The following is a 48,884-nucleotide window of genomic DNA, read 5'->3' as shown; positions in this document are numbered from 1 at the left end:
CGTGTTGATCACGAAGTCGGGGCGCAGGCCCGCCAGCGAGCGCAGCCAGCGCTGCTTCTTGCGCTGGCCGCCGACCATGTGGATGTCGGAGACCTGGAGCAGCCGCAGCGGGCGCATACCGGCGGGCAGGACGGGGATCGTCACCCGTCGCAGACGGAAGGAACGGGCCTCGAAAGTCTGACACGATGTCTGACACGATGGTCGTATGCGCGCGCGATACGGAGTACCCCTGGGAATCACGGCGGTTGGTGCCGCCGGTCTGCTGTACTCGGCGGGTTTCGAGGCCCGTTCCTTCCGTCTGCGACGGGTGACGATCCCCGTCCTGCCCGCCGGTATGCGCCCGCTGCGGCTGCTCCAGGTCTCCGACATCCACATGGTCGGCGGCCAGCGCAAGAAGCAGCGCTGGCTGCGCTCGCTGGCGGGCCTGCGCCCCGACTTCGTGATCAACACGGGCGACAACCTGTCGGACCCCGAGGGCGTGCCGGAGGTGCTGGACGCGCTGGGCCCGCTGATGGAGTTCCCGGGCGCGTACGTCTTCGGCTCGAACGACTACTACGGCCCCAAGCTGCGCAACCCCGCCCTCTACCTGCTGGAGAAGGCCCAGGGCCGGCACGGCCTGAACGGCAACGCGCCCGCCGTCGGAGTGATCCACAACCCCTGGCAGAACCTGCGCGACGGCTTCGACTCCGCGGGCTGGCTCAACCTGACGAACACGCGCGGGATGCTGAAGGTCGAGGGCATCTCGGTGGAGCTCACCGGCCTGGACGACCCGCACATCAAGAGGGACCGCTACGAGCAGGTGGCCGGCGGCCCGTCGGACGCCGCCGACTTCGCGATGGGCGTGGTCCACGCGCCGTACCTGCGCGTCCTGGACTCGTACGCGGCGGACGGCTACCCGCTGATCCTGGCCGGCCACACCCACGGCGGCCAGCTCCGCGTCCCCTTCTACGGCGCCCTGGTCACCAACTGCGACCTGGACACGGACCGGGCGAGGGGCCTGTCCACGCACACCGCACAGGACCGCATGTCCTACCTGCACGTCTCGGCAGGCTGCGGCGCCAACCGCTACACCCCGTTCCGCTTCGCTTGCCCGCCGGAGGCTACGTTGCTGACGTTGGTGGGGCGGGAGTGACGCCGTGAGGCTCACGCGGGAGAAGTAGGCCGGCCCGGGGCGACGCCACGCCCGGTCAATCCGCAGTGCCTCCCTAACTCGCACGGACCACTCATATCGCCCATTTCACCCACGCTGCTTAGCGTGAGGCCATGACCGCCCCGATACCCAGGGACATCCCGGACCTCCCCGCGATACCGGGCATGCCCGTGCTGATGCCGTCCCACGTCCCCGCCACGGCGGTGGTGGCCCCCGCACCCCGCCGCCTGGCCGCCGTGTTCCGCCTGCTGGTGGCCCTGTCCGCGGCCGCGGCGGTGACCGTCGAACTGACCCTCGGCAGCCCCCTGCGCACCCTGAGCCACTTCGCGATCCAGAGCAACGTCCTGCTGGCGCTCGTCTTCCTCTCCTCGGCCCGCCGCGCCTGGACCGCCCGCCCCCCGCTCCCCTCGTCCCTGACGGGCGGCACACTGCTCTACGCCCTGGTCACGGGCCTCGTCTACCACCTGCTCCTGGCCAACGAGTCGAGCCCCTTCGCCCTGCCCGGCGTCCTCACGGGCGAGGCCGCCGATCCGACGGGCTGGCACGCGATCACCCACCAGATCCTGCACACGGTGACACCGATCGCCGCCCTGCTGGACTGGCTGCTCCTCACGCCCCCGGGCGACCTGCACCTGCGCCAGGCGGCGACGTGGCTCCTCTACCCCCTCACCTACCTGGCCTTCACGCTCACCCGAGGCGAGCTCCTCGTCCCCGGCACGCCGGGGCGCTACCTCTACCCCTTCCTCGACGTGGCCCAGGACGGCTACAAGAGCGTCCTCGGCAACGCCCTCCTCCTCGGCCTCGCCATCTACGCCCTGGCCATCCTCCTCGTGGCCCTCGACCACGCCCGCCCGAACCCGATCCGCCACCGCGTCCACCACCGCGCGAAAACCGGATTTCGTCTCCAGCCACCGGTGGGCTAAAGTAAACGTCGTCGCCGCGACAAGCAGCGACATCGGGGTGTAGCGCAGCTTGGCAGCGCGCTTCGTTCGGGACGAAGAGGTCGTGGGTTCAAATCCCGCCACCCCGACAGAGAAACACCAGGTCAGGGCCGGTGCTGAGAGATCAGCACCGGCCCTGACCTGTTCTCCAGAGGCTCTCTGGAGAAATCCTGGAGAAGATCTTGGAAATCGTCTCCAGACCAGTGCCCTAGCCGCGAGCCCTCAGCAGCGCATCCAGAGCACCCACGGGCGAGCCGGGGCTCATCGCTCGGCGCGCGTCCAACGCCTCCTCCCACATCCCGGTGAGCGCAATCATCAGTGCCTGCCGCATCCTGGGCGTGATGTGGTCGTAGCGGGACTGCACCGAGCCGTCCTCGTGACCCATGCGTTCGTCCATCAGCTTCGGCGGGGTCCCCACTTCTCTCATCAGCGTCTTGTGCGTATGGCGCAGCCCGTGCGGCGTCAGCCCGGGAGCGATCGGCACCCAGCACGCCTCAGACCGCTTGGACGCCCCTCGCCCACGTGCCGGAATCCCGGGCCATGGCTCAGCGACCACCGGCACTGGGTGCTCTTCCTGATTGCCGCGTCCGGGGTACCGTCCCGTGGCGGCAGGTCGAAAGAGCCAGGTGGCGAAGCCCGAGCGTCGCCAGTGTGCGGCCAGCTCGCCCGCTCCCCCATTACGGACGTACCCGAGATCGGTGATGGCCTCCAGCACCTTCAGGCGAGTCGGCTCCGCCACAGCGTCAGGGCGGTTGAGGACGTTGGAGACCGTGCCCGTCGAGACGCCGGCGCGGCGAGCGACGTCGACCTGCTTTGCCCCCGGACGGCTCACAGAGCCATTGGCAGCGCCGTGACCACGGAAGACGTAGGCCAGTCCGTGGCACTCACAAGGCTTCGGTTTCGTCCGGGCGATGTGGCTCGCAACCAGTGCGGCGAGGAAATTCGGAGTGTCAATGTCCCGGTAGGAGTCGTCCTTGGGCGGGCAACGGTGCAGTTCGCCGGTATCCAGCTCGTAGAGCTGCCACTCAACGCGAATGCTCTTCGGCCGAACGAACTCGGTCTCAAGGCCAACGATCTCGCCCCAACGCATTCCTGTGTAGCCCTTGAGGACTCCACCAACGAACTCATCGTCTCGGCCGGACAGCAGCGCCATCCGCTCGGCGAGCAGCAGAATGCCGAGCGCCGTGGTGACCGCCTTCTCCGGGCCACGGTTGCGGGAACGGCCGGCGCGCTTCCCTCGTCCGCGTCGCTTGGTCGCTGGGTTGGAATCACGCAGACCCTCGTCAACAGCGTCGGCAAGGATCAGGTGCAGTGTCGCCCGCCATGTCTTGACGCTGGTAGCCGCGTAGGGAACGGCGCGTTCTCGCTTCTCCCAAGCGGCAATGTCGGTGCTCAGGATGTCGGCAATGGCGAAATCCTCGAACGCAGGGAGCAAGTGCTCTTCGATGTGCCGCCGGTAGTTCTGCATGGTGGACGCCGCCAAGTCCTGCGCGGCGTACCAGCGGTTCACGTAGGCGCCAAAAGTGACCCGCTCAGGAGGCGCCTTCTTCGTTCCGGCCAGCAGCTTCGCTTCTTCGGCATCCGCCGCCTTCTTTGCCGCTGCCTTGCTCCGGAAGCGGATGGCGTCACCATCCGCATCGCGCACAGTGGCGTACTTGCCGGGCGCGAGCTTGTACCGGCCGCGCCAGTAGCTGCCGAGGTTCTCGGCGTAACCCAACTTACTCTCCCTATCAGCGGGGTTGCCGCCCGGCTGGAGGGCCGGGCGGCACACGGAATCAGGCTGCGGTGGACCGCGATTGGCCGTGTCGCGCCCTGCGCGGGGTCCTTGCCTTCAGCGAGGTGACGGACGCCGCTGCGGTGGCCGCCCGGCGGCGCGGCGCTTGTGAGACTGGTACGGCAGCGCTGCTGCTTTCGGTGGGACGGCTCTCGAAGATGCGCGTTATCTCTGCAACGTGGTCAGCCGTGAACCGGTAGCTGCCTCCGGGCTTGGTGAAGGGAATGCGTCCCCTCCGGGCCTGTTCCTTCACCCACCACTCGGAGCAACGGAGAGCTTGGGCAACATCCGCAGCAGAGTAGAGCTGAGGCAAGTCAGTGATCTTCTGACGCACTTTCATGTCTCCTCTTGGGCTGGCTTCGGGGTTCCGACGCTTGGACCTGTCCGAAGTGGGGATTTCTGCGTCACCGCGTCACGTGCGTCAACCGGGGCTGTGACCTGCGGGTTTGCGTGACGCAGGGCGTCGGGGGTGCGTCACGCGTGACGCAGGCTGTCCGTCGCGGGTGACGCGGGTGACGCGGCGTGACGCAGATGGGGGCCGTCTGCGTCACGCCTGTATGCGCAGGTCAAGGGGCGGGTTTCATGATCGTGTGACGCTGTGACGCAGAGCTTCCTTACTTAGGAAAAGACGAGGGGGTCTGTTGGTGGTGTGGCGCGGCTCAGGACGAATGCGGAGCCGCGCAGCGGCACGTCTATGCGGCGGCAAGCCGCCGGAACAACAAGAGGAGCACCCGTTGCCGGGCGGGGGTGCTCCTCTTGCTTGTCCGCGCGCCGTGGCGGTCAGAGCGCCGCTTCTTGCTGGTAGGGGGCGAGCGGGGCGGCGCGGGTCATCTCGATGTAGCGGCCCTCTCGGGTGCGCCCCGAGTCGATGAGGACGCCGCGTGCGGCGAGGGTGGGTTGCAGCCGCTTGAGGCGGTCGGAGAGGACCTTGCCCGTGGTGGGCCATCCCTTGGGCAGGGGACGGCACTCCTCGCCGCTGTAGAGGGTGGTGAGGCAGTGCAGCCATTCCGAGGACGTCATGCGGACTTCCGCGCCCTCGTCGAGTTCGGCGGCGTGCTTGAGGACCGTCTGTGCGAGCAGGTCTCCTTCGATGACGTCGTCGTTGAGGTCGTCGAGGCTGGCCCGGTAGGCGGCCAGTGAGGCGAAGCCGGTGGCCGCGTCGAGCTGCGCGCACAGGTGGGCGAAGTCGGCCATGCGCAGGTCGGTGGGGGTGTCTGCCTGAGCGGCCCGCACCTTGACGGTCAGGTCGAGCAGGGAGCCGAGCACGACGGGGAGGATCTCTGCGTACTCCGCCCACAGCTCTGCCTCGGTGCGCCGCACCTTGGGCCGTACGAGGCGGAGCGGGAGGAGGCGTTCGGCGAGGTCGGGCCGGATGACGCCGACGTCGATACCGGTCAGCAGCATGGGGCGCCGGTAGCGGGAGCGGACGACGTCGCCGTCGGTGAACAGCGCGCGCTTGATGCTCTCGGCGCCGGTGACGATGCAGCACATGAGGTCGGACAGGTCCGGGGGCAGGTGGGAGAGGTTGTCCAGGGCCGTGACCCATCCGGCAGCAACGGCCGTGATCATGTTCTCCTCGTCCTTCGGGGCCCGGCGCAGGTCGCCGCTCATCCCCTCGATGACCCGCACGAGCATGCGGCCGCCGGTGGACTTGCCCGCGCCCTGGGGGCCGGTGAGGAAGGGGGCGGGGACGGGCACGGAGGGTTCCAGGCAGCCGATCAGCCAGGCCAGGGCCAGGGATTCGGTTTCGGCGCCGGCGAAGTTGCACAGGCCGAGCAGGAGGTCGATGCCCTTGCCGTTGGTGTCCTTGGCGGGCCGGGGGAGTTCGCCGGTGAGCTGGGTGCGCCTCCAGCAGACTTCCTGCGGGTCGGGGGTGCGGATGTCCCATCCGGTGGGGTGGATGCGGACAGACTGGCCGTCGGTGCGGCCCAGGTCGAGCCAGGTCGCACCGTCGAACCCAGGCGCCACACGGATGTGGGTGGGCTGTACGTCCTCGGTCAGCGCGAGTGCTTCGATCAAGTCGAGTGCCTCCTTGAGCGCGGTGCCGTTGAACACGCCGACCCCGTCCTTGAACAGGCCGACCATGAGTTCCTGCCGATGGCTGCCGGTGGTGCCCTGGGAGCGGATCGGGCGTGCGACGGGGTGGCCGTTGCGCTGGGCGTAGACGGTGCCGTCGATGGTGCGGAAGTAGCGGAAGTGCGCTTGCGCGTAGTCGGTGATGACCTTGCGGGCGGGAGTCTTCTCGTCGTCGTCGGACACGGTCACATCCCCAGTGCGGTGCGTGCGTTGGTCCACGCGTCGGTGCAGTGCCGGGGTGATTCGCCCTTGGCCTGAGCCGCGGTGAACAGGCGGGCGATGTGGTCCTCGGTGAGGCAGCCGCACCGGCCGTGCGTGGAGAGCACGGCCAGGAACGTGCGGTACACGGCCGTGTGCACGCCGCTGGACGTCTGGGTGATGCGCTGTACGGCCATGGCGATCCCGCGTTCGAGGTAGGCGGGTGTGCGGTGGCGGCATTCCCCGCCCCTGGCCGGCGCGGGCGCCGTGGCGGTCGGAAGCGCGGGCCCGACCGGGGCGGGCTTGCTCGCGGCCAGCGCGCGCACGGCATCCGGCAGGTCGGCCATCGTGCCGGTGCCGAACCCGAGCCAGCGGGCGTAGGCCATCGTCGACTTGATGTCCACGCCGGGCCGGACCGCGTTGGCAGACTGCATCCGGCCGAAGTAGATCCAGTGCTCGCCCCGGGTGGTGGGCACGACCTGCGTGGCGGGCAGGTTCTCGCGGGCCCATGCGATCGCGTCGGCGTTGTCCAGGTCCACGACGGTCAGCCCCGCCCCGCCCGGGTGGTAGGCGACCGCCTCGGCTCGCAGCCAGGCGCGGCGCCAGGGCCCGGAGGTGATGACGTCCGGATCGGTGGTCGCGGCCGCCCACGCGTGGCACGGGCCGGGGCAGACGCAGGGCCCCGGGGTCTTCATGTTGGGGCGGCCGCCGCAAGCGTTGTCGGCGCAGCGGCGGCAGTTGCCGAACGGGACCTTGCCCGCCCGCAGGGGCAGGGGCGGAAGGCCGGAGGCAGCCAGGTCGAGCGCGGTGCGCAGGTGTTCACTCATGCTGCCGCCCCCAAGGTGGACCGGACCGGGATGCCAGTGGGCACGGAGACGACGTGTGCGGCGAGCAGCGGCGGCACGGCGTTGCCGACCTGCTCGAACTGCTTGGTCTTGGTGCCTTGGAACGGGTAGTCGGGCCGGAACGACTGGAGGACGGCGGCCTCGGCGACGGTGATGCGGACGGTGTCCGGCTCGTCCTGGGCGCTGCTGCGCAGCACCCACTGGCTACCGGACTTGGCGGTGAAGGTGGGCGCGGGGGCGGCGTAGGGGTCGGCGGTCTGCCGGCTGCCGTCGGGCTGCTGGTTGCGGTTGGTGTGGAGGACCCAGGCGCCGCGCCGCTGGGCGGCGAGCAGGGCGGCGCGGGCCTGGGAGGGGAACGGTTCGGGGCCGCCGGTCTTGCCGCCGCCGGCGGTGACGGTGGGTGCGGGGCGGTCCGTGGCGCCCCAGCCGAGTGCCTCTGCCATCGTGATCCAGCGGGGCAGGTCGTCGCCGAACAGGCCGGCGGTTTCATGCTCGTTGTGCGTCGGCGCTGGCGCGGTGACCGGCCGGGCGCGGGAGGCGATGAGGATCGCGCGGCGCCGGCTCTGGGGGACGCCGTAGTCGGCGGCGTTCACCACGCCCGCCCATACGCTGTAGCCCCATTCCCGCAGCACGGCAGCGATCTGCCGGAACAGCGGGAGGACGTCGGGGACTTCCTCCAGGCACACCCACTCAGGGCGCAGGTCGTACAGCCAGCGCATCGGCTCTGCGGCAAGCAGGGACCGCTCGTCCTTGCACTGGGCGAGGAGTTCGGTACGGGTGTCGCGGCCATGGGCCAGGTCGTGAACGGCCTGGTGCACGAGCACCTGATCGGTGAATCCGCCGCGCTTCCCGGCACGGGACCAGGCCTGGCACGGCGGTGACGCAATGAGCCCGGTGACGCATTCGAACAGGTCGGTCGGGCAGGCGGCTACGTCGGTCTGGATGGTCGCGTGGCCCGCGGCGTGTGCGGTCTGGCATGCCGCGGTGTCCCACTCAAGGCCGGTGTCGGCCAGGGCGAGCATGCGCAGGCCCTCTGCCCAGCCGCCAGGTCCGCGGAACAGTTCAACGATGCTGTCGGCGAGCACAGGGCTACCTGCTCCGGTCGCGCTCATGACCGACGCATCCGCGACCCTGAGGGGCCGGGATACAACCGGTGCTCGCCGGATGTCGGTGGGTTGGGTCATGCTGGAGGTCTCCAGTTCCTTGATGGGTGACTGGCTGGACAAGGGCGGCCCGGTCTTTGGCGAGAGGGGGCCGCCTTTGGCGTTGCTTGGTCAGTCGTCGCAGTCGCAGTTCTCGGGGTCCTGCTGGCAGTAGGGGCATCGGGGGCAGTCGCACCCGCAGGCGTGCAGAGCGCCGATGCAGTAACAGATGCAGTGCCCTTCCCCGCAGGCGAAGTCCTCGTTGTCCTCGCTGGCGATGTCGTCCATGCGGAGTTCCTCTCGCTGGTCAGCCGTTGAAGTGGTTGCGCTTGAAGATCGCTTTGCGGATGTGGAAGGTGTTGCCGCTCTTGCCGTCGCCGGTGGGCTTGAAGATCTGCACGGCAACGAACCCGCCGAAGCAAACGGCGGCGAGCGTGATGAGCTGAGTGATCAGCGCCGTGAGGGCGGTGATGAACGTGGTGAGCAGCAGCAGTCCGCCGCACACGGCGAGGAAGCCGACACCTCCGAGGGCGACGTTCACGGCCGCGCGGGAGACAGGCGGCTTGACCGCGACTGGTTCGGGCTTGGCAGGCTCGATGGCGTAGCCGGTGACGACTCGTCCGTCCGGCAGGACCACGCTCGTCACTGCCGGAACCGCGCCCGGCTGGACGGGTACGAGCGGCGCGGCGGGCGAGTGCACGGTGACGGGTTGGGGGTGGTGGACTTCGACGGCCATGGGTCGCTCGGGGTGGACCATGAGGGCTCCCTCGGGTGAGCCGCGCGGGCCCGCGCCAGGGTGTGACGCGGGCCCGTGTGGGTGGGTGTCAGGCAGGTGTGAGGGGGTGTTACGCGTCGGGTGTTAGGGCGCGTAACACTGCGTCTGCCTAGGGTTTTGGGTGTTAGGCGGCGTAACACCGTTAGGGGTGTTACGCCGCCGCGAGGGCGGGGACGATGCGCCACCGGCCGGTGGTGTTCGTCGCCTCCAGTCGGCCCTCCAGGGCGGCGTCCTTCAGCCGCAGCGACACCCAGGAGCGGGAGAGGTGGTGCCGGTCGCACCAGTCGGTGAAGTCCTTCGGACCGACGATCATCTGACCGTCGTTCTCGAACTCCTCCAGCGCCTGGGCGAACAGCTCCCGCGCCTCCTCAGGGGAGGGCTTGTGTCCGCTCTCCTGCCCGAACAGCGGGACGTCGTCGCCCTCCTCCGACTCCGGCAGTTCGGCGTCGGGGTCGATGTCCGCGTCCTCCGGGGCGACCAGCGGCCCGCCGTCCATGTCGTCCTCCCCGTTCACGAGCGTGAGCTGAGACCTGCCCGTGTCGCCCGCGCCCCTCCGGCCGGTGTAGGCGCGTCCCGCGATGGACGAGACCGCGCCCGCGGTGACGGGGTCGGCTGCTGCGCCGTTGCTCTGCGCCCACGCGGCGAGGGCTTCCATGACGTTGACGGCCCGCTGGGTGAAGCGGCGGGTGCGGGCCGGGGAGGGGTAGCGGTCCTCGGGGATGCCGGGGCTGACGACGTAGCAGTAGCCGGGCCGCCGGTTGCCCCACGCGCCCGGGTGCGCGCCAGCGGCCAGTACCTCGTCCGGCAGGGAGAACCCCTCGTCGCGTGCGTCGCAGCCGAGCGCGATCACGGACGGGAGGGAAGCGCGGGTGGAGGTGGACATCTGGTCGTACGACGGGCGCTGGAGCGAGACGATCAGGGAGATCCCGGCGGAGCGGGCCTCTTGAGCGATACCGGTGAACGCGTCGTCGCCCAGCGCGCGCAGCGTGTTGGCGGCCTCCTCGAACCAGGCCACCATGAACGGCATCCCCTCACAGCCGCACGCCCGGCCGCCCGCACGGCAGGTGTGCTCGGGGTCGTTCTGCTGCTGCGCTGCTGCGGGGGTCCACTGGCGGTAGCCGTGTGCCCCGAGCCAGCGGGTTCGGGCGGGGATGGCGGCGTTGACGGCCTCCACCATGACTTCGGTGTCCGTGCCGCCCTCGACACCCCAGTCCAGGCCGGGGCGCAGCGGCGCGAAGTCCTGGAACGCCTTGGGGTCGGAGAACATCACGATGACGTCCCGGCGGGAGAGGATCTCCGTCAGGAGGTTCAGCGCGGTGTCGCCCTTGCCGGAACCGGTCCCGCCCGCGATCAGCAGGTGGGTGGAGTTGCGGCCGGCGTCCGGGTCTCCCGGCAGCCAGATCACCAGCGGTGCACCGTCGTCGTAGCGGCCCAGATCGAGCGGTTCGGCGATCGAACCACCCAGGTTCGAGGGACCCTCCCACTCCACCACCTCGGACAGCATGTCCTCGGGCACGATCACCAGCTCACCGCGCCGCGCGGAGCCTGCGTCCGGGGTGTAGCGCACGGCGGACGTCGGCAGGTCCAGCGCGGACGCGATACGCGCCAGAGCCTTGGTGACGTCCTCGTTGGTCTGCTCACCGGCCTCCAGCGCGACCGGCGCGGTGACCCGGTTCGGCTCCACCTTCGCCGCGCCGATCTGTGCCCGCGCCAGCCCGACCTTGGCCAACAGACCCTTGTCGCTGTTCTCGCCGGGCGCGTCCGAGGTGCGGAGCATCATGCGGACGTTCCACGACAGGGCGATGGTGGCGCCGCCCATCAGGTACAGGTCGGGGAGCGGCCCGGCCAGCGGTCCGGCCAGTGATGCGGCGGTGAACCAGGCGGTGCCGGCCGCCACGGTGATGGCGGAGTGCAGGCGACGCTGTGCGCTCGTGGACCGGCCCGCCCACCAGGTCGCGGCCGTCAGGGCGACGGACGACAGGGTGAGCCCCACGGCCGCCCCGGCCGAGCCTGCCCACATGAGGCTGGCGCCCCCGCCTGCCAGGCCGAGCCCGCCCACGGCGAGCCACGGCGGAAGGTGCGGCTTGGCCCGGTTCAGCAGGTACGCCCGCACCGTGCCTCCGCTGGATTGAGCCTCGTGCACTGCGTCGACCCGAAGGGGGTAGGTCCGGCCGTCCTGGTCGGTCCACTTGTGCCCCATGGTCGTACCTCCTTACTGCTGGGCCCAGTCGATGACCGGCTGCTGCGGCTTGCGGGCACGGTGGCGGACGCGGTTGATCTCTTCCTCGAACTCCTGCTGGAAGGTCGAGTAGCAGGCAGCGGCCTTCTTCGCCGCGTCCCGCAGGTCGTTGGCGGCGCCCTGCATCTTGCGGGCCACCTTCGCGGCGCGGATGCGGGAGCCGAACGCGCGCCCGTCGGGGTCCGGCACGGCCGCCAGCACGCCCTTGAGGATCTCGGCAGCCATGGCTACCTCGATCGACAGCGTCACACCGGCCGCGCGCAGGGTGTTGCAGTAGTTCCGTACCTGCGCCGGGGAGGTGAACTCCGGGGACGGCAGCAGGGATTGGGCGTGCGATCCGCCCCCGCCCCCGCGGGCGACGTTCTTGTTGTTGTTCACGGTGACGTTGATCGGCGGGACGATCGAGCCGCCCAGCGCGCCGACGAACCCGCCAGCCGCGGCGCCCGCGTTGGCGAACTTGTCCGGCTTGTCGCTGGTTCCTGTGGTTGCGTCGACCCTCGGCCTGCCCGCCTGCTGAGCCTGCCGGTAGCGCCGGTTGGCGGCCCGGTTGGCCGATCCGTTGTCTGCCATCTGGCGATCTCCTTGAGGTCAGTGGGTGCGGCGGACGATGAACCAGGCGGCCTGAGCGGCGATCAGACCGAGCAGCCAGACCAGCTCAAGAGGACCGGTCAGCGGGCCGAACCCGGCGGCCAGCGCCAGCCAGGCCAGCCCGGTTGAGGCGAGGACGGCCAGGCCGATACGCCAGGCCAGGACGGATCCGGTGCCGGGACGGCGGCGCTGCATGACCGCCAGCCACACCAGCGGACCGGCCGCGAGAGGGGCGAGCAGCAGACCGGACCACCAGGCCATCGCGTGCAGCAGGCCGGCCACCGCCAGCGCCACCCGGGCGAGGCCGGTCGGGGCGAGCGCGCGGCGGTGATCCCACAGGATCAGTGCGAGACCGGTGAGCGCCTGGCGGGTCAGGGAGGGGCGTTCGGGCACCACGACCACGAACGGGTCACCGCCACGGCGGCCACGCTGGCGCGGGATGCGGACGGTGTGGACGCTCGCGCCGGACTTCGCGGCGCGGGTGCGGGTACGGCTGGACACAGCGGTACTCCCGGGTGAGAGAGGGGAAGCGGCGGAGGTGGTGGGGGTGTTCACGCGGTCGGGCGGGGCAGCGCGCGGCACTTCTCGGCGTGCTGCTGCGCCCAGTGCTTGACGGCGCTCGTCTCGTACGCCCACTTGCTGAAGCGGATACCGCAGCCCAGGCAGGTGGCGGTGGACTTCTCGGGGCCCTTGGCGACGTCCACCGTCAGCTCCGGGTCGTGCAGCAGCTCGGCAGCGTGGGTGAGGTAGCGGGCGATGACGTCCTCGGGCCAGGCAGTCGTGGCACGCATGTGGTGTGTCTCCTGGAAGTTGAAGGGTCAGGCGGCGCGCTGTTCGTCGTCGGGGTACGCGCACGGCACGCACACCCCCAGCTCGGCGGGGAGGACGTAACCGGCATCCGCCCGGCACTGCGGGCAGGTACGGCGGGCGGCGTTGGCCTTGCCGAGCGCCGCCCACTTCGCCGGCGTCATGGGGCACGGGCTTCGCGGCGTCGACGCGGTAGAGGTAGGCGACCAGCGGCGGACGGCGACGGCGGGGGCGTTCGATCTGTGCCATCACGTCCTGACCACCGGGCCGCAGCCCCTTCGCGCGGAGCTGGCGGCGGGTGGCCAGCCCGTCCGGCGCCAGACGCCAGACGTACATCGGAATGGCAGTCATCAGCGGCCCGCGATGGCCAGCTCAGCGCCACCACCACCGGCACCGGCACCGGCACCGGGGTCACGGTGTTCGGCGTAGCGGGTGGAGACCCAGCCGACCGACCAGCCGCACAGTTCCGCGGCGGCTCGCACCGGCAACGCGGCCTCGAACGCCGCCCTCACGAGACTGCGGGCCCGGTCCTCGGGGAATTTCTCTGTGGCCGGTCCGAGGGCCAGCAGTGCGGCGCGTTCACGCTCGGCCAGCTCCTCGCGCTCAGCGTGTTCACGGCGTTCACGCTCGGCCAGCTCGGCACGCTCACGCTCGCGGTGCTCAGCCTCCGCGCGTTCACGGCGTTCACGCTCGGCCCGCTGCTGTTCACGCTCGCGCTCAGCGCGTTCACGAGCCGCGCGCTCGGCAGCTTGCTGCTCGCGTTCCTCCCGGCGGGCCCGTTCCTCCCGCTCGGCTAGCTCGCGGGCGAGAGCGGCTTCGTGTTCACGCTGTTCACGGGCCAGCATCGCGGCGTGCTCGCGCTCCTCACGGGCCAGCCGCACAGCGGCCTCATGCTCCTCCCGCACGGCTTGCCGGCGTGCTTCCCGCTCGGCCTGCTGCCGCTCTTCCAGAGCGGTGACAGCCGCCGCGATCGCACGCCGGTAGGCAAGACCGGTCTCTGCCGTGACGATCAGCAGCATCGGGGCGACCGCATGCACGGCCACGCCCACCAGGTCGTTCTTCAGTGCGGAGTCGGCGACGTTCAGGGCGAGGGTCATGCAGCCGGTCATCCAGCGCAGGACCACCGGCCACCTGCCGCCGTGGCCCCCGAGACGGGCCAGCACCGCATCGAGACGGACCACGATGACCACGGCCGCGTCCACCACGAGCGGGAGGATCGGGGCCGTCCAGTCCCACTTGTCGGGGGTGTGGGCGGCGGCGAGCGGCGTGACGGTGAGGATCGAATACAGCATCGCGCCCGCCACGATCAGCCACGTACCGGCTGACAACGCACGCTCGGCTGAACGGATCTGAACAGCGTTCACGCTCCCCACCCCTCCCGTGAACGCACCTGCATGGTGGCGATCAGCACGACCGGCGAGGCGGGGTCACCGTAGGTCTCGCTGTCCTCGGTCCACGCCCACTCAGCGCCCGGAACCGGCTCGAAGCCGAGCACGCTGAGCGCCTCCGTACGCTCCGTGAACGTCGGCACCGGAACGGCCCGGTCAAAGCCGAACTCCGGCCACACGTCGGTGGTGTTCAGCAGCACCATGTACAGGCGCCACCGCCCCTTGAACACGGACATCTGCGCCGTGAACGTCTGCTCCATCAGGCCACCACGCCGGAGTCGATGGAGTTGACCAGGTCCACCCGCGCGGCCAGCGCCCGGCGCCGGGCCCGGCGGATGCGCCGCTCGTCCAGCTCGGTCGGCGTGCGGTCGAGGGTGGCGATGTGCGCGTCGAGCAGGTCGACGTCGGCGAGGATGACGGGCATCTCGCGGTCGATGGCGTCCAGCTCCGCTTCCGTCGGCTCGTTCCAGTCGGCGAACGCGGTAACAGCATCCTGAACAGTGACGATGTCGCTCATTGGGTCGTGTTCCTCTCACAGTGGAACGGCCCGAACAGCGGCTCCCGGGTGGCACCCCGGGAGCCGCGCGCCGTTGAAGTCGGTAGATCCGGCTCCCCTCAGCGCTGCTCGTACGAGACGAGCAGCGGAGGCAACCGGCCGCAGCGCTCAGCGCCGCGGAGGGGTTGGCGACGTGCAGGTGCGCGGCCTTGCATCCGCGCGGCCGTCACTTCGGGGGAGACGGCTCAGAAACCCACGTATTCGCGATGTCAAGGAACACCCAGCTCGGGGCTCGCGGCGTGCGACCGAAGCCGCCTTCCTGCTAAGCAATCCCGAACCGGCACGGCCTGAAGGCAGCCCAAAGAAGGCCCCTTCCGGCCCGCTGTCCTAGGACTGCGAGCCGCCCGAGAAGAAGATGGCACGCAGTCCTAGGACTGTCAACAGTCCTAGGACTGTGCTTCACTAGTTCGCGTCGAGAGGAGTTCTGCGTGGCACCGAAGTGGCGCGACCTGGCGGACAGGCTCGCGGAGCAGATCAGGAGCGGTGAGTACGCCCCGGGCGCCCAGTTGCCCCAGATCAGAGACCTAGTCGAGGCAGGGGAAGGCTCAAAGGAGACCGTCCACAAGGCATTCAAGGCCCTGGAGGCTGAAGGCCTTGTGACGTCGACGCGCGGACACGGCACCGTGGTGCGTCCGCGCGCTCCGCTCAAGCGGCTCGGCATCTCCCGTTACGACAAGGCGAAGTGGCGCGACGGGGACGAAGTTGCGTTCATAGCTGACCGCGTCGCCTCGGGCCGCGCATACAAGCGCAACGAGCAGACGCAGACCGTGAGCCGCGTCCAGGCGGACAGCCTTGTGGCGGAGAGGCTTGGCGTCCCAGTTGGCTCCGAGGTGTACGCACGCGCCCGCCTCGTGAAGGAGGGGACGCAGCCGACTCACACCCTGACCAGCTACTACAGGCCGGAGCACGTTGAGGGGACGCGCATCGTCGACCCGACCCCGGGTCCCGCTGGCCGCGGTGGCGGATACCGGGTCCTCTACGACGCCGGGTACGAGATCGACCACATGAGAGAGGCCCTGTTCGCCCGCATTCCGACTGCGGATGAGGTGCAGCTCCTACAGCTCCCCCTCGGTGAGCCCGTAGTCGAGCTGCACCGGACCACGTTCACGGCCGATGGCACGGTGGTTGAGTTCGCGGTGGGCATCCACTCGGCTTCACGCTTTGCGTGGGAGTACGACTTCAAGGTTCCGGACTCGGCACAGGACAAGAAGGGGCAGAAATGATCTCGGCGCAGGCATGGGCGGATGCACGGCTTCTGTGGGACTACCACCGCATGCACCACACCCCGCAGCCCTGCTCGGTGGCCGTCGGTCTGGGCAGCCACGACCTCGGCGTGGCTGACGTGACCTCGGAGCTGTATCACCAGGGCATGGCGCCAGTCATCGTGTTCACCGGGGCCACCAGCCCTACGYCCCGAGCACGCATGCCACGCGGGGAGGCTGTCCACTACCGCGAGCGGGCACTGCAGCTTGGCGTTCCCGACTCCGCCGTCCTGCTGGAGCCGCGCGCAACGAACACAGGCGAGAACATCGAGTTCACGAAGGCGGTGCTGGCAGAGGCCGATATCGCCGTCACATCCGTCCTGCTCGTGAGCAAGCCGTATGAGGAACGGCGTTCGTACGGCATGATGCGAAAGCTCTGGCCGGAGGTCAAAGTGGTGTGCGCGTCCACGCCGATGGGCTTGGAGGAGTACGCCGACTCAATCGGGGATGCCCGAATGGTGATTGACATGATCGTGGGCGCGCTTCAGCGTGTGCTCGTGTTCCCCGGCTGGGATCTAGCGATCGAACAGGATGTCCCTGATGCCGTCATGGCTGCCTACGAACGGCTGTGCCTGGACGGATTCACCAGTCGGCTCCTGCCGGCCGATGTTGCCGCCCGACCTGGCGTTTGAACATTGCCCGGGTGGCGGTCAGGATGCCGCAAGCGTCGGCTAAGGATCCGGCCGTGGCAGACATCCCCGACGAATTGATCAAGCTGGAACGTTCCGCCGTGGAAGCGCACGTGAAGCAAGACCATTTGCGCACGTCGACGGCAACCCAGACGCTACCCTCACTGACTAACACGTGTGATGACGATCAGCGCTCGCGCTGGCTAGGGGGACGAAGTGCACACGCTCACGGGAAAGCGAGTGGCCAAGTTTGCACGAGACTTTGGCTTCGAGGGGAGCGAGGCGAAGCAGTTCGAGCTGTACGTCGCAGCCAACTACCTCTTCCCTTATGTACGGGACGATGTCGAGCAGATTGAGCGCGCTGTTCTCGGCGGTGGGACCGACGAGGGCATCGACATCGCTGCCGTCGTAGTCAACGGACAGTTCGTCTCGGAACCCTCAGAAATCGACGACCTTATCTCAGATCAGGCGTCCAATTCAGCGCGGGTAATCTTCATCCAGGCCAAGACAAGCGAGTCCTACGACTCTAAGCTCATCGCGAAGTTCCTCCACGGCGTCGAGGCCGTGACAAAGTACGCGATTAAGGCGAATAGCGTCAAGCTTCCTCCGGCTCTGGTTGACCTGGCTGCTTTGATCGATCGGATCGCAGAGAACGGTGACAAGTTTCAAGACACGCGAATCCCGTGCGAACTCTTCTACGTCACCACCAGCAGTAATGACGGGAAGAGCGCACAGCAAGAACTTCAGGTCACAGAAGCGATCGATCGCATTCGAGCCCAGGGCATTTATTCAGAACCTCTGCACCTCAACACTCATGGCCACGATGCACTAGCTGCAAAGCTGAAAGAGCGTCACGGACCACAGAACATTCAGTTCAACTTTGAAAAGCGGCAGACCATCCCTGCGACTGAGCGGGTGAGTGAGGCTTACATCGGTCTCTTGTCCGGCAGGGAGGTGATGAAGCTGCTGACGGATGAAACTGGCTCCGTACGACCAGGGATCTTCGACGACAATGTGCGTCTCGATCTCGGTAGCCACAACCCGGTGAATATCCGGATCACGAGAACCCTTCAGAGCGACGACCGCGAGCACTTTCCCTTCCTCAACAACGGGCTCACGATCATTGCGACATCTCTCCGAGGGTCGGGTGACAGATTCTTCATCTCCGGGTATCAGATCGTAAATGGCGGGCAGACGAGTCACCAGCTCGTTAGGTGGGCGGCAAGCGAAGAGGTTAAGGCCAAGCCGGCCCTACTCTCTGACCTTTGGATCCCGGTGAAGATCGTCAGCTCAGGCGACGCTGGGGTGCGAACGAACGTGGCGATCGCTACTAACCTGCAAACTCCCATCGGCTCAACTGACATTCAGGCGAGTTCCCAGATGGCGAAAGACGTGGAAGAGTTTTTCAACCAGTCGGGCGTGAACGGCCTACGGTATCTTCGGCAGAACCAGCATGCGTCTCTTGATTTCCCGAGGACTCGCGTTGTCACGACTCCCGAACTCAACCGAGCGGTCGCTGCAACACTGTTCGGTGATTCTTTCCGAGCGATCGGTGCTCCGAAGGAGCTAGAGGTTGAGGGTTCGTTCGTTTGGGGTGAATACTCCGTTGAGGCTTACTACTACGCGGCCTGGATTTTGTATCGGGTAGACAGATTCTTCGCCCGAACACCCGACTCGACCACTCTCAAAGCCGCGAAGTATCACATCGCGATGATGGTGTCCGCTCTGATCACGCCGGAACTTGTACCTATCTTCGAAACCTCTGATACAGAGGCAGCAAAACAGCGGCTGAGGGGCGCCAAGAAGGTGAGGTTCAAGATTTCGGACTCGGAGAGGATTGAAGGAGCGATCACTACTGCAGTCCAGCTTGCCACCGAGCAGTTTCAGTCTGTCTTGAACGAGGGCAGGAGTTTGCGCAAGGACGATGTGCGCAGCCGTCGTCACCAGGAGGCTCTGCTGCAAAAGGCCAAGGAGTCGAGCGCCGACATCTGATGCTCGCCGTGTTTCCGGAGTGCCTAGAACACCGAGTGCCCCCATGTATCCCCCAGAGGGACGTATCGCGGGAGGATTTGCTGTTCAGAGCGTGTGTGACCAGCCCGCTGTAAATGTGTCGGTTCCTGATCCGCTCCATGCGTAAGGTGAGCAACCGTCACAAAGCCACCGTGACGCCGATCACTACCGATGCCTGTCATCGGGGCATAGCTGCAGGGGTGGAAGGGTGCGTTCGGCTCTGGGGCAGCGGTTGTCCCTGGCATGATCGGCAGCCAGCCAAGTCGATAGTCGGGGTGGGGGCATGCCTGTAAACCGGTGGTGGAGACGAGATCCGAGCGAACGCTACTGGCTGGAGATCACAAACCGCGACGACATCGGCACCAATCTGCTTGCGCCGCAAGTCAACGACCAGGGTGTGGAGTACTGGTCGTATGCCCTCGTCCGTGAGGTACGGCCTGGCGACCTGGTCCTGCACTGGGACAAGAACCACGGGCCCGGCGTCGTTGGCTACTCCCACGTGCTGGGCGAGCCGTTCGCATCCACCATCACGTGGCAGAGCCGGGGTACGTACGGCCGCCAAAGGAATGCGTCGGGGCCGGAGGCCGCCTGGCAGGCGCCGCTGGGCGGGTACCGGCATTTGAAGCAGCCGGTCACACAGGCACGTCTGCGGGAGATCGAATCTCGCATCCGGTCGCTGCGCGACCACCTCACGGAGTCAGTCGAAGGCCCGGTCTACTTTCCCTTCGCCTTGTCCGAGACCCGGCCTCTTCGAGCAGCGCAGGGCTATCTCACCAAACTGCCAAGGGCGTTGGTGGAGGAGCTTCCTGAGCTGCTGGAGCTGCGCCAAACAGCGATCTCTGAACCTCATGAACCGGAAGTACCTGACCGTTCTCCCACGTCCCGGTCCAAGCCGGCAGCGTCCAGCGGGTACGGGCGCCAGCAAGACGCCCGGCGGCGACGAGCCGTAGAACGGTACGCGATGAATCTGGTGCTCGATCACTACCGATCGCTGGGCTATGAAGCGGAGGACGTGGGTGACCGCTCACCATGGGACATCACCGTCCGAAGAGACGGAACTGAGACGCACATTGAAGTGAAAGGCAGCACTACCAGTCGCGAGGCAATCGATCTCACGGAAGGCGAGGTCCGACATGCTGAAGGTGTCGGCACCCACCTGATAGTGATAGATCAGATTGATCTTGACGACAACCTACGCTGTCATGGCGGGCGTTGGCGCATGTGGGCTGACTGGAAGCCGAAGCGTGAGGAGCTTGTGGCTACCGCCTACCGCTACCCCCTGCCGGAGGGTGGACGGGCAGAACGCCCGCACCGGTAGCAGTCCTGCCTACCATCAGAAGAGTGTGGCGGCCGGTTCAGGGTGCTCGCTGGTCCCAGGCAGGGCGTCTTGCCAGACCAGCGCATCCGCCAGGGCCATGTGCTGCATGCTGCCTTCGCACAGGATGAGTGAGCGCCGGTCTTTCTTGTGATCATGGATTGTGCCGTAGCCGAGCCGTCGTGTCGGCATGAGGGCCACTGAGCGGCCGCATATCGGGCATTGGGCTCTGGGTGCACGCATACGGCCAGTGTGCCGCAGGGGGCTGACAAGACTGCCTCGCTCTGTGTGTTAATGCCCGGCAGGCGGCCGCGCTGGCCACCCGCCTGCCAGTCAGGAATCCACAGCGCAGCCTGCTCGCACCGCCGTGGAGAAATCCTGGAGACGATCTTGAGGCAGCGCCCCCGAAGCACCAACGAAGACCGACGCACCCCAACGCTCTGACCTGCACCTTTGACACAATCTCCAGGTCGGCGATCTTCCAGAGCCTAATTCGGGACGAAGAGGTCGTGGGTTCAAATCCCGCCACCCCGACAGCTGAAACACCAGGTCAGGGCCGGTTTCCTTTCACAGGAAACCGGCCCTGACTCGTTCCCCGGGGTCCCTGGGGAGTGAATGGGGAGTGGATCAAGGAAATTGACTCTCCAACGTCACTCCTGACGCGCTCTCAGCAGCGCATCGAGCGCGCGCACCGGTGACCGCGGGTGCATGGCGGACCGTGCCGCCAACGCCTCCTCCCACTGCTCGGTCAGTTCGTCCATGAGCCGGTTCCTCATCCGCGCTGTGATGTGCGAGTAGCGGGCTTGCACTGAGCCATCCTCGTGTCCCATCCGTTCATCCATGAGTTTGGGTGGGGTCCCGAGCTCCTCCATGACTGTCTTATGGGAGTGCCTGAGCCCGTGCGGAGTGAGACCCCTTGCGATCGGCAGCCAGCACGCGTCGGCACGGCCCGAGGCATTCCGGCCCCGCGCCGGCACCCCTGGCCAGGGGTACGCCATCACGGGTACGGGGTGCGCCTCCTGCGGGGCCTTCTTCGGGTACCACCCCGTCGTGGCCGGATGGAACAGCCAGGTCGCGAAACCGGTACGGCGCCAGTGCGCGGCCGTCTCTCCCGTCTGGCCCGCACGGACGTAGCCGAGTTCCGCGATGGCTGTCTCCACCTTGATCCGTGTTCGCTCCGCGACCATGTCCGGACGGTTCAGCACGTTCGAGACCGTCGCCGCAGAGACCTCGGCGCGGCGGGCGACGTCGATCAACTTTGCACCGACGTGCCGGGCAGCGCCGTTGGCGGGACCGTGGCCACGGAACACCTAGGCATGCTCGTGGCACGGGCAGGGTGCCGACTCGGTCCGGGCGATATGGCCTGCGACCAAGGCAGACAGCCACTTCGGCGTGTCGACACTAGGCCTGTCTGGCCCTAGTAGGCGACCACGACAACTGTTGTCCTGTGCCARCGAASGTTGAGCGTGCGCCACCGATGTTTGACGACTGATCGCTCCGTGACAGCGAAGGTTGATCGAGCAGATCAGCGCAGTGCGTTGATCGCGTAGACGGCGCCAAGTGCGGAGGCCAGGGTGCCGAGGAGGAGGCGGAGGAAGGTCTCGGGCAGGTGCGGCTGGAGGCGGGCGCCGAGGTAGCCGCCGACGAGGCCGCCGAGGCCACAGGCCAGGCCGAGGAACCAGTCGGGGGCGATGCTGCCGCTGTGGGCCAGGGACAGCAGGGCGTGGCCCGCGTAGTCGACCACGCTCAGGGGCAGCGGGTCGACCAGGATCAGGGCGAGCAGGGGGAGGACGAGGAGCCAGGCGACGCGGGGTTCGTGGTGGGTGTGGCCCTCGTCCGCATCGCGGCCCTTGTGCCTGCGTGCCCGCCCCCACTCGTACCAGACCGTCGCGATCGCGGCCGCGACCAGCACCGCGCCCGCCGCCAGCACCAGCGGACGCAGGCCCTGCTTGACGTAGCGCAGATACAGGTCGGTGGTGCCCGCGTGCAGCAGGGACGCGCCCAGCAGGAACAGGACGGCCGACTGGGCCTGGCGGTTCACAGGATCACCCATCCGGTCAGCACCGACACGAGCACGGCCAGCGCGAAGGTGGCCGGGGCGAAGCGCAGGGCGAAGGCGCGGCCGAAGGTGCCCGCCTGCATCGCGAAGAGCTTGAGGTCGATCATCGGGCCCACGACGAGGAAGGTGAGCCGGGCCGTCAGCGAGAACTGCGACAGCGACGCCGCCACGAACGCGTCCGCCTCCGAGCAGATCGACAGCACCACGGCGAGGACGGCCAGGGCGAGCACCGCCAGTACGGGGTTGTCGGCAGCCGCGCGCAGCCAGCTCTCCGGCGCCACCGCCTTGAGGGTCGCCGCCGCCATCGCGCCGATCACCAGAAAGCCGCCCGCGTGCATCACGTCGTGCCGCACGGAGCCCCAGAACGCCTCGCCCCTGCTCTGGCCGTCGTGGGACGGACGGTCCGGCGGCTTCAGCCAGTCGGTGCGGCCCAGGCGCAGCCACAGCCAGCCCATCGCGCAGGCCACCAGCAGGCTCGCGACCAGGCGGGCGAGGACCATCTCCGGGTTGCCGGGGAAGGCCACGGCCGTCGCCGTCAGCACGATCGGGTTGATCGCCGGGGCGGACAGCAGGAACGCCAGCGCCGCGGCCGGGGTGACCCCGCGCCGGACCAGCGCCCCGGCGACCGGCACGGACGCGCACTCGCAGCCCGGCAGCACCGCGCCCGCCGCCGAGGCGACCGGGACGGCGAGGGCGGGGCGGGCGGGCAGGGCGCGGGCGAAGAAGGACGGCGGCACGAACACCGCGATGGCCGCCGAGAGCAGTACGCCGAGGACCAGGAAGGGCAGCGCCTGCACCATCACCGCGACGAACACCGTGGTCCAGCTCTGCATGACCGGCGCGGCCAGCGCGCCGCGGATCGGGCTCTGCAGCAGCACCAGCGCGATCATGAGGATGGTGAGCAGGAGGGGGGAGCTGAGGTGCCGGCCCTCCGCGTCCGGCTCGGCCGGTTCCCTCGGCTTCGCCGGTTCCCCGCGGTCGTCGGTCCGCTGCGGGACGGGCTTGGTGATCGCCACGGGCGAGGTACCTCCGGTGGTGCGGAAGGGCGCTGGTTTCCCTCCCCTCCAGTACGGCCTCGGGGGCGCGGGCGTTCAGCTCGGGAAGGGTCGCTTCTGGAACCACCCGTCACCTTGAGGCACTCTTTCCCCTTGTGGGGAGCGTTCCGAATCAGGGCTTAGCGAATGACACGGTCGCGCACATGGTCGTGTGCGGCGACGACGGGCTCGCGCACCGGCTGGCCGCCGAGTTGCGCGGGGTGTACGGCGAGCAGGTCACGCTCGTCGTGCCGCCGTCCGAACGCACGGAACGCCCACCGGTCGTGGGCCGGGCCCGGGCCGCGTCGGCGGCGCTGTTCGACCGGATGGTGACCGCCGCGGTGGGCCGTGCGGCCGGCGCACCCGGCGGCGGCAGCGAACCCGCCGGGAGCGTGCGGGTGGTGGAGGCCGCCGAGGCAAGCGAGACCAAGCTCGCCGAGGCGGGCGTGGAGCGGGCCGACGCCCTCGCCCTCGTCTATGACGACGACGAGACCAACATCCGCGCCGCCCTCACCGCCCGCCGCCTCAACCCCCGCCTCCGGCTCGTCCTGCGCCTGTACAACCGCCGGCTGGGCCAGCACATCGAGGAACTCCTCGACCAGGCAGCCACGTTGGCGACACCCGCGGGCGACGCGGCTCCCGACGACGCCTCCACGACCGTCCTGTCCGACGCCGACACCGCCGCCCCCGCACTGGCCGCGGCGGCGGTCGCCGGCACCACCAAGGTCGTCCAGGCGGACGGGCTGTTGCTGCGCGCGGTCGAGCGAGCGCCGCTGCGGCCGGGGCAGGCCCCGCCTTCCGGGCTGATCACGCTGGCCCTGCTGTCCCGCAACGACCCGGCCGGAGCGGACGGTTCCGAGGGCAACGGCGAGCACGGCCCGCTGCTGCTGCCGGACGCGGCGGCCGTGCGGGACGCTCAGAGCCGGGGGACGGTCGTCCTGGAGCAGGTGTCGTACGCGGGTACGTCGATGCCGGCCGGCCGCGGCGGGCGAGGCGTCGTGCCGGCGTTCGGCTCGCTGTTCTCCCGGCGCCTGAGGTGGTCGCTGGCAGGGATCGTCGGCTGTGTCGCGGCGCTGGCCGTGGCACTGACGGTGGTGACCGGCGAACACCCTCTCTACGCCACGTACATGACCCTGCTCGACCTCTTCGCCATCAACGAACCCGCGCTGCACCAGCCCCTGGCCCGCCAGATCCTCCAGCTCCTGTCCGGGCTGACCGGTCTGCTGCTCCTTCCGGTGCTGCTGGCGGCGGTGCTTGAGGCGCTGGGTACGTTCCGTTCCGCGTCCGCGCTGCGCAAGCCGCCGCGTGGCCTGGGCGGCCATGTGGTGCTGCTCGGGCTCGGCAAGATCGGCACCCGGGTGCTGACCCGGCTGCGCGAACTGAACATCCCCGTGGTGTGCGTCGAGGCCGACCCCGAGGCACGCGGGCTCGCGACGGCGCGGCGGCTGCGGGTGCCTGTGGTGCTCGGGGACGTCACCCAGGAGGGCGTCCTGGAGGCGGCGAAGGTCCATCGGTCGCACGCCCTCCTCGCGGTGACCAGCGCGGACACGACGAACCTCGAAGCCGCCCTGTACGCCCGCTCCGTCCGCCCCGACCTGCGCGTGGTCCTGCGCCTGTACGACGACGACTTCGCCACCGCCGTCTACCGCACCCTGCGCGCCGCACACCCCCAGGCGTCCACCCGGAGCCGGAGCGTGACGCATCTGGCCGCGCCCGCGTTCGCCGGGGCGATGATGGGGCGGCAGATCCTGGGCGCGATTCCCGTCGAGCGGCGGGTGCTGCTGTTCGCCGCGCTGGACGTGGCCGGGCATCCCCAGCTGGAGGACCGGACCGTCGGGGATGCCTTCCGGCCGGGTTCCTGGCGGGTGCTGGCCCTGGACCGGACGCCACCGGAGGAACGCCGGGAGGAACCGGCCGCCGAGGAGTCCTACGAGGAGACGCGGGCCGGCGACGGGGCGTCGGGGTGGGTGTGGGACCTGCCCGACGATTACGTCCTGCAGAAGGAGGACCGGGTCGTCCTGGCCGCCACCCGGCGGGGGTTGGCGGAGCTGCTGGGGAGGCGGTCGCGGGAGCGGGCGGGGGCGTAGCCTGGGAACGGTGGAGCGAGATCGGGCGGGTGTCATGAACTGCGATGAGTTCGTCGAGCTGGTGACCACCTTCCTCGACGGCGCCATGGACGAGCCGACCGAGCTGCGCTGCCTGGTGCATCTGACGGGGTGCGCCGACTGCGAGACCTACCTCGGCCAGTTCAGGCAGACCGTCACGGTCCTGGGCGCGCTGCCCGGCCCGCGCCTGTCCGACGGGGCGCGCGACCAACTGCTGGGTGCCTTCCGGGCCGTGCGGCGCGACTGACCGGCCCGCTGCCGCACGCTCCCCGGCCGTGCAGGTCCTTACCGGGACATGAACAAGCGGACCGCCCTACGGTCCCACCCGCTTCGCTGCCCTAGGCTGACCCCCTCAGTTGACCGTCGGCAAGGAGAGACGAATGGCGGGCGCACGCGAACTGCCCCCGGACGAAGTCCTCGTCCAGCGGCTGCGTGACGGTGACGAGGAGACGTTCGCCCTGGTGCTGGACACCTGGTCGGGCAGCATGCTCCGGCTGGCCATGTCGTTCGTGTCGACCAAGGACTCCGCGGAGGAGGCCGTCCAGGACACCTGGCTCGCGGTCATCAGGGGGATCGGCGACTTCGAGGGCCGTTCGTCCCTGAAGACGTGGGTGTACCGGATCCTGGTCAACACGTCCAAGGCGCGCGGCACCAAGGAGAGCAGGACGGTTCCCTTCGCGAGCCTGCTGCCGGAGGAGGAAGGGCCGACGGTGGACGCCGAGCGGTTCCGCGCCTCCGGCGACCCTTACGCCGGGCACTGGGCCGTCGGGCAGAAACCGCAGCCCTGGCACTTTCCCGAGGACCATGTGCTGCGCGGTGAGGTCCGCGAGATGATCACGGAGGCGATCGACGAACTGCCGCCCCGCCTGCGCACGGTGATCACACTGCGCGACGTCGCCGGGTACGGCTCGGAGGAAGTGTGCGCCCTGCTGGAGATCTCGCCCGGAAATCAACGCGTCCTCCTCCATCGGGCCAGGGCGTTGTTGCGCCGTAAACTGGAGGAGTACCTGTCCGGTGCCCATGACGTCGCAGGCGGGAGGGGTCGAGCGTGAACTGCAACGACTTCGTGGAGCTGGTGACCGAGTTCCTCGACGGCGCCCTGCCCGAAGCGGACGAGCGGCGCTTCATCGAGCACCTGTCGGAGTGCTCCGGGTGCGAGACCTACCTCGACCAGTTCCGTCAGACGATCGCCACCACGGGCGAACTGACCCCGGACGGCATCTCACCGGACGCCAGGCAGCAACTGCTCTCCGCGTTCCGGGACTTCCGCCGGAGTTGAGCCCGCATGCGGGACGTTGACGGCGGCTCGCCCGCTTTCGCGCCTTTGTGCCCGGAGGTCTTGTAACGCTCGCGCGGCGCGCCGCTCTGAACGTCCATGACTCTGCTCAGAAGACTCCTGTTCGGCATCGTCGCCGCACTGCCGGGCGGCGCGATCGTGGCGGCCGTGACGAACCCGCCGTGGCTGCCATGGGCCGCGCACACGGCGGTACTGGGAGCCGTGTTCGGCCTCCTCTTCGGCGAACGCCGACAGAGCAACGGCTCTGCCTTCTCCGTCGGTCTGCTCATCGGCCTGCTCGACTGGGTGACCTGGACACTGACCCTCGCCCCCGCGCTGGAGGGGAGGACGCCGTCATGGACGATCGCGGTGGCCGTGTCGCGCTTCCCCGAACTCGTCGGCGCCGCCCTGTTCGGCGCGATCACCGGGCTCGTTCTGCACGCCCTTTCGTCCTGGCGCCCGACCGGGCCGGCGCCTGTGCGGCCCACATCCCATGTGGTGATCGTCGGCGGCGGTTTCGGCGGCGTCGGGGCCGTCCGTGAACTGGACCGGCTGGTGGGCCGCGGGCTCGACGCCCATGTGACGCTGATCAGCGACTCGAACTTCCTGCTGTTCACGCCGCTGCTGGTCGGCGTCGCCTCCAGCACGGTGGAGGCCAGGCATGTGAGCGCCCCGGTGCGGGCCGGGCTGGAGAACGCCTCGTTCCTGCACGGGCGGGTGGTCTCCGTCGACGCGCAGACACGCAACGCCTATGTCTCCGCCGGCAAGGAGGGGACACTGCGCGTGCCGTACGACCATCTGGTCCTGGCGGTCGGGGCCGTACCGCACTTCTTCGACCTGCCGGGAGTGGGCGAGCACGCCTTCCCGATGAAGTCCGTCGAGGACGCCACCAGGCTGCGCGACCAGGTGCTGGGCGCGCTGGAGCGGGCCGACCTCGAACCGGACCCGGCCGAGCAGGCCAGGCTGCTGACGTTCGTGGTGGCGGGCGGCGGATTCGCCGGGACGGAGCTGGTGGCCGAACTGTTCGACCTGGTGCATGACGTGCTCCACCTCTATCCGCGGCTGCACGGGCTGCGGCCCCGATTCGTGATCGTGCACGCGGGTGAGCGGCTGCTGCCGGAGCTGTCGCCGAAGCTCGGCCTGTACGCGCAGCGCAAACTCGGCGGACGCGGCATCGAGTTCCGCCTCGGCGCGCGGGTGAGCCGGGCCACCGCCGAGGACATCACGCTCGACTCCGGGGAGACCATCCCCACCCGCACCCTGGCCTGGACGGCGGGCAATCGGCCCCATCCGCTGGTGGGGCAGATCATGCAGCCGCCGCTCGCCGTGGAACCCACCATGCAGGTTCCCGGCATGCCCGGTCTGTGGGCGCTGGGCGACTGCGCGAGGATCCCGGACCTCGGGGGCGGATTCCACCCGCCGACCGCGCAGCACGCGATCCGCGAGGGCAAGGCGGTCGCGAAGAACATCGCGGCGGTGCTGCGCGGACGCCGTCCCGTCCCGTTCCGCTTCGGCGGGCTCGGCGTACTGGTCTCGCTCGGGCACCGCACGGCGGCCGGTGAGATCGGCGGGCGCCAGGTCTCCGGTCTGTTCGCCTGGATCCTGTGGCGCTCGGTCTACCTGAGCAAGCTGCCCACGGTGGAGAAGCGGCTGCGCGTACWGGCCGACTGGACCCTCGACCTGGTCTTCCCCAGGGACATCGCCCTCTCGGGCGCCTCGACCGTCTCCACCGGCCCGACCGTTTCGTCGAAGGGTGATCGTCATGCGTAACGCCGGACTCGGAGCACTCGCCGGCCTCGTGGGAGGGCTGGTCTTCGGCGCGGTGATGGCGGAGATCGGGTATCTGCCCACCGTCGCGGCGATCGTCAGGACCGACTCGCCCGTCGTGGGCTTCGGCGTCCATCTGCTGATCGCGGCCGTCATCGGGGCCGTCTTCGGCGCCCTCGTGACGCGCCAGCGCGAGCTGCTGTTCTGGGGGCTCGCGTACGGCGTGCTGTGGTGGTTCCTCGGGCCGTTGACGCTTCTGCCGATCCTGCTGGGCAAGCCCGTGGCCTGGGACGTGGAGACGGCGCAGGCGCTGATCCCCAGCCTGTTCGGCCACCTCGCCTACGGAGCGGCCACGGCCGCCGTCCTCGCCCTGCTGGTGCACAGGGAACGGGAGTTCAGGCCCGGCCTCCTGGTGCGCGCGTCGGCCGCCGGGGTGCTCGTCTCCCCGGTGCTCGGGCTCGGCTGGAAGGGGCTGCTCGTCGGGGTGCTGGTCGGTGCCTCGTACGCGGTGTGCTTCGGTGATCCCCGCGAGGGCTCCGGCCCGGCCCTGATCCGCGGCGCCGCCTTCGGCTTCGCGTGGTGGGTGCTCGCTGCGGTCACGATCGCGCCGCTGCTGGACGGCGACGGGCTTCGGTGGACGCCGGCCGCGGTGCGCACCGCCGTGGCGTCGCTGCCCGGCCACCTGTTGCTCGGCGCCGGTACGGCCCTCGTCACCGGCTGGCTCGGCGGCCTGTCGCGGGCGGTGTTCTCCGACGACGTACGGCACGCCCTGGAGGGACGCCTCGCCGGCGGGCGGGTGATCTCGATCTGGCACGGCGTCGTCGCCGGGCTGGCGGGCGGCGTGATCTTCACCGGTGTCATGGTCGCCGTGGGCTACCTGCCGGTCGTCGCGGCCCTGGTCGGCTCCCGGTCCGCGGTCGTGGGCCTGGTCATCCATCTGCTGATCTCCCAGGTCGTCGGCGTCACCTACGCGGTCTTCTTCCGCCGGCGCAGCTTCGACCCGGCCTCGGGGATCGGCTGGGGCGTGTCCTACGGCTTCCTCTGGTGGGTTCTCGGCAACCTGACGCTGCTTCCCGTGCTGCTCGGGGCCGACCCCCGGTGGAGCGCCGCCGCGCTGGCCGTGTCCTTCCCGTCGCTGGTCGGCCACCTCGCCTACGGCGCCGTACTGGGCCTGGTGTACCAGCGCTTGGAGGAGCGGGTCGGGCCGTGGCACCTGACCCGCAGTGAGGCGACCGCGGCCCGCGCGGCCGCCCGTCACGAGCAGACGCTGAGTGCGGCCCCTGCACTGTGGAGCCTGATCACCTGCGTGGCGCTGCTCATCCCCGTCCTGGTGTCGTAGGAGGGTTTCCGAAACGCAGTGGGGCGGGTGGCCATGGCCACCCGCCCCACTGCTTTGCCGCTACTTCCGCTCCTGCCGCTTCACCGAGCGACCTGTTTGCGTCAGGCGCTCTGCTTCAGCTCGGCCGCGCCGAACGACACGCTGAAACGCTCACACCAGATCGTCACCGTCGAGAACTTGTTCAGGTCGGTGCCCGCCGGGATCGCGTAGTTCTGGTTGCCCTCGTTGCCCTTGAGGTCGCCCAGGTCGATGTGCTTGCCGTCGTCGAGGTTGCCGCCGCCGTCCTGCTCGACCGGCTGGTCGCTGAGCCACACGTGCAGGGCCGGGCCGTCGGAGGTGCGCAGGTCCGTCAGCCGCAGCGTCGCCTTCCCGCCGTCGAGGTCCAGGACCTGCACCGAGCCGCTGGTCTCGTGCTCGTGGGAGATGAAGGCGCCGGTCGCCGACGGCTCGGCCGCGGCTCCCGGCCGGGCGGGGGCCACGGGAGCCGCCTCGTCCACGCGCTCCGTGGTGAACAGCCGCCAGGGCTGGAAGAGGTAGAGCCCGACGGCTGCCGCGACGACGACCACCGCGGTGGTGATCCAGAGGACGGGGCGCTTGTTTCGGCACATGGGGAGTTCCGTTCTGTTCGGCGATGGCCTCGGCGTCATGGCCACATGGCATTCAGAGACGGGAAGAGCGGCGAACGTTACACACGAACGCCCGCCGCTCTTCCTCGCCTTCGGTGTCAGCAGTTCTCGGCAGGGTGCGGCTGCTCGGGTGCCGCGGTGTGCGTGGCCCTGGCGCGGCGCAGCTCGTCGGCCTCGTCGCGGACGGCGTCGAGCCTGACCTCGAGCATCCCGACCCGCTCGCGGTAGCGCTCCAACTCGGCCCGGACGAACACGGCGTCCGCCACCTGAGCGCCCGTCTCCTCACGGATCGCGGCGGTCTCCTCGGCGAACTTCTCCTTCGCGGCGTCGAGCGCGGTGACGGCCATCTCGGCCGCCTCCTCGGCGAGCGTGGCGCGTTCCTCGGCGGCCAGGATGCGCTGCGCGCAGGCGCGGGTGACCGTCTCGATCCGGGCCTCGGCCGCCGCGGAGTCGGTGATGATCGCCAACTCCTCTATGTAAGAGGGCAGTTCGGTGGCGAGCTGCTTGATCAGCGCGACGAGGTCGTCGCGTGACTGGGCGGCACGGTCACCGTCGGCCGTCGACGTGGCCGCCAGTGCCGCCATTTCGCTGTCCACGGCTTCCATGAGCGCCTGCTCGGAAGGCTCGGCGACGGGGGCCTGCGCGGGCTGCTCGGAGGCGGCGACGGGAACCGGTCCCGGCTGCTCGACGACGGGCCAGGCCTGCCCGGCGACCGGCGCCTCGGGCCCCCTCGCATCCTCCTTGGCCGCCTTCTTGGCCTCGGCCGCCACGCGCTTGTCCTCCTTGCGCTGCTGCCGCTTGGCGCGGAACTTCCGGAACGCGCCGAGTGCGTTGTGCTCGGGGTGCCCGCAGTAGCGCGACGCCGGTCCCTGCGCGTCCGGGGCGTGCGGCTCGGTCGGATTGGTGCAGCCCGGGTAGGCACAGGTGGGGACGGTTTCGGTGGTCTCAACAGTCATTTTTCGGCCTTTCGTTGCTGACTCAGCGATATTCCGGATTCTCGAAGTCGAACCGACACCCCGCGTCCCACCGCGACCGCTGGTTCCCGTGCGCCGGAATGCCGCCGGCGTCCTTGAGCAGCCGTGCCAGATGCAACAGGTTCCACGTCATGAAGGTGGTGTTCCTGTTGGTGAAGTCGTTGGTGGGTCCGCCGGAGCCCGGATCGAGATACGAGGGGCCTGGCCCGGCCTCTCCGATCCAGCCCGCGTCCGCCTGCGGCGGGATGGTGTATCCCAGGTGCTGCAGGCTGTACAGGACGTTCATGGCGCAGTGCTTGGCGCCGTCCTCGTTGCCGGTGATCAGACAGCCGCCCACCCGCCCGTAATAGGCGTACTGACCGGCGTCGTTGAGCAGGCCCGAGCAGGCGTAGAGGCGCTCGATGACCAGCTTGGCGACCGAGCTGTTGTCACCGAGCCAGATCGGGCCGGCGAGGACGAGGATGTCGGCGGCCATCACCTGCTGGTAGATCGACGGCCACGCGTCGCGCTCCCAGCCGTGCTCGGTCATGTCCGGCCACACACCGGTGGCGATCTCGTGGTCGATCGGCCGCAGGTGCTCGACCTGGACGCCCTGCTTCTCCATGATCCGCGAGCTGAGGTCGATCAGGCCCTGCGTGTGGCTGCGCTCCGGGCTTTTCTTCAGCGTGCAGTTGACGAACAGTGCACGCAGGTCGTCATGGCTCATACCTCTCAGTGCCGCCGGGCCGCCGAACGTTACAAGTCGGCTCGGCAGTTGCTTGCTCCGACGGCACCGAGGTCATGGGCGGTCGGCCCGCGATGGCCGAGAGGCGCATGCGCGGGCCGACGTCGAAAGGCTCAGCCCACTACGGGCGGGCGGGGTTCAGGAATCGCGCCGCCCCTTCAAGTGCCGCTCCGCGAAGTCCAGTTCCAGCCGGACCTGCTTGATCCGCTCGTCCACCACCAGCGATCCGTGCCCGGCGTCGTACCGGTACACCTCGTGCACCGCGCCGCGGGCCTGAAGACGCTTCACGTAGTTGTCGATCTGGCGGATCGGGCAGCGTGGGTCGTTCACACCCGCCGAGATGTAGACCGGGGTCGTGACGTCGTCGACGTACGTCAGCGGCGACGATGCCTCGTAGCGCTCCGGTACCTCCTCCGGGGTGCCGCCCAGGAGGGTGCGGTCCATGGCCTTCAGCGCCTCCATCTCGTCGTGGTACGCCGTGACGTAGTCGGCGACCGGGACCGCCGCGATGCCCACCGTCCACGCGTCCGGCTGGGCGCCGAGGCCGAGGAGGGTGAGGTAGCCGCCCCAGGAGCCGCCGGTCAGGATGAGACGGGCCGGGTCGGCCAGGCCCGATGTCACCGCCCATTGGCGGACCGCCGCGATGTCCTCCAGCTCGATCAGGCCGACCCGGTGCTTGAGGGCGTCGGTCCAGGCGCGGCCGTAGCCGGTCGAGCCGCGGTAGTTGACCCGCACCACCGCGTACCCGTGGTCGACCCAGGCCGCCGGGCCTGCCGCGAACGCGTCGCTGTCGTGCCAGGTCGGGCCGCCGTGGATGTCGAACACGGTGGGGAGCGGGCCCTCGGCGCCCGCGGGGCGCTGCACCAGCGCGTGGATGCGGCCGCCGGGGCCCTCCACCCACACGTCCTCGACGGCGACCGAGCCGGGGGACTTCATGCCGGGCGGGTCCAGGACGACCTGTCCGGTCGTCGAGCGCACCGCCGACGGCTCCGCCGCCGACGACCACAGGTACTCCACGCTGCCGTCCGGCCGGGCCGTCGCCCCCGACACCGAACCCGCCGGGGTCGGCACGCGCTCCAGCTCACGGCGGGCCAGGTCGTACCGGAACAGCTCGCTGCGCGCCTCGAAGCTGTGCACGATCAGCAGTCCGGTGCCGTCGGGATACCACTCCGCGCTCACATCGCCCGGCAGCTCCAGCGCGAGGTCCGACTCCTCCCCCGTCGCCACGTCCCACACCAGCGGCTCCCAGCGGCCACGCCGCTGATGCCCGATGAGCAGCCGGGTGTCCCCGTCCACCGGGGCGAAGCCCAGGACCTCCAGGCCCAGCTCCTCGCTGCCGCCCTTGGTGTCGTCGAGCTCGGCGACCGCCGAGCCGTCCGGGCGCAGGACGCGCAGGGCCGAGTGCATCGCGTCGCCGTGCTCGGTGTGCTCGACGGCGATCAGCGTGCCGTCGTGCGACAGGTCGCCGACGCCCGCGGACTCGCGGTGGCGGTAGATCTCCACCGGGGGCTCGCCGGTGCGGGCCAGGTGGACGGTCGTGCCGTCCTCGTCCGTCGAGCGGCCCACGATCGCCGTACGCCCGTCCCGGCCGAGGGCCAGGCCCGCCGGGTACGACGGGTCCAGGCCGGGTGCCGCGAGCTCGTCCTCGCCGCCGTCGAACCGCTGGCGGCGCCAGACGCCGAACTCGTCGCCGTCCTTGTCGTCGAACCACCAGATCCAGGCGCCGTCCGGGGAGAGCACGCCGTCCGTCGTGCCGTTCGGCCGGTCCGTCACCTGGCGCTGCTCGCCCGTCGAACGGTCCCAGGCATACAGCTCGTACGTCCCCGTGGCGTTCGACACGAACAAGGAGCGGTCCGGTGCGTCCTCCGCCCAGTCGGGCAGCGACACCCGCGGCGCCCGGAAGCGCTTCTCCCAGTCCGGCATGTCCTTGTCCTGCATCTGGCGATCCCGCGAATCGGACCCGTGGCTCTCAGTCATGGCCCCATAGTGCCTGGCCCGGACGACAAATTCGCTGGCGAGGTCCCCAGCCTGTGGATAACTTCGTGGCCATGTCCTCCACCACCCCCACGGACTGGAACGATGCCAACCGTGCCATGTGGGACGAACGCGTCCCGCTGCACGCCGTCGGCGCCTTCTACGACCTCGACGGCTTCCGTGCCGGCGCCGACCCCCTGCGCGACTTCGAGCTGGCGGAAGTGGGGGACGTCACGGGGCGCTCGCTGCTGCACCTGCAGTGCCACATGGGCCTGGACACCCTGTCCTGGACCCGGCACGGCGCCGCGCGCGTCGTGGGCCTGGACTTCTCCGCACCGGCGGTGGACACGGCCCGCTCACTCGCCGCCGACCTCGGCCTCGGACCCGACCGGGCCGCCTTCGTCACAGCCGATGTGTACGACGCGGCGGACGCGGTGCCCGACCCGTCCTACGACATCGTCTACACCGGCGGCGGCGCGCTGTGCTGGCTGCCCGACCTCACGCGCTGGGCCGAGACGGCGGCCTCGCTCGTAGCGCCGGGCGGGTTCCTCTACCTCGCCGAGTTCCATCCCCTCACCGAGGTCCTCGACGACGAGACGGGCTCCAGGGTGGTCCGCGACTACTTCGACCGCGACGCCCAGGTGTACGACATCCCGGGCACCTACGCCTCCGACAGCACCGACACCGTCAACAACCGCAGCGTCGAGTGGCAGCACCCGATCGGCGAGGTCGTGACCGCGCTCGCGGCGACGGGCCTGCGCATCGAGTTCCTGCACGAACACGACGTCTCACTGTTCCGCCGCTTCGAGACCTTCGAGGAGCGGGACGGCTACCACCGCTTTCCGGCGGACCGGCCGCGGATCCCGCTGATGTACTCGCTGAAGGCGAGCCGGCCGTACTGACCCCGCGGGCGGTCCCGCCACGGGGCCCCCGTACCGTTGACGGTGTGTACCGGTTTCTGCTGACGCCCCGTTGGTGGGGGATCAACGTCTTCGTGCTGCTCGCCATCCCCTTCTGCGTGTTCATGGGGTCCTGGCAGCTGAGCCGGTTCGAGGCGCGTGTGCAGGACCATCGCAACGCGGGTGAGCAGGCCGCGGAGAACAAGCGGGAGGCCGCCCGGCCGCTCGCCGAGCTGCTGCCGGTGGACAAGGCGACGTCGGGCCGGCAGGCCACCGCGACCGGCCGGTACGCCAAGCAGCTGCTCGTCCCGGACCGCAAGCTCGACGGCAAGCAGGGCACTTACGTCCTGACGCTGCTGCGCACCGCCGACGGCAAGGCACTGCCGGTCGTGCGGGGCTGGCTGCCGGGCAAGGCGGACCCGGCCGACGCCCCCGCCGCACCCACCGGCGAGGTCACGGTCACCGGCGCGCTCCAGGCGTCCGAGGTGCCCGGGGAGAACGGCGTGCCCGGCCAGGGAGGCCTGCCCGCCGGCCGGACGGGGGCGATCAGCGCGGCGTCGCTGGTGAACCTGGTGCCGTACGACGTCTACGACGGCTGGATCACCCTCGCCAAGGCCGACTCCGGCATGCGCCCGGTCCCGGCGGCCGCCGCCGACGACACGGGCCTCGACCTGAAGGCGTTCCAGAACCTCGGCTACACCGGCGAGTGGTTCGTCTTCGCCGGCTTCGTGGTCTTCATGTGGTTCCGGCTGCTGCGCCGCGAGGTGGAGTTCATCCGGGACGCGGAGCTCGGGCTGACGCCGGACGAGGAGCCCGTCTCCAGCCCGTCCGGCGTGTGACACCGCCACGGGGTGCGGCTACGCCCCCGCCAGCACGCCCGTCCAGTAGATGACCCCCGCGCAGGCGTTGGACACGACCACCGTGGCCGTCGGGGCTCCCGCCTCCGTCGTGTTGGTGATCGTGACGCTGCCGTCGACGGTGGTGTCCTCGGTCAGGAGCTGGGTGGAAGTGCCCGTGTCACCGCTGGAGGTGCCCTCGGTCGCGCCGGTGGTGTCGGTCGGGGTCGGGTCGGGTGAGGGTTCGCCACCGCCCGGGCCGCCGGTCGTGGGGTCGCTCGTGGTGGGGCAGGTCTCCGAGGGGATCCAGGCGAACTTCACCGCGTACGACTCACCCGGCTTGAGGGCGAGGGACGTGAGTTCCTGGGCCGGGTCGGGCAGACCGGCCGCCGCGTCGCCCGCGACATGCCGGACCGCGGAGATCTTCGTGGCGTCCGCCGCTCCACCCGTCACGAAGCTGACCGTGCCGGGGCTGCTCACCGTGCAGTCGACCGTCGAGATGTTGCTGAAGCGGAAAGTGCCGTACACCGCGGCGGACGCGTCGGGCCCGTCCGCGGTCCCGCCGGAGGTGCCGAGCTGGTCGGCGGTACACGGCGTGACGTCGGCGGCGCTGGGGGCCGAGGGGCCGGTGGAGCTTCCGGGTCCGGTGCCCGTACCGGTGCCGGGGTCCTTGTCCTCCTCCTTGTCGTTCCCCTTGCCCTGGTCCTGGGTCTTGCCCGAGGAGCCGCCCGAGGTGCTCTGGCCGCCGTTGGTCTCCTTGCCCTGACCGGCCCCGCCCTGGGCCTGCTCGCCATGGCCGGCGTTCGCCGGGTTGACGTCGGGGCCGGTGGAGTTGGACACGTGCACCAGGGCCGGGACGGCGGTGCCGACGAAGAGGGCCGCGGCCGCCATGCCGACGAGCGCCTGCCGCTTGCGTGCCCGCCGTGCGGGCACCGCCCGGCGCAGATGGTCCAGCGTGCCGTCGCGCGGCTCGATCTCCTGGACCACGTCGTGCAGCAGGCGGCGCAGTTCCAGCTCGTCCGAGACGAGCCCCTCGGGGCCCTGGTCGTCGGGGCCGTGGTTCACAGTTCGGTTCCCAGCGTGCGATTGCTTCGGCTGTTGCTCGTCCGGCCGCTTGGCCGGCTCGGGCCGCCCGTCATGGTCGTCGCTCATGCCGGCGCCTCCATGGCGACCCGCAGCGCCGCGATGCCGCGCGAGCCGTAGGCCTTCACCGAGCCCAGCGAGATGCCGAGCGTCTCGGCGACCTGAGCCTCGGTCATGTCCGCGAAGTAGCGCAGGACGAGCACTTCGCGCTGGCGGCGCTGCAGGCCCTTCATCGCCTTGATGAGGGAGTCCCGCTCGAGCTGGTCGTAAGCCCCCTCCTCCGCGCTCGCCATGTCGGGCATCGGCTTGGACAGCAGCTTCAGGCCGAGTATGCGGCGGCGCAGGGCGGAGCGGGACAGGTTCACGACGGTCTGGCGAAGATACGCCAGTGTCTTCTCCGGGTCCCGCACCCGCTTGCGTGCGGAGTGGACGCGGATGAACGCCTCCTGGACGACGTCCTCGCAGGAGGCGGTGTCGTCGAGGAGGAGGGCCGCGAGACCCAGCAGGGAGCGGTAGTGCGCCCGGTAGGTCTCGGTGAGGTGATCGACGGTCGTGCCGGCCGCCGCGGTGTTCTCGGCGTGTTCACCGCCGTCACGCTGACTCGGAATGCGGGTGGGCCGCGCTGCGGGCATGGGCGCGATCACCGGCATGCCGCCGCCGGGCGCACCGGGCATGCGGGGTCGGACGGTCCGACGGGGCGGCCGTAGGGCCGTACCGCGGGTCGCCGCGCTGAAGTCGAGTACCTCTGCCACGCCTGTTTGACACGCGTCCCCCCAAGAGGGTTGTACGTGCCGGACGTCACTTTTGCGTCAGTCCTCGCAATCGACCCTCCGGTTCCCGCTCCCGACGGTCTCGTCCCAGGCAGCACAGCTGACCGTGCGTCAAACGCCCACATGCCTACCCGCTCTTCCCTTATGTCCTCAATAAGCAGAGCGTCCCCACGCCCTGCTCGCGGCGTCCCCACGCCACAGAAAAACGCGTCTCCACGCCCCATAAGGGCGACCGCAAAGACGCTCCCCGCCCTGCAAGCGGTTGCAGGAGCGGGGAGAAAAATCTTCGGCTGCTGACAGGGTCCGGTTCAAGTGGTCCGGACCATCGATCAGCTCACACTTTTCACACAGATCCTACAAACGATCCGGCGGGTGCCCAGCGAGTTTTCCTGCGGCGCGGCCGCTTCACGAGAACTCCGCCGCCACGAGCTCGGCGATCTGTGCGGTGTTGAGGGCCGCGCCCTTGCGCAGATTGTCCCCGCAGACGAAGAGTTCGAGCGCCGTCGGATCGTCCAGCGCGCGCCGCACCCGGCCGACCCAGGTCGGGTCCGTGCCCACGACATCGGCGGGCGTCGGGAACTCACCGGCCTCCGGGTCGTCGTACAGCACGACGCCGGGCGTGGTGGCCAGGATCTCGCGCGCCTTGGCGACGGTGACCTCGTTCTCGAAGCGGGCGTGCACGGTCAGCGAGTGCCCGGTCAGCACCGGCACCCGCACACAGGTCACCGCGACCGGCAGCTTCGGCAGCCCGAGGATCTTGCGGGACTCGTCCCGCACCTTCATCTCCTCCGAGGACCAGCCGTCCTCGCGCAGCGACCCGGCCCACGGCACGACGTTCAGCGCGACCGGCTCCGGGAACGGCCCGGTGTTCTCGCCGATGGCCCGCCGTACGTCTCCGGGGCTGGTCCCCAGTTCCGTACCGGCGACCAGGGACAGCTGCTGGCGCAGGGTGTCGACGCCGGCCCGGCCGGCCCCGCTCACCGCCTGGTAGGAGGACACCACCAGGGAGCGCAGCCCGAACTCGGCGTGCAGCGCGCCGAGCGCCACGATCATGGAGAGGGTCGTGCAGTTGGGGTTGGCCACGATCCCGCGCGGCCGCCTGCGCACCACGTGCGAGTTGACCTCGGGCACGACCAGGGGCACCTCCGGATCCATCCGGAAGGCGCCCGAATTGTCCACCACCACCGCGCCCTTGGCGGCGGCGACCGGCGCCCAGCGGGCGGCCACCTCGTCCGGTACGTCGAACATCGCGACGTCGATCCCGGCGAAGGCCTCCTCGGTGAGCGCCACCACCTCGACCTCCTCGCCGCGCACGGCCAGCTTGCGGCCGGCCGAGCGGGGCGAGGCGATCAGACGGATCTCGCCCCAGATGTCCGCACGCTGGGACAGGATCTGGAGCATGACCGAGCCCACGGCCCCGGTCGCTCCCACGACCGCGAGCGTCGGTCGTCGGGTCATCGCCCGGTGCCTCCGTACACGACAGCCTCGTCGCTGTCGGAGTCGAGGCCGAAGGCGGAGTGCACGGCGCGCACGGCCTCGTTGACGTCGTCGGCGCGGGTGACGACCGAGATACGGATCTCGGAGGTCGAGATCAGCTCGATGTTCACACCGGCGTCGGACAGCGCCTTGAAGAAGTCGGCCGTGACGCCCGGGTTGGTCTTCATACCGGCGCCGACCAGGGAGATCTTGCCGATCTGGTCGTCGTAGCGCAGCGAGTCGAAGCCGATGCCGCCCTTGTTCTTCTCCAGGGCGTCGATGGCCTTGCGGCCCTCGGACTTCGGCAGCGTGAAGGAGATGTCCGTCAGGCCGGTGGCGGCGGCGGACACGTTCTGCACGATCATGTCGATGTTGATCTCGGCGTCGGAGATCGCACGGAAGATCGCGGCGGCCTCGCCCGGCTTGTCCGGCACACCGACGACCGTGACCTTGGCCTCGGAGGTGTCGTGCGCGACACCGGAGATGATGGCCTGCTCCACCTGCTTGGTCCCTTCGATCGGCTCGCTGCTGACCCACGTGCCCTGCAGTCCGCTGAAGCTGGACCGCACGTGGATCGGGATGTTGTACCGGCGGGCGTACTCCACGCAGCGGTGGAGCAGCACCTTCGAGCCGGACGCAGCCAGCTCCAGCATGTCCTCGAAGGAGATCCAGTCGATCTTCTTCGCCTTCTTGACCACGCGCGGGTCGGCGGTGAACACACCGTCGACGTCGGTGTAGATCTCGCACACCTCGGCGTCGAGCGCGGCGGCCAGCGCCACGGCGGTGGTGTCGGACCCGCCGCGGCCCAGCGTGGTGATGTCCTTGGAGTCCTGGCTCACACCCTGGAAACCGGCGACGATGGCGATGTTGCCCTCGTCCACCGAGGTGCGGATCCGGCCCGGCGTGACATCGATGATCCGGGCTTTGTTGTGGACCGAGTCGGTGATGACACCTGCCTGGCTGCCGGTGAACGACTGGGCCGAGTGGCCCAGGTTTTTGATCGCCATGGCCAGCAATGCCATGGAGATCCGCTCTCCGGCGGTCAGCAGCATGTCGAGCTCGCGCCCGGCAGGGATCGGGGATACCTGCTCGGCGAGATCGATCAGCTCGTCCGTCGTGTCGCCCATCGCGGAAACCACGGCGACCACCTGGTGGCCGTTCTTCTTGGCTTCCACGATCCGCTTGGCGACGCGCTTGATGCCCTCGGCATCGGCTACGGAGGAGCCTCCGTACTTCTGCACGACAAGGCCCACGTGCGCTCCTCGCTCAGTCCGTGTGTGTCGGCTCAGTCTATAGAGCGTCCGAAAACGACCTTGGGGTTCCCAGATGGTGAGATTCGGACGCTCGGGGTGGTGTCTGCCCGGCCCTGGGCAGGGCACACGAAGAAGTGGCACAGCTCACCACCCCCCTCACCATTGACGCTCTCCGTAGTCGCACACTAACTTCGCGTCGTCGTCGCCACACCAGGGGCACAAGGCTCCATCGGGACTAGCGACGCGAAGGACCCTCATCCTTTGACGACTGCGACCGCTTCAGAGATCCAGCACGTCACATCAGCCGATACGGATTCTCCGGCCGGCCCATTCAAGATCCAGCCCTTCACCCCGCACTGCGAGGTCATCCGCAGCGCCGGCGACCACGCCGTCATCGGCGTCTCCCCCGGCAACAGCTACTTCTCCGCCCGCCGGGTCCACGACCTGGCCCGCTGGGGCCTCGCCCGCTTCGAACGGGTCGACTTCGTCTACACGGACCTGTACGTGGCCGAGATGTACGCGGCGTCCGGCTATCCGCCCGAGGACGCCCGCCGCAAGGCGGTGAAGAACCTGCGCGGGGTACGGGCCAAGGTCCTCGGCGCCGTCGAGGCGACGGACCCGGACGGCACCCGCCTGCACGCCCACGCCATGTCCGACTTCCGCGGCAACGCGGCGTACCGGGAGATCCACGACCGTCTCCAGGCCCGCCTCGCCACCGACGACGAGTTCCGCACGACCTGCGAGAAGCTCGTCGACTCCTTCCTGGACGGCAGGACGGGACGGGTGAGCGACGCCCAGCGCGAGGTCTGCCTCGCCTACGTCTGCGCCGAGGCCCCGCTCTTCCTGGACACCCCCGCCATCCTCGGCGTCCCGTCCTCCCTCAACTGCTACCACCAGCTGCTGCCGATGGCCGAGCTGCTCTACTCCCGCGGCGCCGGACTGCGCGCCTCCCGCAACCAGGGACACGCCATCGTCACGCCGACCGAGGGAACCACCGATGCTCACTGAGACCCCCATCGACTTCCCCTTCTCCTGGCGCGGCGACCAGCTCCCGCACGAGGTCGAGGAGTTGCGCGCCGGCACTCCCGTGCGCCGGGTGCGCACCATCGCCGGCGACGAGGCCTGGCTGGTGTCGTCGTACGACCTGTGCAAGCAGGTCCTCGAAGACCCCCGCTTCAGCCTCAAGGACACCTCCGCCCCGGGCGTGCCCCGCCAGTACGCGCTGACGATCCCGCCCGAGGTCGTCAACAACATGGGGAACATCACCGGCGCCGGGCTGCGCAAGGCCGTACTGAAGGCGCTGAACCCGAAGAGCCCCGGCCTGGCCGAGTGGATGCGGTCCTGCGCCGGCGAGCTGGTCGACGCCCTGATGCGCGAGGGCGCTCCGGCGGACCTGCGCGGCGGCTTCGCCGACCCGTACTCGGCGGGCATGCACTGCCGCATCCTCGGTATCCCGCACGCGGACGCGCCCCGGCTGATGCGGAGCCTGGACATCGCGTTCATGAACTCGGCCTGTCCCGTCACGGGCGCCCGGCTCAACTGGGACCGGGACATCGCCTACATGAGCGAGCGGCTCGACGACCCGGCGACGACCGGCCTGATGGCCGAGCTCGCCGCCCTGCGCGCGGACCCCGAATACGCCCATCTGACCGACGAGATGCTCGCGACGGTCGGGGTGACGATGTTCGGCGCCGGGGTCATCTCCACCGCGGGCTTCCTGACCATGGCCCTGGTGTCGCTGATCCAGCACCCGGACCTCCAGGCCGAGCTGGTCGCGGCCCCCGGAAAGATCCCGGCGGCCGTGGAGGAGCTCCTGCGCATCAACCTGTCCATCGGCGACGGCCTGCCGCGCCTCGCCCTGGACGACGTACGCCTCGGGGACGTCGACGTCCGCAAGGGCGACCTCGTGCTGGTCCTCGTCGAGGGCGCGAACTTCGACCCGGCCGCCTTCCCCGACCCGCACAGGGTCGACCTCGGCCGGGAGAACGCCACCGCCCACCTCTCCTTCGGCGGCGGCCGCCACTACTGCCCCGCCACCGCCCTCGGCCGCAGGCACGCCGAGATCGCCCTTCAGACCCTGCTGGAGCGGATGCCGAAGCTGCGGCTCGCGGTGCCGATCGAGCAGCTGGTGTGGCGGACGGGCTTCATGAAGCGGATCCCGGAGCGGCTGCCGATCATGTGGTAACTCCCGTTCTGCCCGGTCATGGGCTCGGCGGCCGGACGTCTTTAAAGTTCAACCACTATGGTTCGCCGTGTGCGCGTACTTCTGGTGGAAGACGACGAACCGGTCGCCGAGTCGCTCCGGCGAGGGCTGCTGCGCTACGGCTTCGAGGTGGCCTGGGTCACCACGGGCGGCGCGGCGCTGAGCCACAGCGAGCCCTACGACGTCGTGCTCCTCGATCTCGGTCTGCCCGACACCGACGGACTCGACGTCTGCAAGGCGCTGCGCGAGCGCGGCGACGTGCCGATCATCGTGATCAGCGCGCGCAGCGACGAGACGGACCGGGTGGTCGGGCTGGAGCTCGGCGCGGACGACTACGTCTCCAAGCCGTTCGGGGTCCGCGAGGTCATCGCGCGGATACGAGCCGTGATGCGCCGCGTTCAGCCGCGTACGCCCGCCGCCGACGCCGGCCCCGACCGCTACGGCGACCGCCTCACCATCGACCGCAAGGCGGCCCGCGTCCGGCTGGACGGCGAGGAGGTGGCGCTCGCGCCCAAGGAGTACGACCTGCTGGCCTTCCTCACCGAGGAGCCCGGGGCGCTGATGTCGCGCGAGCAGATCATGGAGGCGGTCTGGGACGCGAACTGGTTCGGCCCGACCAAGACGCTGGACGTGCATGTGGCGGCGCTGCGGCGGAAGTTGGCCGGGGCGATCACGATCGAGGCGGTACGGGGGGTCGGTTTCCGGCTGGAGATCGCCGCAGGCAGCAGCGCCTCATGAACCGCCAGCTCATCCGCAGCTACATCCTGCTCGTCGCGGTCGCCATCTTCCTGTTCACCGTGCCGGTCGCCTTCACGCTCACCAAGCAGCTGCGCGACGACACCGAACTGTCCGTCCTGCGCGAGGCCAAGACCATGGCGCTGCTGCTGGGCAACGGCGACGGCCTCTCCTGCGACGCCCTGACCCGGGTGGCCAAGGCGTACGGCGCCGAGACACCCGGCGACGTCCAGGTGACCCCCACCGGCAGCTGCGCCCCGGACGTACCGCAGCCCGCGGCGGACGCGGCGCTGACGCGGGCCGTGGAGCAGAACAAGCAGTCCACGGACTGGGGTTCCGACGTCATCTGGGGCAAGCACCTGACGATCACCGTCCCGGCCCAGGGGGACGCGGCCGTACGGATCGTCTACTCGACCTCGGACATGACCACGCGGCTGTGGTCGATCTGGGGGTTCCGGGCGGCCCTGGCCGTGCTCGTGCTGGCGGCGGCCGCCGCGATCGGCGCGTTCGCCGCCCGCCGGATCACCGCGCCGCTGCGCGAACTGAACTCCATGGCGAGCAAGTTCAGCGACGGTGACCTGACCGCGCGCTCCCCCGTGACGGGCCCGCCGGAGACCCAGACCCTCGCCCGCACCCTGAACCAGGGCGCGGAACGCCTGGACACGCTGGTCGCCTCACAGCGGATCTTCGTGGCGGACGCCTCGCACCAGCTCCGTACGCCTCTCACGGCGCTGCGCCTGTCCCTGGACAACATCGCGGACGGCGTGGACGACGAGTTCGTGCGCGAGGACGTCGAGCAGGCGACCGCCGAGGTCATGCGGATGAGCCGTCTCGTCAACGGCCTGCTGGTCCTCGCCCGCGCGGAGGCGAAGGTGACGGCTGCGGAGCCGCTGTCGCTGAGGGAGATCGTGGACGAACGGCTGACGGTGTGGCGGCCGGCCGCCGACGAGCGCGGCGTCACCATCGCGCTCGGGGGGAGTACCGACGGCCGGCCGTTCGTGCTGGCCGGCCCCGGTCATCTGGACCAAGTGCTGGACAACGTGCTCTCCAACGCCCTTGAGGTGTCACCGGACGGCGGCACGATCACCGTCGAAGTGGAGCAGCGGGGCGACGAGGTGGTGCTGTCGGTGCTCGACGAGGGCCCCGGCATGTCGGACACCGACAAGTCCCGTGCCTTCGACCGGTTCTGGCGCGGCAGGGGCCTGACCGGGAAGACCGGTTCGGGCCTCGGCCTCGCCGTCGTCAAACAGCTGGTGACCGACGACGGCGGGACCGTGACGCTCGGGGACGCTCCCGGGGGCGGGCTGAGGGTGACGATCAGCCTTCGGGCATCTTCGAGGAGTGGTGGTTGACGATGAGCCACTCGCCGCCGCGCTTCTCGTACGCATAGGTGTAGCGGGCCTCGACGGTGCTCTTCTCGCCGGTCTCGGGGTCGGTGAGCGCGAACTCGTAAGTACCGGTGTCGATGGCCGAGTTGCTGTCGAGGACGTTGACGTGGGTCTCGATCTTCGTGCCGACCGGCTTGTTCGCGAGGAAGTGCTCGAAGTAGTCGACGATGCCGGCGCGGTCGGTGCGGACCTTGTTGGAGACGGTGGGCAGCAGCACCCCGTCCCTCGCGTACAGGTCTGCGACCTGCTCCGGGTCGCCGGTTTGCAGGGCCCTGTTCCACTGGTCGAACAGGCCGGCTATCTGCTTCTTGCCGGGCTTGCTGTCGCCCCAGCCGGGCCCTGCCACCGCGCCGCCGGCGGCGACGGTGCCGACGGCGACCACGGCGGTGGCGGTGACAATGGCTGCGCGCTTGCTGAGGGAACGACGAGTCATCGCATCTCCAGTACGGGTCTGGTGGGTTCACCTCCTTCCGCGTGCTGTCGGGCGGTTGCCCCTGCGGTGGAAGTGACTCCAGACTCGCTTCGCACTGGTTAGGGCCCGTGCAGCGGACGTACAGGCCCGGGACAGCACGCCTCCAACTCGCGTCGCGTAAACGGCCGGTCACACAGCGGCAGCCCTCTTACGGCCGCGTCCGCGCACCAACTCGACCCCGGCGCCGAGCGATACGACGCCCATGCCGACGGCGGTCATGACGCCCTGCGTGCCGTCGACGGCGAAGGGGGCGGCCGCGGCGACGACGGCGTTGAAGAGGAACAGGAACCACAGGACGGGGCGGGAGGAGAGCAGAGCCTTCATGACGGTTTCCTTCGGGGCGGGGCCGCCGCTGCGGCCGTTGACCTGGCACGATCAACAATTCCGTGTCCCGAGGCCGACGACGAGGCAGTGAGCTCCCGAAGAGGGGGTGTAGCCCGCTACACCCCGGCCGCGCGTGAGGACGTGACGGCGTAGCCGTACGTCACACCCGTCCTCCGAACAGTGCTGTCAGCCCCTGGTCCAGTTCCGGGCCCACCGTCTCCTCGCCCGGTGCGATCACGGTGTAGGTGCGGGCCAGGAAGCGGTACAGGTCTGCGGTGGTGAAGCGGAGCATGGCCACGCCCACCGGTGAGTGGAACTCCACGTAGGTGTGGGACGTCCCGCACGGCCGGACGCGTACGGTGCCGAGTCCGGCGGGGGCCCGCAGTCCCTCGCCCAGCAGTACCCGGGCGAACGTCCAGGTCGTGGCCTCGCCGTCGAGGGTGGCGTGGGCCGGGAAGTCGATGTGCACGGCCAGCGGGTCGGCGCAGGTGTAGCGGAGGGTCGCCGGTATGGCGATCTCCTGGTCGGTCGCCGTGATCAGTCGGGCGCCGGTCGGCTGCTCCAGGGTGACGTGCATGGTCGGGCTCCGATTCGGGGGCGGGGCAGCGGCCGGGTCTGGCCGTTGTGCCTGTGAGACGCCGCGAGGGGCCCGCGCATTACGCCGCTTCCGCAGCCCTCTTCTGTAACCTGCGTCACTCCAGCGTGCCCGGCTAATCCACTCGCCCCGCTCCCCGCCCGCGGTTACCGTCCACGGATGGAGATTTCGCGCTACGTGGCCTTCAGCAGCGACCCCGCGGGAGGCAACCCGGCAGGTGTGGTGCTCGACGCCACCGGGGTCGACGACTCGGCGATGCTGGCGACAGCGGCCGAACTCGGCTACTCCGAGTCGGCGTTCGTCGTGCCGGCCGACGACGACACCCTGGACATCCGCTACTTCAGCCCGCTCGCCGAGGTGCCGTTCTGCGGCCACGCGACGATCGCCACGGCCGTCGCCTACGCGGAACGCCACGGCACCGGCCGGCTGCTGCTGCGCACCAAGGCCGGCCCGGTCCCCGTGACCACCGACCGGACGGCGGACGGCACCCTGACGGCGACCCTGGTGAGCGTGGCCCCGCACACGGAACCGCTCGCGGAGGCCGACCTGGCCGAACTGCTGGCGATCCTGGGCTGGTCCACCGCGGATCTGGACCCGGCGCTGCCGCCGCGCGTGGCCTTCGCCGGGGCCCGGCACCCGATCCTCGCCGCCGCGACACGCGAGCGGCTGGCCGGCCTGGACTACGACATGGAGGCACTGGCCGCCCTCATGGCCCGCGAGGACTGGACCACCGTCGACCTGGTCCGGCGGGAGTCCGAGACCGTGTTCCACGCCCGCAACCCGTTCCCGCCCGGCGGTGTCGTGGAGGACCCGGCCACGGGTGCGGCGGCTGCCGCGTTCGGCGGCTATCTACGGGAGCTCGAACTCGTGGCGACACCCGCCACCCTGACGATCCATCAGGGTGTGGACATGGGCAGGCCGAGCACGATCACGGTGACCGTGCCGAAGGAGCCCGGCACGGGTATCGGCGTGACCGGCACGGCCGTACGGATCTGAACCGCCGCTACTGCGCAGGCCGCAGCCCCAGCTGCTCCCCGATCTCCTGCTCCATGACCTTGCCGGCCTCGAACTCCAGCGTCTCGTCGCCCATCACGCCCTGGTCCGTGTCCAGGCCGTCCAGTTCCTCCAGGGGCTGGTCCAGCCGGACGTGGGCCAGGACCGAGTGCAGTGCGCGCAGCGTCGCGGACGCCGTCGAGCCCCAGTTGGAGAAGTAGGAGAACTGCCACCACCACAGGGCCTCGGCGGTGCGGCCGGCGCGGTAGTGGGCCATGCCGTGGCGCAGGTCGGTGATGACGTCGGTCAGATCGTCGGAGATCCGCGCCGGGACCGGGGCCTTGCGGGGCTCGTAGGGGTCGAAGACCTCGGAGTAGACGTCGACCGGGTCCAGGAGGCGGGCGAGGTTCTCGCGGAGCTCGTCCACGTCCGGCTCCGGGCCCAGGTCGGGCTCGTAGCGCTCGTCGGGGACGATGTCCTCGTGGGCGCCGAGACGGCCGCCGGCCAGCAGGAGCTGGGAGACCTCCAGGAGGAGGAAGGGCACGGTCGAGCCCGGCTCGTCGCCCTTCGCAACCTCCGTGACGGCGACCAGGAAGCTCTCGATCTGGTCCGAGATCTGGACCGCGAAGTCGTCCGGGTTCTGCTCGGTCGCGTGCAGCGTGGCGTCAGACATCTAGGAGTCGTCTCCCCTCGAAGGCGCGGCCGAGGGTGACCTCGTCCGCGTATTCCAGGTCGCCACCCACCGGGAGGCCGCTGGCCAGGCGGGTGACCTTCAGGCCCATGGGCTTGATCATGCGTGCGAGGTACGTGGCGGTGGCCTCGCCCTCGAGATTCGGATCGGTGGCCAGGATCAGCTCCGTGACCGTCCCGTCGGCCAACCGCGCGAGAAGTTCTCGTATACGCAGGTCGTCCGGTCCGACACCCTCGATCGGGCTGATCGCGCCGCCGAGGACGTGGTAACGGCCGCGGAACTCACGAGTCCGCTCGATCGCCACGACGTCCTTCGGCTCCTCGACCACGCAGATCACCGCCGGGTCGCGGCGCGCGTCCCGGCAGATGTTGCACAGCTCCTCCTGCGCGATGTTCCCGCACGTCGCGCAGAAGCGGACCTTCGCCTTGACCTCCAGCAGGGCCTGGGCGAGGCGCCGTACATCCGTCGGTTCCGCCTGCAGGATGTGGAAGGCGATCCGCTGCGCGCTCTTGGGACCGACGCCGGGCAGCCGACCCAGCTCGTCGATGAGGTCCTGGACCACGCCTTCGTACAACGGACTGCCGTCCTTCCTGGGGGTTCCTTACGGTACGTACGGTAGTTGGCGACGACCCCTCTTAGAAAGACAAGGCGGGGAACGCCCGCAGCGTCAGAAGGGCAGGCCGGGGATGCCGCTGCCGCCGCCCATGCCCTGGGCCAGCGGGCCCAGCTTCTGCTGCTGGAGGTTCTGCGCGTTCTCGTTGGCCGCCTGGACGGCCGCGATGACCAGGTCGGCGAGGGTCTCGGTGTCCTCCGGGTCCACCGCCTTCGGGTCGATCTTCAGCGCGCGGAGCTCGCCGGCGCCGGTGACGGTGGCCTTCACCAGACCGCCGCCCGCCTGACCCTCGACCTCGGTCTGCGCCAGTTCTTCCTGCGCCCGCTGCAGGTCCTGCTGCATCTTCTGAGCCTGCTGGAGCAGCTGCTGCATGTTGGGCTGGCCACCACCGGGGATCACGATCAGCTCCTTGCGTGTGTACGCGTTTCCCGTTCAGCACGAGCCTACGTGGTCTGCGTGGCCGTCGCCCCAGCACTCTTTCGAGTGAGAGGAACTGGAGTCCTATACCTGATCAAGGCCCCCTTCCGGGCGGAAAAGACGCGAAAGGCATCTCTTCGACACCCATTGGGCGGTAGGAAGGGTCCGGCGCGTCAGCCTCAGGTGTTGCGTGACGTTCCGTGCGCTGCGGGGGTCGCATCCACGTCGTAGGTCGTACGTGATGTCACGCACCGTGACAGTAGGGAGTGCCGGGTGGGTCAGCCGGAGATGCAGCCCGACAGGTCGCCTCGGGACGGGCGGGGCGGTGAAGGGGCGGCCGGGCTGCGGCCCGGCGATCTGACGGGGCGGGCGTTTCCGCACGGGGACTGGGGGGAGCCGGCGATGCGGCTGGACGAGCTGTACCGGTGGGTGGAGCGGGGGGCGCTGGACACGGCGGCGTGGTATCTCGCGGACCGGGTGTGGAAGCGGCGGGCGGCGGTCTGGTGAAGGCCACCGTCACCGGCGCCGGCGAGCTCCGCGCGCTGAAGATTGACCCGAAGGCC

50 protein-coding genes, 1 tRNA gene and 5 pseudogenes are annotated in these 48,884 nt (G+C 69.7%); 22 read left to right on the top strand and 34 right to left on the bottom strand.

The window, feature by feature from the left end:
* A pseudogene (locus EAO75_RS10880) lies at positions 1 to 207 on the bottom strand (hypothetical protein); the annotation flags it as partial.
* Here EAO75_RS10880 and EAO75_RS10875 point away from each other — a divergent pair.
* The 3 genes from EAO75_RS10875 to EAO75_RS10865 all read left to right on the top strand — a co-directional run bounded on the left by EAO75_RS10875 (position 206) and on the right by EAO75_RS10865 (position 2,180).
* On the top strand, positions 206 to 1,132 hold the full coding sequence (locus tag EAO75_RS10875; RefSeq protein ID WP_147994854.1) for a metallophosphoesterase: 927 nt from the start codon (positions 206 to 208) through the stop codon (positions 1,130 to 1,132). The pseudogene EAO75_RS10880 and the gene EAO75_RS10875 overlap by 2 nt on opposite strands.
* Before the next feature lie 131 nt (positions 1,133 to 1,263).
* Positions 1,264 to 2,073, top strand: a complete 810-nt coding sequence (locus EAO75_RS10870) for a Pr6Pr family membrane protein (RefSeq protein ID WP_147994853.1) — start codon at positions 1,264 to 1,266, stop codon at positions 2,071 to 2,073.
* 33 nt (positions 2,074 to 2,106) lie between these two features.
* Positions 2,107 to 2,180: transfer RNA gene (locus EAO75_RS10865), tRNA-Pro, on the top strand.
* 119 nt (positions 2,181 to 2,299) lie between these two features.
* Here EAO75_RS10865 and EAO75_RS10860 read toward each other — a convergent pair.
* The 15 genes and pseudogenes from EAO75_RS10860 to EAO75_RS10795 form a co-directional block, all read right to left on the bottom strand.
* On the bottom strand, positions 2,300 to 3,808 hold the full coding sequence (locus EAO75_RS10860) for a LacI family DNA-binding transcriptional regulator (protein WP_147994852.1): 1,509 nt from the start codon (positions 3,806 to 3,808) through the stop codon (positions 2,300 to 2,302).
* A 58-nt stretch (positions 3,809 to 3,866) separates the two neighbouring features.
* Positions 3,867 to 4,205, bottom strand: coding sequence for a helix-turn-helix domain-containing protein (locus tag EAO75_RS10855; protein WP_147994851.1), 339 nt, complete (start codon positions 4,203 to 4,205; stop codon positions 3,867 to 3,869).
* Between the two features lie 440 nt (positions 4,206 to 4,645).
* Positions 4,646 to 6,124 carry an ATP-binding protein gene (locus tag EAO75_RS10850; RefSeq protein WP_410092227.1) on the bottom strand — a complete coding sequence of 493 codons (1,479 nt, stop codon included), beginning with the start codon at positions 6,122 to 6,124 and terminating at the stop codon, positions 4,646 to 4,648.
* Between the two features lie 2 nt (positions 6,125 to 6,126).
* Complete coding sequence (locus EAO75_RS10845) at positions 6,127 to 6,966, bottom strand: bifunctional DNA primase/polymerase (RefSeq protein WP_147994849.1); 840 nt, start codon at positions 6,964 to 6,966, stop codon at positions 6,127 to 6,129.
* Entirely contained in the window at positions 6,963 to 8,096 is a 1,134-nt protein-coding gene (locus EAO75_RS10840) for a DNA cytosine methyltransferase (RefSeq protein WP_147994848.1), read from the bottom strand. The genes EAO75_RS10845 and EAO75_RS10840 overlap by 4 nt, the downstream gene beginning before the upstream one ends.
* Positions 8,097 to 8,258: 162 nt before the next feature.
* Positions 8,259 to 8,414 carry a hypothetical protein gene (locus tag EAO75_RS45725; RefSeq protein WP_187284386.1) on the bottom strand — a complete coding sequence of 52 codons (156 nt, stop codon included), beginning with the start codon at positions 8,412 to 8,414 and terminating at the stop codon, positions 8,259 to 8,261.
* 19 nt (positions 8,415 to 8,433) lie between these two features.
* The gene (locus tag EAO75_RS10835; protein WP_147994847.1) at positions 8,434 to 8,883 is read right to left on the bottom strand and encodes a hypothetical protein; all 450 of its coding nucleotides are present in this window, start codon (positions 8,881 to 8,883) and stop codon (positions 8,434 to 8,436) included.
* A gap of 169 nt (positions 8,884 to 9,052) precedes the next feature.
* Complete coding sequence (traB, locus tag EAO75_RS10830) at positions 9,053 to 11,101, bottom strand: plasmid transfer protein TraB (RefSeq protein WP_147994846.1); 2,049 nt, start codon at positions 11,099 to 11,101, stop codon at positions 9,053 to 9,055.
* Between the two features lie 12 nt (positions 11,102 to 11,113).
* Positions 11,114 to 11,710 (bottom strand): plasmid transfer protein TraA, encoded by a 597-nt coding sequence (gene traA, locus EAO75_RS10825; RefSeq protein WP_147994845.1) that lies wholly within the window; start codon positions 11,708 to 11,710, stop codon positions 11,114 to 11,116.
* 18 nt (positions 11,711 to 11,728) lie between these two features.
* Positions 11,729 to 12,229 (bottom strand): hypothetical protein, encoded by a 501-nt coding sequence (locus EAO75_RS10820; protein ID WP_147994844.1) that lies wholly within the window; start codon positions 12,227 to 12,229, stop codon positions 11,729 to 11,731.
* Between the two features lie 50 nt (positions 12,230 to 12,279).
* Positions 12,280 to 12,519 (bottom strand): hypothetical protein, encoded by a 240-nt coding sequence (locus tag EAO75_RS10815; protein WP_147994843.1) that lies wholly within the window; start codon positions 12,517 to 12,519, stop codon positions 12,280 to 12,282.
* Positions 12,520 to 12,546: 27 nt separating this feature from the next.
* Positions 12,547 to 12,886, bottom strand: a pseudogene (locus EAO75_RS10810) (RRQRL motif-containing zinc-binding protein).
* Entirely contained in the window at positions 12,886 to 13,899 is a 1,014-nt protein-coding gene (locus EAO75_RS10805; RefSeq protein WP_147994842.1) for a DUF2637 domain-containing protein, read from the bottom strand. Before EAO75_RS10805 ends, EAO75_RS10810 begins: the two are co-directional and overlap by 1 nt.
* Entirely contained in the window at positions 13,896 to 14,183 is a 288-nt protein-coding gene (locus EAO75_RS10800; RefSeq protein ID WP_147994841.1) for a DUF6303 family protein, read from the bottom strand. Before EAO75_RS10800 ends, EAO75_RS10805 begins: the two co-directional genes overlap by 4 nt.
* Positions 14,183 to 14,440 carry a DUF6284 family protein gene (locus tag EAO75_RS10795; RefSeq protein WP_147994840.1) on the bottom strand — a complete coding sequence of 86 codons (258 nt, stop codon included), beginning with the start codon at positions 14,438 to 14,440 and terminating at the stop codon, positions 14,183 to 14,185. Before EAO75_RS10795 ends, EAO75_RS10800 begins: the two co-directional genes overlap by 1 nt.
* A gap of 467 nt (positions 14,441 to 14,907) precedes the next feature.
* On the opposite strand from EAO75_RS10795, the gene EAO75_RS10790 reads away from it, so the two are divergent.
* The 4 genes from EAO75_RS10790 to EAO75_RS10775 all read left to right on the top strand — a co-directional run bounded on the left by EAO75_RS10790 (position 14,908) and on the right by EAO75_RS10775 (position 19,698).
* A complete protein-coding gene (locus EAO75_RS10790) occupies positions 14,908 to 15,702 on the top strand; it encodes a GntR family transcriptional regulator (RefSeq protein WP_147994839.1) in 795 nt (264 codons plus the stop codon).
* Positions 15,699 to 16,373, top strand: coding sequence for a YdcF family protein (locus EAO75_RS10785; RefSeq protein WP_147994838.1), 675 nt, complete (start codon positions 15,699 to 15,701; stop codon positions 16,371 to 16,373). The genes EAO75_RS10790 and EAO75_RS10785 overlap by 4 nt, the downstream gene beginning before the upstream one ends.
* Before the next feature lie 213 nt (positions 16,374 to 16,586).
* A complete protein-coding gene (locus EAO75_RS10780; protein ID WP_147994837.1) occupies positions 16,587 to 18,362 on the top strand; it encodes an AIPR family protein in 1,776 nt (591 codons plus the stop codon).
* A gap of 301 nt (positions 18,363 to 18,663) precedes the next feature.
* The gene (locus tag EAO75_RS10775) at positions 18,664 to 19,698 is read left to right on the top strand and encodes a protein NO VEIN domain-containing protein (protein ID WP_147994836.1); all 1,035 of its coding nucleotides are present in this window, start codon (positions 18,664 to 18,666) and stop codon (positions 19,696 to 19,698) included.
* Between the two features lie 15 nt (positions 19,699 to 19,713).
* Here the strand turns inward: EAO75_RS10775 and EAO75_RS45720 are convergent, their stop codons facing one another.
* The 4 genes and pseudogenes from EAO75_RS45720 to EAO75_RS10760 form a co-directional block, all read right to left on the bottom strand.
* Entirely contained in the window at positions 19,714 to 19,887 is a 174-nt protein-coding gene (locus tag EAO75_RS45720; protein WP_166681609.1) for a hypothetical protein, read from the bottom strand.
* A gap of 458 nt (positions 19,888 to 20,345) precedes the next feature.
* Positions 20,346 to 21,086 (bottom strand): annotated as a pseudogene (locus EAO75_RS10770) (LacI family DNA-binding transcriptional regulator); the annotation flags it as partial.
* A 134-nt stretch (positions 21,087 to 21,220) separates the two neighbouring features.
* A complete protein-coding gene (locus EAO75_RS47180; protein ID WP_147995239.1) occupies positions 21,221 to 21,736 on the bottom strand; it encodes a TSUP family transporter in 516 nt (171 codons plus the stop codon).
* The gene (locus EAO75_RS10760) at positions 21,733 to 22,770 is read right to left on the bottom strand and encodes a permease (RefSeq protein ID WP_187284385.1); all 1,038 of its coding nucleotides are present in this window, start codon (positions 22,768 to 22,770) and stop codon (positions 21,733 to 21,735) included. The genes EAO75_RS47180 and EAO75_RS10760 overlap by 4 nt, the downstream gene beginning before the upstream one ends.
* Before the next feature lie 182 nt (positions 22,771 to 22,952).
* Between EAO75_RS10760 and EAO75_RS10755 the strand changes: the two genes are divergently transcribed.
* From EAO75_RS10755 to EAO75_RS45705, 6 genes are all read left to right on the top strand, one after another.
* Complete coding sequence (locus EAO75_RS10755; protein ID WP_147994835.1) at positions 22,953 to 24,875, top strand: NAD-binding protein; 1,923 nt, start codon at positions 22,953 to 22,955, stop codon at positions 24,873 to 24,875.
* A gap of 10 nt (positions 24,876 to 24,885) precedes the next feature.
* Complete coding sequence (locus EAO75_RS10750; RefSeq protein WP_222723938.1) at positions 24,886 to 25,140, top strand: anti-sigma factor family protein; 255 nt, start codon at positions 24,886 to 24,888, stop codon at positions 25,138 to 25,140.
* A 133-nt stretch (positions 25,141 to 25,273) separates the two neighbouring features.
* Entirely contained in the window at positions 25,274 to 25,945 is a 672-nt protein-coding gene (locus tag EAO75_RS10745) for an RNA polymerase sigma factor (protein WP_147994834.1), read from the top strand.
* A complete protein-coding gene (locus EAO75_RS10740) occupies positions 25,942 to 26,172 on the top strand; it encodes an anti-sigma factor family protein (RefSeq protein WP_147994833.1) in 231 nt (76 codons plus the stop codon). Before EAO75_RS10745 ends, EAO75_RS10740 begins: the two co-directional genes overlap by 4 nt.
* A gap of 96 nt (positions 26,173 to 26,268) precedes the next feature.
* The gene (locus EAO75_RS10735) at positions 26,269 to 27,939 is read left to right on the top strand and encodes an NAD(P)/FAD-dependent oxidoreductase (protein ID WP_147994832.1); all 1,671 of its coding nucleotides are present in this window, start codon (positions 26,269 to 26,271) and stop codon (positions 27,937 to 27,939) included.
* Positions 27,932 to 29,275, top strand: coding sequence for a hypothetical protein (locus EAO75_RS45705; RefSeq protein WP_187284384.1), 1,344 nt, complete (start codon positions 27,932 to 27,934; stop codon positions 29,273 to 29,275). The genes EAO75_RS10735 and EAO75_RS45705 overlap by 8 nt, the downstream gene beginning before the upstream one ends.
* Positions 29,276 to 29,376: 101 nt before the next feature.
* Here EAO75_RS45705 and EAO75_RS10725 read toward each other — a convergent pair whose 3' ends face one another.
* The 4 genes from EAO75_RS10725 to EAO75_RS10710 form a co-directional block, all read right to left on the bottom strand.
* Positions 29,377 to 29,883 (bottom strand): DM13 domain-containing protein, encoded by a 507-nt coding sequence (locus tag EAO75_RS10725; protein WP_147994831.1) that lies wholly within the window; start codon positions 29,881 to 29,883, stop codon positions 29,377 to 29,379.
* A 116-nt stretch (positions 29,884 to 29,999) separates the two neighbouring features.
* Positions 30,000 to 30,857 carry a hypothetical protein gene (locus tag EAO75_RS10720; RefSeq protein WP_147994830.1) on the bottom strand — a complete coding sequence of 286 codons (858 nt, stop codon included), beginning with the start codon at positions 30,855 to 30,857 and terminating at the stop codon, positions 30,000 to 30,002.
* A gap of 22 nt (positions 30,858 to 30,879) precedes the next feature.
* Positions 30,880 to 31,581, bottom strand: coding sequence for a flavodoxin family protein (locus EAO75_RS10715; protein WP_147994829.1), 702 nt, complete (start codon positions 31,579 to 31,581; stop codon positions 30,880 to 30,882).
* Positions 31,582 to 31,737: 156 nt separating this feature from the next.
* Positions 31,738 to 33,576, bottom strand: a complete 1,839-nt coding sequence (locus tag EAO75_RS10710; protein WP_147994828.1) for a prolyl oligopeptidase family serine peptidase — start codon at positions 33,574 to 33,576, stop codon at positions 31,738 to 31,740.
* Positions 33,577 to 33,647: 71 nt separating this feature from the next.
* Between EAO75_RS10710 and EAO75_RS10705 the strand changes: the two genes are divergently transcribed.
* A complete protein-coding gene (locus tag EAO75_RS10705) occupies positions 33,648 to 34,475 on the top strand; it encodes a class I SAM-dependent methyltransferase (protein WP_187284383.1) in 828 nt (275 codons plus the stop codon).
* 44 nt (positions 34,476 to 34,519) lie between these two features.
* On the top strand, positions 34,520 to 35,311 hold the full coding sequence (locus EAO75_RS10700) for an SURF1 family protein (protein WP_147994827.1): 792 nt from the start codon (positions 34,520 to 34,522) through the stop codon (positions 35,309 to 35,311).
* A gap of 18 nt (positions 35,312 to 35,329) precedes the next feature.
* Here the strand turns inward: EAO75_RS10700 and EAO75_RS10695 are convergent, their stop codons facing one another.
* The 4 genes from EAO75_RS10695 to EAO75_RS10680 all read right to left on the bottom strand — a co-directional run bounded on the left by EAO75_RS10695 (position 35,330) and on the right by EAO75_RS10680 (position 39,890).
* Positions 35,330 to 36,373, bottom strand: coding sequence for a hypothetical protein (locus EAO75_RS10695; RefSeq protein ID WP_147995235.1), 1,044 nt, complete (start codon positions 36,371 to 36,373; stop codon positions 35,330 to 35,332).
* An 83-nt stretch (positions 36,374 to 36,456) separates the two neighbouring features.
* Positions 36,457 to 37,065 carry a SigE family RNA polymerase sigma factor gene (locus tag EAO75_RS10690; protein WP_147995234.1) on the bottom strand — a complete coding sequence of 203 codons (609 nt, stop codon included), beginning with the start codon at positions 37,063 to 37,065 and terminating at the stop codon, positions 36,457 to 36,459.
* Positions 37,066 to 37,566: 501 nt separating this feature from the next.
* Complete coding sequence (locus tag EAO75_RS10685) at positions 37,567 to 38,619, bottom strand: aspartate-semialdehyde dehydrogenase (protein WP_147994826.1); 1,053 nt, start codon at positions 38,617 to 38,619, stop codon at positions 37,567 to 37,569.
* Positions 38,616 to 39,890, bottom strand: a complete 1,275-nt coding sequence (locus EAO75_RS10680; protein WP_147994825.1) for an aspartate kinase — start codon at positions 39,888 to 39,890, stop codon at positions 38,616 to 38,618. The genes EAO75_RS10685 and EAO75_RS10680 overlap by 4 nt, the downstream gene beginning before the upstream one ends.
* A 261-nt stretch (positions 39,891 to 40,151) precedes the next feature.
* Here EAO75_RS10680 and EAO75_RS10675 point away from each other — a divergent pair, with 261 nt between their 5' ends.
* The 4 genes from EAO75_RS10675 (at position 40,152) to EAO75_RS10660 (ending at position 44,180) form a co-directional block, all read left to right on the top strand.
* Positions 40,152 to 40,898, top strand: coding sequence for a tRNA-dependent cyclodipeptide synthase (locus tag EAO75_RS10675; RefSeq protein ID WP_187284382.1), 747 nt, complete (start codon positions 40,152 to 40,154; stop codon positions 40,896 to 40,898).
* Positions 40,888 to 42,075 carry a cytochrome P450 gene (locus EAO75_RS10670; RefSeq protein ID WP_147994824.1) on the top strand — a complete coding sequence of 396 codons (1,188 nt, stop codon included), beginning with the start codon at positions 40,888 to 40,890 and terminating at the stop codon, positions 42,073 to 42,075. Before EAO75_RS10675 ends, EAO75_RS10670 begins: the two co-directional genes overlap by 11 nt.
* A gap of 69 nt (positions 42,076 to 42,144) precedes the next feature.
* Entirely contained in the window at positions 42,145 to 42,831 is a 687-nt protein-coding gene (locus EAO75_RS10665) for a response regulator transcription factor (protein ID WP_147994823.1), read from the top strand.
* On the top strand, positions 42,828 to 44,180 hold the full coding sequence (locus tag EAO75_RS10660; protein WP_147994822.1) for a sensor histidine kinase: 1,353 nt from the start codon (positions 42,828 to 42,830) through the stop codon (positions 44,178 to 44,180). The genes EAO75_RS10665 and EAO75_RS10660 overlap by 4 nt, the downstream gene beginning before the upstream one ends.
* Here EAO75_RS10660 and EAO75_RS10655 read toward each other — a convergent pair.
* The 3 genes from EAO75_RS10655 to EAO75_RS10645 all read right to left on the bottom strand — a co-directional run bounded on the left by EAO75_RS10655 (position 44,146) and on the right by EAO75_RS10645 (position 45,589).
* Entirely contained in the window at positions 44,146 to 44,649 is a 504-nt protein-coding gene (locus EAO75_RS10655) for an SgcJ/EcaC family oxidoreductase (protein WP_147994821.1), read from the bottom strand. The two genes, EAO75_RS10660 and EAO75_RS10655, sit on opposite strands and share 35 nt — an antisense overlap.
* A 168-nt stretch (positions 44,650 to 44,817) precedes the next feature.
* Positions 44,818 to 45,012 carry a hypothetical protein gene (locus EAO75_RS10650; protein ID WP_147994820.1) on the bottom strand — a complete coding sequence of 65 codons (195 nt, stop codon included), beginning with the start codon at positions 45,010 to 45,012 and terminating at the stop codon, positions 44,818 to 44,820.
* A 160-nt stretch (positions 45,013 to 45,172) separates the two neighbouring features.
* Positions 45,173 to 45,589 (bottom strand): SsgA family sporulation/cell division regulator, encoded by a 417-nt coding sequence (locus EAO75_RS10645; RefSeq protein WP_147994819.1) that lies wholly within the window; start codon positions 45,587 to 45,589, stop codon positions 45,173 to 45,175.
* 177 nt (positions 45,590 to 45,766) lie between these two features.
* Here EAO75_RS10645 and EAO75_RS10640 point away from each other — a divergent pair, with 177 nt between their 5' ends.
* Positions 45,767 to 46,603, top strand: coding sequence for a PhzF family phenazine biosynthesis protein (locus tag EAO75_RS10640; RefSeq protein ID WP_147994818.1), 837 nt, complete (start codon positions 45,767 to 45,769; stop codon positions 46,601 to 46,603).
* 7 nt (positions 46,604 to 46,610) lie between these two features.
* On the opposite strand, the gene EAO75_RS10635 is transcribed toward EAO75_RS10640, so the two are convergent.
* From EAO75_RS10635 to EAO75_RS10625, 3 genes are all read right to left on the bottom strand, one after another.
* Complete coding sequence (locus EAO75_RS10635) at positions 46,611 to 47,273, bottom strand: DUF5063 domain-containing protein (protein WP_147994817.1); 663 nt, start codon at positions 47,271 to 47,273, stop codon at positions 46,611 to 46,613.
* Positions 47,266 to 47,865 (bottom strand): recombination mediator RecR, encoded by a 600-nt coding sequence (gene recR, locus EAO75_RS10630; RefSeq protein WP_147994816.1) that lies wholly within the window; start codon positions 47,863 to 47,865, stop codon positions 47,266 to 47,268. The genes EAO75_RS10635 and recR overlap by 8 nt, the downstream gene beginning before the upstream one ends.
* Before the next feature lie 93 nt (positions 47,866 to 47,958).
* Positions 47,959 to 48,303 (bottom strand): YbaB/EbfC family nucleoid-associated protein, encoded by a 345-nt coding sequence (locus tag EAO75_RS10625; protein WP_147994815.1) that lies wholly within the window; start codon positions 48,301 to 48,303, stop codon positions 47,959 to 47,961.
* A 291-nt stretch (positions 48,304 to 48,594) separates the two neighbouring features.
* Here EAO75_RS10625 and EAO75_RS10620 point away from each other — a divergent pair.
* Both EAO75_RS10620 and EAO75_RS46530 read left to right on the top strand, forming a co-directional pair.
* A pseudogene (locus tag EAO75_RS10620) lies at positions 48,595 to 48,819 on the top strand (SLATT domain-containing protein); the annotation flags it as partial.
* Positions 48,810 to 48,884 (top strand): annotated as a pseudogene (locus EAO75_RS46530) (YbaB/EbfC family nucleoid-associated protein); the annotation flags it as partial. The pseudogenes EAO75_RS10620 and EAO75_RS46530, both read left to right, overlap by 10 nt.

Origin of the sequence: Streptomyces sp. UW30 (assembly GCF_008042075.1) — a bacterium.
GTDB lineage: Bacteria > Actinomycetota > Actinomycetes > Streptomycetales > Streptomycetaceae > Streptomyces.
This window is presented reverse-complemented; position numbering and strand designations above follow the sequence as displayed.

Bases quoted from the DNA above. Each gene is read 5' to 3' on its own strand.
- EAO75_RS45705 (WP_187284384.1), top strand. From the start codon at position 27,932: ATGCGTAACGCCGGACTCGGAGCACTCGCCGGCCTCGTGGGAGGGCTG.
- EAO75_RS10745 (WP_147994834.1), top strand. From the start codon at position 25,274: ATGGCGGGCGCACGCGAACTGCCCCCGGACGAAGTCCTCGTCCAGCGG.
- EAO75_RS10670 (WP_147994824.1), top strand. From the start codon at position 40,888: ATGCTCACTGAGACCCCCATCGACTTCCCCTTCTCCTGGCGCGGCGAC.
- EAO75_RS45720 (WP_166681609.1), bottom strand. From the start codon at position 19,887: ATGCCGACACGACGGCTCGGCTACGGCACAATCCATGATCACAAGAAA.
- EAO75_RS10840 (WP_147994848.1), bottom strand. From the start codon at position 8,096: ATGAGCGCGACCGGAGCAGGTAGCCCTGTGCTCGCCGACAGCATCGTT.
- EAO75_RS10795 (WP_147994840.1), bottom strand. From the start codon at position 14,440: ATGAGCGACATCGTCACTGTTCAGGATGCTGTTACCGCGTTCGCCGAC.
- EAO75_RS10855 (WP_147994851.1), bottom strand. From the start codon at position 4,205: ATGAAAGTGCGTCAGAAGATCACTGACTTGCCTCAGCTCTACTCTGCT.
- EAO75_RS10875 (WP_147994854.1), top strand. From the start codon at position 206: ATGCGCGCGCGATACGGAGTACCCCTGGGAATCACGGCGGTTGGTGCC.
- traB (WP_147994846.1), bottom strand. From the start codon at position 11,101: ATGGGGCACAAGTGGACCGACCAGGACGGCCGGACCTACCCCCTTCGG.
- EAO75_RS10690 (WP_147995234.1), bottom strand. From the start codon at position 37,065: ATGCCCGGTGCGCCCGGCGGCGGCATGCCGGTGATCGCGCCCATGCCC.
- EAO75_RS10660 (WP_147994822.1), top strand. From the start codon at position 42,828: ATGAACCGCCAGCTCATCCGCAGCTACATCCTGCTCGTCGCGGTCGCC.
- EAO75_RS10710 (WP_147994828.1), bottom strand. From the start codon at position 33,576: ATGACTGAGAGCCACGGGTCCGATTCGCGGGATCGCCAGATGCAGGAC.
- EAO75_RS10720 (WP_147994830.1), bottom strand. From the start codon at position 30,857: ATGACTGTTGAGACCACCGAAACCGTCCCCACCTGTGCCTACCCGGGC.
- EAO75_RS10650 (WP_147994820.1), bottom strand. From the start codon at position 45,012: ATGAAGGCTCTGCTCTCCTCCCGCCCCGTCCTGTGGTTCCTGTTCCTC.
- EAO75_RS10755 (WP_147994835.1), top strand. From the start codon at position 22,953: ATGGTCGTGTGCGGCGACGACGGGCTCGCGCACCGGCTGGCCGCCGAG.
- EAO75_RS10635 (WP_147994817.1), bottom strand. From the start codon at position 47,273: ATGTCTGACGCCACGCTGCACGCGACCGAGCAGAACCCGGACGACTTC.
- EAO75_RS10705 (WP_187284383.1), top strand. From the start codon at position 33,648: ATGTCCTCCACCACCCCCACGGACTGGAACGATGCCAACCGTGCCATG.
- EAO75_RS10725 (WP_147994831.1), bottom strand. From the start codon at position 29,883: ATGTGCCGAAACAAGCGCCCCGTCCTCTGGATCACCACCGCGGTGGTC.
- EAO75_RS10835 (WP_147994847.1), bottom strand. From the start codon at position 8,883: ATGGTCCACCCCGAGCGACCCATGGCCGTCGAAGTCCACCACCCCCAA.
- traA (WP_147994845.1), bottom strand. From the start codon at position 11,710: ATGGCAGACAACGGATCGGCCAACCGGGCCGCCAACCGGCGCTACCGG.
- EAO75_RS10715 (WP_147994829.1), bottom strand. From the start codon at position 31,581: ATGAGCCATGACGACCTGCGTGCACTGTTCGTCAACTGCACGCTGAAG.
- EAO75_RS10870 (WP_147994853.1), top strand. From the start codon at position 1,264: ATGACCGCCCCGATACCCAGGGACATCCCGGACCTCCCCGCGATACCG.
- EAO75_RS10775 (WP_147994836.1), top strand. From the start codon at position 18,664: ATGCCTGTAAACCGGTGGTGGAGACGAGATCCGAGCGAACGCTACTGG.
- EAO75_RS10645 (WP_147994819.1), bottom strand. From the start codon at position 45,589: ATGCACGTCACCCTGGAGCAGCCGACCGGCGCCCGACTGATCACGGCG.
- EAO75_RS10655 (WP_147994821.1), bottom strand. From the start codon at position 44,649: ATGACTCGTCGTTCCCTCAGCAAGCGCGCAGCCATTGTCACCGCCACC.
- EAO75_RS10800 (WP_147994841.1), bottom strand. From the start codon at position 14,183: ATGGAGCAGACGTTCACGGCGCAGATGTCCGTGTTCAAGGGGCGGTGG.
- EAO75_RS10815 (WP_147994843.1), bottom strand. From the start codon at position 12,519: ATGCGTGCCACGACTGCCTGGCCCGAGGACGTCATCGCCCGCTACCTC.
- EAO75_RS10640 (WP_147994818.1), top strand. From the start codon at position 45,767: ATGGAGATTTCGCGCTACGTGGCCTTCAGCAGCGACCCCGCGGGAGGC.
- EAO75_RS10685 (WP_147994826.1), bottom strand. From the start codon at position 38,619: ATGACCCGACGACCGACGCTCGCGGTCGTGGGAGCGACCGGGGCCGTG.
- EAO75_RS45725 (WP_187284386.1), bottom strand. From the start codon at position 8,414: ATGGACGACATCGCCAGCGAGGACAACGAGGACTTCGCCTGCGGGGAA.
- EAO75_RS10845 (WP_147994849.1), bottom strand. From the start codon at position 6,966: ATGAGTGAACACCTGCGCACCGCGCTCGACCTGGCTGCCTCCGGCCTT.